48 protein-coding genes and 5 pseudogenes (2 of these 53 only partly in view) are annotated in these 57,479 nt (G+C 66.3%); 41 read left to right on the forward strand and 12 right to left on the reverse strand.

The features are described from left to right. The 6 genes in view from DM992_RS36675 to scpA are tightly spaced (at most 56 nt apart) and all read left to right on the forward strand, a layout consistent with a single transcriptional unit that may run on beyond the window. Positions 1-457, forward strand: partial view of a sll0787 family AIR synthase-like protein gene (locus tag DM992_RS36675; RefSeq protein WP_111021063.1) — the 3' portion only. The gene continues 530 nt to the left of window position 1, outside the view; 457 of the gene's 987 nt are visible here — the last part of the coding sequence; its start codon lies beyond the left edge, outside the window; it ends in the stop codon at positions 455-457. Further along, positions 454-1,638 carry an MSMEG_0565 family glycosyltransferase gene (locus DM992_RS36680; protein ID WP_111021064.1) on the forward strand — a complete coding sequence of 395 codons (1,185 nt, stop codon included), beginning with the start codon at positions 454-456 and terminating at the stop codon, positions 1,636-1,638. The genes DM992_RS36675 and DM992_RS36680 overlap by 4 nt, the downstream gene beginning before the upstream one ends. 9 nt (positions 1,639-1,647) lie before the next feature. After that, positions 1,648-1,932, forward strand: a complete 285-nt coding sequence (locus DM992_RS36685; RefSeq protein WP_111021065.1) for an MSMEG_0570 family nitrogen starvation response protein — start codon at positions 1,648-1,650, stop codon at positions 1,930-1,932. Between the two features lie 56 nt (positions 1,933-1,988). Then, positions 1,989-3,290, forward strand: a complete 1,302-nt coding sequence (locus tag DM992_RS36690) for an MSMEG_0569 family flavin-dependent oxidoreductase (protein ID WP_239511476.1) — start codon at positions 1,989-1,991, stop codon at positions 3,288-3,290. A gap of 4 nt (positions 3,291-3,294) precedes the next feature. Continuing rightward, entirely contained in the window at positions 3,295-4,128 is an 834-nt protein-coding gene (locus tag DM992_RS36695; RefSeq protein WP_111021066.1) for a Pnap_2097 family protein, read from the forward strand. Beyond that, positions 4,125-6,365 carry a methylmalonyl-CoA mutase gene (gene scpA / locus DM992_RS36700; protein ID WP_239511477.1) on the forward strand — a complete coding sequence of 747 codons (2,241 nt, stop codon included), beginning with the start codon at positions 4,125-4,127 and terminating at the stop codon, positions 6,363-6,365. The genes DM992_RS36695 and scpA overlap by 4 nt, the downstream gene beginning before the upstream one ends. On the opposite strand, the pseudogene DM992_RS42495 reads toward scpA, so the two are convergent. The 3 genes and pseudogenes from DM992_RS42495 to DM992_RS36710 all read right to left on the reverse strand — a co-directional run. Then, positions 6,266-6,895 (reverse strand): annotated as a pseudogene (locus DM992_RS42495) (acetate--CoA ligase family protein); the annotation flags it as partial. The gene scpA and the pseudogene DM992_RS42495 sit on opposite strands and share 100 nt — an antisense overlap. A gap of 48 nt (positions 6,896-6,943) precedes the next feature. Beyond that, positions 6,944-7,183, reverse strand: a pseudogene (locus DM992_RS43455) (ABC transporter substrate-binding protein); the annotation flags it as partial. Positions 7,184-7,359: 176 nt separating this feature from the next. Beyond that, positions 7,360-9,828 carry an AsmA family protein gene (locus tag DM992_RS36710; protein WP_111021068.1) on the reverse strand — a complete coding sequence of 823 codons (2,469 nt, stop codon included), beginning with the start codon at positions 9,826-9,828 and terminating at the stop codon, positions 7,360-7,362. 408 nt (positions 9,829-10,236) lie between these two features. On the opposite strand from DM992_RS36710, the gene DM992_RS36720 reads away from it, so the two are divergent. From DM992_RS36720 to DM992_RS36765, 10 genes are all read left to right on the forward strand, one after another. Next, positions 10,237-10,797 (forward strand): hypothetical protein, encoded by a 561-nt coding sequence (locus DM992_RS36720; protein WP_111021070.1) that lies wholly within the window; start codon positions 10,237-10,239, stop codon positions 10,795-10,797. A 359-nt stretch (positions 10,798-11,156) separates the two neighbouring features. Next, positions 11,157-11,354 (forward strand): hypothetical protein, encoded by a 198-nt coding sequence (locus tag DM992_RS36725; protein WP_162631855.1) that lies wholly within the window; start codon positions 11,157-11,159, stop codon positions 11,352-11,354. Positions 11,355-11,390: 36 nt separating this feature from the next. Beyond that, positions 11,391-11,573 (forward strand): hypothetical protein, encoded by a 183-nt coding sequence (locus DM992_RS36730; protein ID WP_111021632.1) that lies wholly within the window; start codon positions 11,391-11,393, stop codon positions 11,571-11,573. A gap of 570 nt (positions 11,574-12,143) precedes the next feature. Beyond that, positions 12,144-13,043: a LysR substrate-binding domain-containing protein gene (locus DM992_RS36735; protein ID WP_111021072.1), complete on the forward strand. Its 900-nt coding sequence runs from the start codon at positions 12,144-12,146 to the stop codon at positions 13,041-13,043. A gap of 163 nt (positions 13,044-13,206) precedes the next feature. Continuing rightward, complete coding sequence (locus tag DM992_RS36740; protein WP_111021073.1) at positions 13,207-13,956, forward strand: SDR family NAD(P)-dependent oxidoreductase; 750 nt, start codon at positions 13,207-13,209, stop codon at positions 13,954-13,956. Positions 13,957-14,028: 72 nt separating this feature from the next. Next, complete coding sequence (locus tag DM992_RS36745) at positions 14,029-15,354, forward strand: MFS transporter (RefSeq protein WP_111021074.1); 1,326 nt, start codon at positions 14,029-14,031, stop codon at positions 15,352-15,354. 40 nt (positions 15,355-15,394) lie between these two features. Next, entirely contained in the window at positions 15,395-16,240 is an 846-nt protein-coding gene (locus DM992_RS36750) for a transketolase (RefSeq protein WP_111021075.1), read from the forward strand. Beyond that, positions 16,237-17,235 (forward strand): transketolase family protein, encoded by a 999-nt coding sequence (locus tag DM992_RS36755; RefSeq protein ID WP_111021076.1) that lies wholly within the window; start codon positions 16,237-16,239, stop codon positions 17,233-17,235. Before DM992_RS36750 ends, DM992_RS36755 begins: the two co-directional genes overlap by 4 nt. 629 nt (positions 17,236-17,864) lie before the next feature. Beyond that, on the forward strand, positions 17,865-18,584 hold the full coding sequence (locus DM992_RS36760; protein ID WP_111021077.1) for a response regulator transcription factor: 720 nt from the start codon (positions 17,865-17,867) through the stop codon (positions 18,582-18,584). Beyond that, positions 18,584-20,077 (forward strand): HAMP domain-containing sensor histidine kinase, encoded by a 1,494-nt coding sequence (locus tag DM992_RS36765; RefSeq protein WP_111021633.1) that lies wholly within the window; start codon positions 18,584-18,586, stop codon positions 20,075-20,077. The genes DM992_RS36760 and DM992_RS36765 overlap by 1 nt, the downstream gene beginning before the upstream one ends. A gap of 28 nt (positions 20,078-20,105) precedes the next feature. On the opposite strand, the gene DM992_RS36770 is transcribed toward DM992_RS36765, so the two are convergent. Further along, a complete protein-coding gene (locus DM992_RS36770; protein WP_111021078.1) occupies positions 20,106-21,206 on the reverse strand; it encodes an AraC family transcriptional regulator in 1,101 nt (366 codons plus the stop codon). 344 nt (positions 21,207-21,550) lie between these two features. On the opposite strand from DM992_RS36770, the gene DM992_RS36775 reads away from it, so the two are divergent. The 6 genes from DM992_RS36775 (at position 21,551) to DM992_RS36800 (ending at position 30,345) form a co-directional block, all read left to right on the forward strand. Then, positions 21,551-23,185, forward strand: a complete 1,635-nt coding sequence (locus DM992_RS36775; protein ID WP_111021079.1) for an AMP-binding protein — start codon at positions 21,551-21,553, stop codon at positions 23,183-23,185. Then, entirely contained in the window at positions 23,185-24,345 is a 1,161-nt protein-coding gene (locus DM992_RS36780) for an AraC family transcriptional regulator (RefSeq protein ID WP_111021080.1), read from the forward strand. Before DM992_RS36775 ends, DM992_RS36780 begins: the two co-directional genes overlap by 1 nt. 370 nt (positions 24,346-24,715) lie before the next feature. Further along, entirely contained in the window at positions 24,716-26,506 is a 1,791-nt protein-coding gene (locus DM992_RS36785; protein ID WP_111021082.1) for an acyl-CoA dehydrogenase, read from the forward strand. Positions 26,507-26,542: 36 nt separating this feature from the next. Next, positions 26,543-28,216, forward strand: a complete 1,674-nt coding sequence (locus DM992_RS36790) for an electron transfer flavoprotein-ubiquinone oxidoreductase (RefSeq protein ID WP_111021084.1) — start codon at positions 26,543-26,545, stop codon at positions 28,214-28,216. A 42-nt stretch (positions 28,217-28,258) separates the two neighbouring features. Continuing rightward, positions 28,259-29,452, forward strand: coding sequence for a beta-ketothiolase BktB (gene bktB / locus DM992_RS36795; RefSeq protein ID WP_111021086.1), 1,194 nt, complete (start codon positions 28,259-28,261; stop codon positions 29,450-29,452). A 38-nt stretch (positions 29,453-29,490) separates the two neighbouring features. Then, complete coding sequence (locus DM992_RS36800) at positions 29,491-30,345, forward strand: 3-hydroxybutyryl-CoA dehydrogenase (protein ID WP_111021088.1); 855 nt, start codon at positions 29,491-29,493, stop codon at positions 30,343-30,345. Between the two features lie 63 nt (positions 30,346-30,408). Here DM992_RS36800 and DM992_RS43605 read toward each other — a convergent pair. Next, positions 30,409-30,519, reverse strand: a pseudogene (locus DM992_RS43605) (TetR/AcrR family transcriptional regulator); the annotation flags it as partial. Between the two features lie 399 nt (positions 30,520-30,918). Between DM992_RS43605 and DM992_RS36810 the strand changes: the two are divergent. The 3 genes from DM992_RS36810 to DM992_RS36820 all read left to right on the forward strand — a co-directional run bounded on the left by DM992_RS36810 (position 30,919) and on the right by DM992_RS36820 (position 36,179). Beyond that, positions 30,919-34,374 (forward strand): adenylate/guanylate cyclase domain-containing protein, encoded by a 3,456-nt coding sequence (locus DM992_RS36810; RefSeq protein WP_111021090.1) that lies wholly within the window; start codon positions 30,919-30,921, stop codon positions 34,372-34,374. Between the two features lie 77 nt (positions 34,375-34,451). Next, the gene (locus DM992_RS36815) at positions 34,452-35,501 is read left to right on the forward strand and encodes a patatin-like phospholipase family protein (RefSeq protein WP_111021092.1); all 1,050 of its coding nucleotides are present in this window, start codon (positions 34,452-34,454) and stop codon (positions 35,499-35,501) included. Positions 35,502-35,564: 63 nt separating this feature from the next. Further along, positions 35,565-36,179, forward strand: coding sequence for a hypothetical protein (locus tag DM992_RS36820; protein WP_111021094.1), 615 nt, complete (start codon positions 35,565-35,567; stop codon positions 36,177-36,179). 57 nt (positions 36,180-36,236) lie between these two features. On the opposite strand, the pseudogene DM992_RS42505 reads toward DM992_RS36820, so the two are convergent. The 3 genes and pseudogenes from DM992_RS42505 to DM992_RS36835 all read right to left on the reverse strand — a co-directional run. After that, positions 36,237-36,329 (reverse strand): annotated as a pseudogene (locus tag DM992_RS42505) (IS5/IS1182 family transposase); the annotation flags it as partial. A gap of 66 nt (positions 36,330-36,395) precedes the next feature. Further along, positions 36,396-38,822 (reverse strand): hypothetical protein, encoded by a 2,427-nt coding sequence (locus DM992_RS36830; protein WP_111021096.1) that lies wholly within the window; start codon positions 38,820-38,822, stop codon positions 36,396-36,398. A gap of 37 nt (positions 38,823-38,859) precedes the next feature. Beyond that, positions 38,860-40,422, reverse strand: a complete 1,563-nt coding sequence (locus DM992_RS36835; protein ID WP_239511480.1) for a DASS family sodium-coupled anion symporter — start codon at positions 40,420-40,422, stop codon at positions 38,860-38,862. Positions 40,423-40,578: 156 nt separating this feature from the next. Between DM992_RS36835 and DM992_RS36840 the strand changes: the two genes are divergently transcribed. The 4 genes from DM992_RS36840 to DM992_RS36855 all read left to right on the forward strand — a co-directional run bounded on the left by DM992_RS36840 (position 40,579) and on the right by DM992_RS36855 (position 44,602). After that, entirely contained in the window at positions 40,579-41,319 is a 741-nt protein-coding gene (locus DM992_RS36840; protein ID WP_111021100.1) for a GntR family transcriptional regulator, read from the forward strand. Positions 41,320-41,494: 175 nt separating this feature from the next. Then, a complete protein-coding gene (pyk, locus tag DM992_RS36845; RefSeq protein ID WP_111021102.1) occupies positions 41,495-42,928 on the forward strand; it encodes a pyruvate kinase in 1,434 nt (477 codons plus the stop codon). Between the two features lies 1 nt (position 42,929). Further along, positions 42,930-43,670 (forward strand): TSUP family transporter, encoded by a 741-nt coding sequence (locus DM992_RS36850; RefSeq protein WP_111021104.1) that lies wholly within the window; start codon positions 42,930-42,932, stop codon positions 43,668-43,670. Between the two features lie 14 nt (positions 43,671-43,684). After that, entirely contained in the window at positions 43,685-44,602 is a 918-nt protein-coding gene (locus tag DM992_RS36855) for an AEC family transporter (RefSeq protein WP_111021106.1), read from the forward strand. Here DM992_RS36855 and DM992_RS36860 read toward each other — a convergent pair. Both DM992_RS36860 and DM992_RS36865 read right to left on the reverse strand, forming a co-directional pair. Beyond that, positions 44,565-44,897, reverse strand: coding sequence for a helix-turn-helix domain-containing protein (locus DM992_RS36860; protein ID WP_239511481.1), 333 nt, complete (start codon positions 44,895-44,897; stop codon positions 44,565-44,567). The genes DM992_RS36855 and DM992_RS36860 overlap by 38 nt on opposite strands. A gap of 160 nt (positions 44,898-45,057) precedes the next feature. Further along, a pseudogene (locus DM992_RS36865) lies at positions 45,058-45,495 on the reverse strand (LLM class flavin-dependent oxidoreductase); the annotation flags it as partial. Positions 45,496-45,538: 43 nt separating this feature from the next. Here DM992_RS36865 and DM992_RS36870 point away from each other — a divergent pair. From DM992_RS36870 to DM992_RS36925, 12 genes are all read left to right on the forward strand, one after another. Then, positions 45,539-46,261 (forward strand): LLM class flavin-dependent oxidoreductase, encoded by a 723-nt coding sequence (locus DM992_RS36870; RefSeq protein WP_239511537.1) that lies wholly within the window; start codon positions 45,539-45,541, stop codon positions 46,259-46,261. A gap of 202 nt (positions 46,262-46,463) precedes the next feature. Further along, positions 46,464-46,658: a type II toxin-antitoxin system VapB family antitoxin gene (locus tag DM992_RS36875; RefSeq protein ID WP_111021107.1), complete on the forward strand. Its 195-nt coding sequence runs from the start codon at positions 46,464-46,466 to the stop codon at positions 46,656-46,658. Further along, positions 46,655-47,059 (forward strand): PIN domain nuclease, encoded by a 405-nt coding sequence (locus tag DM992_RS36880; protein WP_111021108.1) that lies wholly within the window; start codon positions 46,655-46,657, stop codon positions 47,057-47,059. The genes DM992_RS36875 and DM992_RS36880 overlap by 4 nt, the downstream gene beginning before the upstream one ends. A 164-nt stretch (positions 47,060-47,223) precedes the next feature. Then, complete coding sequence (locus tag DM992_RS36890; protein WP_111021110.1) at positions 47,224-48,027, forward strand: transporter substrate-binding domain-containing protein; 804 nt, start codon at positions 47,224-47,226, stop codon at positions 48,025-48,027. A gap of 4 nt (positions 48,028-48,031) precedes the next feature. After that, complete coding sequence (locus DM992_RS36895; RefSeq protein WP_111021112.1) at positions 48,032-48,766, forward strand: ABC transporter permease subunit; 735 nt, start codon at positions 48,032-48,034, stop codon at positions 48,764-48,766. After that, positions 48,763-49,530 (forward strand): ABC transporter permease subunit, encoded by a 768-nt coding sequence (locus DM992_RS36900; protein ID WP_111021114.1) that lies wholly within the window; start codon positions 48,763-48,765, stop codon positions 49,528-49,530. Before DM992_RS36895 ends, DM992_RS36900 begins: the two co-directional genes overlap by 4 nt. Before the next feature lie 27 nt (positions 49,531-49,557). Continuing rightward, positions 49,558-50,940: an LLM class flavin-dependent oxidoreductase gene (locus DM992_RS36905; RefSeq protein ID WP_111021634.1), complete on the forward strand. Its 1,383-nt coding sequence runs from the start codon at positions 49,558-49,560 to the stop codon at positions 50,938-50,940. Between the two features lie 154 nt (positions 50,941-51,094). Then, on the forward strand, positions 51,095-51,295 hold the full coding sequence (locus tag DM992_RS42060) for a hypothetical protein (RefSeq protein ID WP_162631826.1): 201 nt from the start codon (positions 51,095-51,097) through the stop codon (positions 51,293-51,295). Next, positions 51,292-52,800 (forward strand): sugar ABC transporter ATP-binding protein, encoded by a 1,509-nt coding sequence (locus DM992_RS36910; RefSeq protein ID WP_111021635.1) that lies wholly within the window; start codon positions 51,292-51,294, stop codon positions 52,798-52,800. Before DM992_RS42060 ends, DM992_RS36910 begins: the two co-directional genes overlap by 4 nt. 15 nt (positions 52,801-52,815) lie before the next feature. After that, positions 52,816-53,874, forward strand: coding sequence for an ABC transporter permease (locus DM992_RS36915; protein WP_111021116.1), 1,059 nt, complete (start codon positions 52,816-52,818; stop codon positions 53,872-53,874). A 262-nt stretch (positions 53,875-54,136) separates the two neighbouring features. Further along, complete coding sequence (locus DM992_RS36920) at positions 54,137-55,213, forward strand: substrate-binding domain-containing protein (protein ID WP_111021118.1); 1,077 nt, start codon at positions 54,137-54,139, stop codon at positions 55,211-55,213. A gap of 72 nt (positions 55,214-55,285) precedes the next feature. Continuing rightward, positions 55,286-55,816, forward strand: a complete 531-nt coding sequence (locus DM992_RS36925; protein ID WP_111021120.1) for an OsmC family protein — start codon at positions 55,286-55,288, stop codon at positions 55,814-55,816. A gap of 49 nt (positions 55,817-55,865) precedes the next feature. Here DM992_RS36925 and DM992_RS36930 read toward each other — a convergent pair whose 3' ends face one another. Both DM992_RS36930 and DM992_RS36935 read right to left on the reverse strand, forming a co-directional pair. Further along, positions 55,866-56,702 (reverse strand): ABC transporter ATP-binding protein, encoded by an 837-nt coding sequence (locus tag DM992_RS36930; RefSeq protein WP_111021122.1) that lies wholly within the window; start codon positions 56,700-56,702, stop codon positions 55,866-55,868. Further along, on the reverse strand, positions 56,699-57,479 hold the 3' portion of the coding sequence (locus tag DM992_RS36935) for an ABC transporter permease (protein ID WP_111021124.1). It continues 83 nt past the right edge of the window; only the last 781 of its 864 coding nucleotides appear in the window; the start codon falls outside the window, past its right edge — the gene reads right to left on this strand; its stop codon occupies positions 56,699-56,701. Before DM992_RS36935 ends, DM992_RS36930 begins: the two co-directional genes overlap by 4 nt.

A 57,479-nucleotide genomic window follows, 5' to 3' on the forward strand; every position in this document is an offset into this window, starting at 1 on the left:
ATTCGAGGATCCGTATCCGTTCTGGAATGCGTCAGTCGGTGCGCCGCCGGCCCGACTGCGCGGCGATCTCGAGATTCTGCCGGCACTGTCTGAAGACGGGCTGTGCGATGCCGCGAAGGATATCTCGATGGCGGGCGTGCTCGGTACGGCGCTGATGCTCGCCGAATGCTCGCGCGTCGGTGCGCGAATCGAACTCGACGCGATCCCGCGTCCTCCAGGCGTCGACTTCGATCGCTGGTTGACGGCCTTTCCGAGCTACGGGTTCTTGATGGCGGCCCGGCCGACGCATGTCGACACGATCCTGGAGCGCTTCGCGGCGCGCGGGCTCGCGTGCGCCGTGATTGGCGATATCGACTCGACTCGCGAGGTTGTCGTCGAAGAGGCGGGCGAAACGGCGGTGCTGTGGGACTTCCGGATCGAATCATTCATTACCGGCGTCAGCGGAGGCGCCCGATGAGTCGCGACGCGTTGCGCATAGCGCTTCTTACCCATTCGGTCAATCCGCGTGGCGGTGTCGTGCACGCACTTGAACTGGCCAGTGCGCTGCACTTGGCGGGAAGCGACGTCACCGTATTTGCGCCGGCCGTGCCGGGCGAGGCGATGTTCCGCGATGTCCCGTGCCGCGTCGTGCTGGCACGCGTCAACGGCAATCCGCGCAGCGTCGCGGAAATGGTATCGGGCCGGATTGCTGCGGTCGCGAACACGTTGCTGCGGCACGACGTCGGCCGGTTCGACATCCTGCATGCACAGGACAGCATCACGGGAAACGCGCTGGCCGATCTGAAGCAGGCAGGTGCGATAGACGGATTCGTGCGAACCGTGCATCACCTCGACGTATTCGACGACCCGCAGCTCGAGTGCTGGCAGGAACGAGCGTGGCGACAGGCGGACCAGGTGCTGTGCGTGAGCGCTGCCTGGGTGGCCACGATGCGCGAGAAGTTCGGAGTCGACGCAGGCGTGGTGCCCAACGGCGTCGACGTCGCCTGGTTCGCTCGGGCGGACCGTGGGGACATGCAGGCGGTGCGGCAGCGGTTCGGCCTGGGCGGCGGGCCGGTTGTCCTGGCGGTCGGCGGGATCGAGGAGCGAAAAAACTCGATCGCGTTGCTCGAGGCGTTCGCACGGCTGCGCAGCACGATGCCCAATGCACGTCTCGCGATCGGGGGCGGTGCGAGCCTGCTGGACCACGACGCGTACGCGCGCCGCTTCGTCGCGCGCGCCGCCGCGCTCGGGCTGGGGATCGGCGTCGGCGAACCCGTCGTGACGACGGGGCCGCTCGACGACGCGACACTGGTCGCGCTGATGCACTGTGCCGATGTGGTGTCGATGGTGTCGATCCGCGAGGGATTCGGTCTGGTCGTGCTCGAGGGGCTAGCCTGCGGAAAGCCCGTCGTCGTGTCCGAAATCGAACCCTTTACCGAGTATCTGGACGAGCACGCGTGTGTCTGGGCCGATCCCGTCGACGTGGATTCGATCGCCGACGCGCTGCGCGATGCGCTCTCGGGACGGCGCTCTCCCGATTTCGCGCATGCCGTCCCCGCACTGCTGGGCCGCTTCACGTGGGAAGCGAGTGCGCGCAAGCATCTGGATATCTACCGGGACAGGCTAGTGCAGTGCGCGCAAGCAATGTCCATCGAATGAGGAGGAATCATGCCGGTCATGCATTTTCGGGTTCGTTGGCCCGACCAGTCGGAAACCAATTGCTATTCACCTTCGACCGTCGTGTCGGAATTCTTCGCGCCGGACACGCAATACGCGCTTGACGATTTCGTCGAGCGGGCCCGCCGCGCGCTGGGTATCGCGTCCGATCGCGTACGCGAAAAATTCGGGTTCGCTTGCTCGGCCGCGATGGACGAGCTGGCACGGATCGAAGCGCACGCGGAACGATTTGCGCAGCAGGCAGACGCGACCGTGACCGTCATCGAGCTCGTTTGAGGCGCACGATGCGCAGGATTCAACTGTCGTCTTTAACACACATTCAGGACTGCATCATGTCAAGCGAACCCATTGTTTCATCCAGAATTCCGGAGATCGGATCCCATCTCGGCGTAGCCGTCATCGGCGGCGGGCAGGCCGGATTGTCGATCAGCTACTACCTGAAGCAGGCAGGCATCGATCATCTCGTATTCGAAAAGGAGACCGTGACGCACACGTGGCGCAAGCAGCGCTGGGACGCGTTTTGTCTCGTGACACCGAACTGGCAGTGTGCGCTGCCGGGCTATCCGTATCGCGGTGCCGATCCGCACGGCTTCATGACGAAGGACGAGATCGTCGAATATCTGGACGGATTCATCAGGAGCGTCGATGCCCCGGTGGTCGAACATACCGGCGTCGAGCGCGTGACGCGTGACGCGGACGGACGCTATCGCATCGTGACGTCGCGTGGCTCGTACACGGCCGATCAGGTTGTCGTTGCGTCGGGTGGCTACCATCGGCCGATCGTGCCGCGGATGGCGGAGCGGATTCCGGCAACGCTGATGCAGATCCAGTCGTCGGAATACCGGAATCCGGCCGCATTGCCGGACGGGCCGGTGCTCGTGGTCGGATCGGGGCAGTCGGGTGCGCAGATTGCCGAAGATCTCCATCTGGCCGGGCGGAAGGTGTACCTGGCGGTTGGCGATGCACCTCGCTGTGCCCGTTTCTATCGCGGCAGGGACGTCGTCGACTGGCTCGCCGACATGCAGTATTACGACATGCCGGTCGATGCGCATCCGCTGCGCGAAGGCGTTCGCGACAATACCAACCACTACGTGACCGGCCGCGATGGCGGACGCGATATCGATCTGCGTCGCTTTGCCGCCGAAGGGATGGAGCTGTACGGCCGGCTGGAGGATTTTGCCGACGGGCAGTTGCGATTCTCCGCGGATCTGTCGGCGCGGCTCGACAGCGCCGACGATACGTACAACCGGATCAATGCCGGCATCGATGCCCATATCGAAAAGAACGGGATCACGGCGCCGCCTGCGACGCGCTATGAACCCGTATGGCGTCCGTCCGGCGAGCGTACGACGCTCGATCTTGCGGCCAGCGGCATCGCGTCGGTCATCTGGTGCATCGGCTTCACCCCCGATTTCGGCTGGCTCGACGCGCCGGTATTCAACGGCCGCGGCTATCCTGCGCACCAGCGTGGCGTGACGCCGGTTCCGGGGCTCTACTTCGTCGGGCTGCCCTGGCTATACACGTGGGGTTCGGGGCGATTTTCCGGGGTTGCGCGCGATGCTGCCCATATTGTCGACCAGATCGAGGCCGAGAGGACGGCCGCACGACGCTCGGCCGAATGCCTTGCTGCCTGACGCGATGCATAGCGCCATTCATCGCTATCGGGCCGGCATGCCGCAACTCGCGCACACGGGGATCGCGGAGAACTGGCTGCTCAAGGAGTGCGGGCAGCGTCACTGGGACGCGCTGGCCGCGCATAGCGGCCGCGACGTCCCCGAGTTCTTCGACGATGAGGGGCGGCGTGCCTATGCATCGTTCGTTGCGGTACGTGTCGACATGAACCGCCGTCACGGGATTCGCGAGAACGACACATTCACGCTTCATGTCGCGCTTCACAGGGTCGGCCCGATTCGCCATTTCAGCGAACAGCGGGTCCGGCGAGGCGACGACGAAGTCGGTATCGTGCGGATGATGTCGGCGTTCGTCACGCGCGAACACGCCGGCAGCAACCGCTCGGTGGCGAAGGCGCGAATGAGTGGCGTCGATGGTGGCACCGGTCCGGTGCCGGCCGATGCGCTGTCGATGGCGGAACACGCGAAGCGGTTACGGGTGCGGGATACATCGATCGTGCCGGCGCTTGCCGGCCTCGCGGAGAGTGGTGGTGCTAGCGTCTCGTTTCTGCCTTGCCCGAACATGGATTTCAACGGCGCAGACCTGCTTTACTTCGCCAGCTTTCAGGCGTTTGTCGACCGCGCGGAATGGCAGCATCACCGCTTCGAGAACGCGCCGGTGCTGGCGGCGCGTCAACTGTACTTTCACGGCAATCTCGACATCGGCGATTCGTTGACCGTGCGTTTTGCGCGCACACGGGCCGATGCCGGTGGGCTGCTGCACTGGAGCGAAATCGTGCGCGGCAGCGACGGGACCAAGATTGCCGATGTGATCACGCAAAAGCGCTGGAGACGGACATGAAAGAAGCTGCATTCATGGAGCCGCGCAACGACGTGGAGAGCGTCGCGCTGAACGGTCGAGGCGCGCGCACGGTGCCGCTCGGAAAACTCTACACGCAGAGCGATCTCGAAGGCATCGCCCATCTAGGCGGCATGCCCGGAGCGTGGCCCTATGTGCGCGGGCCGTACGCGTCGATGTATACCGATCGCCCATGGACGATCCGGCAATACACGGGGCACGCGGATGCAGCGGATTCCAATCTCGCGTTTCGCACGGCGCTCGAGCAGGGCGCGCAGGGGCTGTCGGTGGCATTCGACCTGGCGACGCAGCGAGGCTACGATTCGGATTGCGCCGATGCGCGGGCCGATGTCGGCCTTGCCGGCGTCGCGATCGATACGATCGAGGACATGGTGCGACTGTTCGATGGCATTTCGCTCGATCGTACGACCGTGTCGATGACGATGAATGGCGCGGTCTTGCCGATCATGGCGGCGTTCGTCGTGGCCGCCGAGGAGCAGGGCGTGCCGCCCGCCCGGATCGGCGGGACGATTCAGAACGACATCCTGAAGGAGTACATGGTTCGCAATACATGTATCTTCGGGCCGGAACCGTCGATGCGGATCGCCGCCGACGTCGCGTTGTGGCTGGCGCGGCATGCGCCTCGTTTCAATGTGCTGTCGGTATCGGGATATCACTTCCAGGAGGCAGGCGCCGACGCCGTGCTTGAACTCGCGTTGACGCTGTCGAACGCGCGCGCGTATATCGACATGCTGGTCTCACGGGGCATGCCTCCAGATGAAGCCTGCTCCCGTCTGAGCTTCTTCTTCGGCGTCGGCAGCGATTTCTATACGGAAATTGCCAAGTTGCGCGCGGCTCGTCTGCTGTGGGCGGAGATCGCGCACGCGTGCGGTGCGCGGTCGCCCCGGGCGTGTGCGCTCCGCATGCATTGCCAGACATCGGGCTGGTCGTTGACGGCACAGGAGCCGGAAAACAACATCGTTCGCGTGACGGCGCAGGCGATGGCCGCGGTGTTCGGCGGCACGCAATCGCTGCATACGAATGCGTATGACGAAGCGCTTGCGTTGCCTTCCGCGGCGGCGGCGCGCCTCGCACGCAACACGCAGCTGATTCTTCAGCATGAAACGGGACTGTGCGACACGGTCGATCCGTGGGCCGGTTCTTACATGATGGAGTCTTTGACGGACGGCATCGCGACACGCGTGCGCGCCGAACTGGCAGCCATCGATGCGCAGGGCGGAGTGATCGCAGCGATCGAGTCCGGCTGGGTAAAGCGGCGATTGCTGTGTACCGCGGCTGCGACGCAGGCGCAGGTCGATTCCGGGCGCCGGATCGTGGTCGGCGTGAACCGCTTCGTCGCGGACGAGTCGACGGGCGACTGCATGGTGCGCGAGATAGACGGCCGTCATGTTCGCGCCGTGCAGGCGCGGCGAATCGCAACCGTCAAGGCAGCGCGCGATCCGGCGCGGGTCGCGATGGCGTTGCAGCGGCTGGCCGACGCGGCGCGCGACGGTGACGGCAACCTGCTGGCACTGGCGATCGACTGCATGCGGGCACGTGCGACCGTCGGCGAATGTACCCGCGCGCTGGAATCGGTATGGCCGCGGCATGTCGCGGCGGTGGAAGCGGGCGGCGAGGGCTCCTACGGTGAACAGCGGCGAGGCGACGCTGCATGGCGGTCGGCGAAGGGCTGCGTCGACCGGCTGGCCGAACGCGTGGGACGCAGGCCGCGCATCGTGATCGCCAAGCTCGGCCAGGACGGACACGATCGCGGTGCGGTCGTCGTCGCAGCCGCGCTCGAGGACGCCGGATTCGACGTCGTCCGCCTGCCGCTTTTTCAGCAACCCGCATCGGTGGCGGCGGCCGTGCGGGCGCACGGTGCCGATGTCGTGGGGATTTCGTCGTTGTCGGGGGCTCACGTCGAACTCGTCGAGGGGCTGCTCGACGAACTGGCGTTACATGGTGCCGCGATTCCCGTGGTGTTGGGCGGAATCTTTCCCGCTGCGGACGCGCAACACCTGAAGACGAAGGGTGTCGCGGCGACTTTCGGGCCCGGCGTACCGGTCGACGCGATCGCCGAAGCGCTGTGCGCATGTATCGAGCGGGCTCGGTGTGCACTCGCGGCGGCTACCCCGCGGCAAGCAAGCACGGCGACGCCGTCGGCCGCACGTACACCCCGGCCGGAGTCGAGCACGAACAGCGGATTGATCTCGGCTTCGACGAGCCGCTCGCCGAGTTGAAGCACCATCCGCGAGAACGCCACGAGCGCGGCAGCGAGCGCGTCGACATCCGCTCTCGGACGGCCGCGATAGCCGTCGAGCAGCGGCCACGTGCGAAGCTCGCGAATCATCTCGCACGCGTCCCGATGCGACAACAGTGCGTCGGTCGGCAGCATGCGCAGCACCGTATCGTTCAGAATCTCCGCGGTCACGCCGCCCATGCCCGGCAGGATCGCCGTGCCGAGCTGGTCGCGATGCAGGCCGACGATCATCTCGACACCGCTCGAGACCATTTCCTGCACGAGGAATGTGTCAGGCGCGAAGCCGGTCGCGGCCTCGACGTCGCAGCGCATGCGCGTGAGCCGCGCGCCGATCTCGTCTGCCGCCAGGCCGACCGCCACGCCGCCGATATCGCTCTTGTGCGTGATGCGGTTCGACAGCAGTTTGAGCACGACGCGACTGTCTAGATCGCGCGCAGGCTGCTCGGCGTCGGCGGAAGTCCGGACGACGCGCTCGCGCGCGGGCGTGATGCCGAAGCGGTCGAACAGCGCCGTGAGGCCAGCCGGCGCCAGATACGGATCGCGGATGACCCACGCGCCGACTTTGCCGCCCACGAACGCTGCGCGTGCATCGGCCGGAGACACGAACGCGGGCTTGATGTCCGCATCGCTCAGCCCGACCTTGTCGAGCGCGGCGACGATCATGTAGTTCGAACTCGACCCGCGCGCGAATGCGACCGTGCGCCCTTTCAGGCCGGCGACCGTCTTTACCGGTAAGCCATCGAGCACGATGACCGCTTCGTTGTGCGCACCGGCTGGCTCAGCGGCGAGGTAGACGATCCGGCTGCCTGCCGCCTGCTAGAAGATCGTCTCCGCGAACTCCCGATTGCAACCGCAGGCAGGCACGCCGCTCGCGGATCGGTCGTGGTACGGCTCGACCGGGCCCTTACGCTCGCATGCCGGCATTGCTCGACGCAGCGGGCCGACGTCCCCGTCCGAACCCGAATACTGCGGCCTTACCGGCCAGGAGAGGCGGTTCGGCCCGCGCGCGTCGCTTGCTCGGGTTCGACAGCCGCCGGCGCGTGAGCCCGTGAAGCCGGCGGCGGCGCATTCATATACGCCGGTGCAGCCTTTTTCTCCTTTCGTACTCCCGGTGGCGGCGCGGTCGGGCGCTGCTCCATGTCGGCCAGCATCTGCTTGCACGGCAGCGGCTGATTGCGGCCCGGCTGGAGCAATGCGAGCAAACTCGCGAGCGGATTCAGCAGGCCAAGCGCCACCGCCGCCCCGCCGCGCGCGATGAGCGCCCCCGGCTTCACGCCCACGTGAGGCTGCTTGAAGGTGCCGGTGACGTACAGCGGCGAGCGCAGCGATACCACCCGGAACCCCTTGGTATGCGGATGGATCGTCAGGTTCATGGTCTCATCCCGCAGGTTCACGTTACCGTTCATGCCGATCACCGCATCTTCGGTGTCGAGCGCGAATACGCGCGAGTCGAGCACGCCATTGGTGACCACGAAATCGGCCGCCGCGCAGTTGATCTTCACGTCGCGATCGCCGAACAGTTTTTCATACACCACGTTCGCGACGTTCAACCCGGCCGCTTCCATCAGCACCAGGCTCACGGTGCCGTCCGTGACCAGCGTCTTCACTTCTCCGTTGGAGGTTGCGGCGAGCGCCGCCGGCGAGTTGCCGGTGGCCGACAGCGCGGCATCGCCGTTCACTTCGCCGAGCGCCGTCTGCATGACCGTGAACGTCGGGAATAGCCGCTTCAGCTTCAGGTGCCGCGCCTGCAGCGTGAACCGCCCCTTGAGCGGCGTGCCACTGCCGTCCAGGTGGATGTTCGACGCCAGCGTGCCGCCCGCGACGCCGAAGTTCAGCGGGTTGAGCGTCAGCACGCCGTCCTGCATGACGACGTGGGTCTTCAGATCGGTGATCGGCAAGCTCGGGGACTTGATGATGCGCTGCCCGGTGAACCGGACGTCGGCGTCGATCTTCTTCCAGCGCTCCGTGCGGAACGCCTCGACCGGCAGTGCCTTGTTCGCGGGCTGCGCGACCGCCGCGCCGCGGCGCGCCTTGCTGGCATTCGTGTCGGCGCCGATGAGCGGCGCAAGGTCGGCGAACCGCAGCACCTTCGACACCAGCGTGCCCGACAGGAGCGGCCTCGGTTCGCGCGAAACGTACACCAGCGTGCCGGTGAGATCGCTGCCGCCGACACGCCCCGTGAAGTCCTCGTACTTGAAGACATTGCCGGACGCGCGGAATTGCCCGATCAGCCGTCCGTCGGTCGCATAGGGCGGGGTCTCGGGCAGCGTGATGCCGGTGACGTCGTACAGGTGCGCCATGCTGGTGCCCGCGAGCCACAGTCGCAGGTCGACCGCCGCCAGGTGTGCCGGATCGGTCAGCGTGCCGACGAGCGCCAGCTTCGTATCGCCGAAACGCAAACTGGCCTGGACCGGAAACGGGCGCTGAACGCCTTGCAGCCCCAGCACGTTTCCGATCTTGCCGTTGCCGGTGACGTGCCCTTTCTTGTAGGTTCCGTCGACGGTCCATCCGATCGTGTAATCGCCCGCGCTTACGGACACCGCGGGCGCGGCGCCTGCCGACGCGCCGGACGCCGCCGGGGCCGTCGCGTGCGAAGCTGCTGTCGCAGACGCACTCGACGCAGCCGATGCTGCCGGAGCGATCGCGGTAGTGGATATCGCGGCCGACGCTTGCGACGCCGCGGCGACCGCTTGCGACGCCGCTGCCGATGCGCGGGATGCCGCTTCGATACCCGACACGGGCGCCGGGGATCGTGCCGCACCTTGGTGTACCTGTGCCGCGAGTTTCTTTTGGCCCTCCGGGCCGACGGCCTGCGCCGATTCGCTGCGCGCCAGCGCCGCCTGCTGCCTCAACGCGTCGCCGAACGCAATCGGCTTGCCGAGCGTGTCGATCACACCGCTCAGGTCGAACTGTTTCTGTTGGTCGTAGTAGCGGAGCTTGCCGGTGGCGAACGCGATGTCGTGCAGGTCGAGCGTCCACTTGCCCGGATGATCGGCATTCTTGAGCTGGAACGTCCAGTTGACGCGCCCGTCCGCGAGGCGTTCGAGGTCGACGGACGGATTGACGAGGTCGATGGCCGGAATCACGATGCGGTGCGCGAGCAGCGGCAGCGCCTCGACTTCGAAGCTGATCGCGTCGAGCGTGGCGAAGTGCTTCGCGCGCGCCCAGTCCGGGTTGGCGATCGTGACATCGCGGGCGCTGAATCGCGGCCACGGCACCCAGGCGCGCCAGCCATGCTCGCTCTCGGGCCGGTGCCATCCGACACGCAGGTCGCCGTTGATGGCGAACTGCCGGCCGATCGCGTCCGATACCTTGTCGTCGACCCAAGGGCGCGCGCGGTTCCAGTCGAACGTCGCGATGAAGACGAACAGCGCGGCAATCGTCAGGGCAACGACAATGGCGAGCCACGCGGCCACCTTGCCGACGGTATGGCCGTTGCGCATCTTTCACCCCCGGGGTTGGGCTTCACCGAAACGATGGCGCAATTCGTGTTCCCGAATGCGCTTCGACCCGCCAGCCGATCTGTTTCAGCGTTGCAACCGGGCAGGCGAATCGGAAAATGGGCGAGCCCAATGGGATCGGGAAGGTGGACCGCCTGTGTCGACCCGGATGTTTCAGACAAGGGCGAGCGACGTGCTCAGGCGCTTGAGCCGTGCGAAACGTATCAACGCTGAAACATTTTCATCCGCTCACGACGACTTTCCGTGTATTCCGGCGGTTCGTATCGCCATGCGAATCGAATGCATCGCGATGGCATATCGCTTGCTACTGAGATTGCGCCCGCCGACGAGTGAGCCGGGAAGTAGCGTCCCGCTGCCGATCGTCTTCATGAGGATCAAGAGGAAATCGTAATGAGCATACTCGCGACTTACACGTTCGCATTGCAGCACGGCAGCCATGTAACGTTCGTCATTCCTCAGAACGGCTGCCCCTCCGGCGCGGCCCAGTTTTTCCTTGCAGCGCATCTGTCCGATGGTGCCGGGTCGCTCGCCGACAGATTCCATCGAGCGAACAGGGCTGCCGAGCTGACTTCACCCGACGCGCATGAGAATTTGTCCTATCGCTACCTGGTCGATCTAGGCGGGCATGTCCTCGCGTTTCGGCGCGACTCGGAGGGGAACGAGTGGGAGCGGTTTTTCTCCGGACACTACGCGGAATTCATCAATGGGCACGCGCCGCTGAAGGCGCTCGGCGACGGCGTGTTGAAGCACATCAAGTCCTGCACCGGCGGAAATGACGAATGGGTGACGCGCGGGCAGCTTGTCAGGCGTCATGCCGCAGCCGTGGAGACATTATCGTTGCAACGCGAACGATTTCCGGAGCGGGCGGATGTCATTTCAAGCTATCAAGGCGATGTCGATGCGCTGGCCGTTTCTCTCCGGAGATACAGCGAATGTGAGGATTTTGAATGAATTAGGAAGAATGTTTCTAGAAAAACAGCGACCTGCATTATTTGACAGCTTCAAAAAATGACCGATTGGATTGATTATATGAAATATGGGTGGATTTATATATTCACACCATTTGTCATGCTTGCTTGATTTATATCAACGATAACGTTTCCGAATCAGGGCATCCCCCTACGAGGCGGACGACCGGAAATGGATGCGAGCGCGTTAGAATGTGCGCACTAAATCTCGCATTGAATCGTCGCAGGAAATGGTGGGGCCGTTACCAACTCTCGAGCACCTCGTTGCGTTGAAAGCGGGAGGCATGCGTTCGCGCATGTATACACAATCCAATTGTCCGATACGAACATTCCATGCAGGCCATGCTAAGTCCGCACGAAATTACTACTTTAATGATCGTTTGGGATGCGCCAGATCAGATCGAACTGGATCGCGACGAACTCGTCACGCTCATCGCGCATCGCCTGATCGCCCTTGAGCAGCCGGCATCGGGTTGTCGGCGTGTCCAGGTTACCGCAGAGGGCCGCGCTGTCCTGAAAGCGGTCTCGCGAATTCGTTGAGTGATCCGGAGTGGGCCGAAAATGACGGAGGCTGCTATGAGCGGAGCATGGGTCGGGTTCATGGTCGGTGCGTTGGTGCTGGCGTTTGCGGCAATTGCCGCAATGAACCGCTATCGCCGCGAGCACCGTCGCGCGGAATTGCTTAGAAATCTGGACCACCATGAATGGTGGCACTGGATTCATACCTCCACTGCGGGTTCGCGAACCGCGAAAAGATGAACCACGCACATCGCAGGCCAGGCATCCGGCAGCAGGTCGCGCGCGACACGTTGCAATAACGCGTCGCGCGTGGCCGTCTCAACCAGGTACTTCTCCGCTCACCATAACTGTCTCTACGGGGTGCGAGCGGGCGGGCGCGGCTTGCTGGTCTCCATCGTGATGTTCGATACTTCGGAGAGGGCGAAGGTATATCGCTATGGTATGTAGCAGGGGGGCCCTTTGATACCTGCGCAATTTCCCGGTTAGATCTACCCCAGCTCGGCGGTGCCCCAGGTTTCCCCGAGATTCCCTTCCGAAAGCGACGTTCCACCAGACGGTCGGCCTCTTCGCGGCCACCACGTCAGGGCATGCGAGTCCACCGTGCTCCATATTTGCGTGAGCGTTTTGATCTCGTCATGCGAAGCGGCGTGGAAGCGCGTTTCGTCGGCAAGGAGGGGGCGGCAGGAGCCCGGATTGACCGGCGCTCTAGAATTGATGCCTGTGCTGAATCGCCTTTGCTCGGACAAACCGTTCGACGTTCATGTCGACGCCGGCCAGTCGGGCGAGTAGACCTCCTCAACGGATTCCAACATGCGCATCCCACCACTAAAGGCAATCATCGCGTTCGAAAGCGTGGCCCGGACCAAGAGCGTGAATCGCGCAGCGGACGAGCTCGGCCTGACCGCGTCCGCCGTGAGCCACCAGCTCAGCAACCTCGAATCGCTGATCGGTCAGCCGTTGTTCCAGCGATCGGGGCGTGGACTCGTCCTCACGCCGACCGGCGAGCGCTACCTGGCGGACGTCACCGGCTCGCTGGCCGACCTGAGCCGCGCAACCGAGCGCGCGTCGAGCCGCACCGAAGTCGATATCCTGCGCGTGCATTCGAGCCCGAGCTTCGGGTTGATGTGGCTGCTGCCACGGCTGTCGTCGTTTCAGGAGGCGAACGGCGATATCCAGCTGAACCTCGCGTGTTCTTACGAAAACGTGTCGTTCTCGAACGGCTTCTACGATATCGATGTCCGGCACGGCTACGGCAACTGGGACAACCTCGAGGTCAGGACGGTGCGCGGCGAGTTCATTGCACCGCTCGCTTCGCCGCAATATCTAGAACGGCATCCGGTGAAGGCGCCGGAAGAACTGCTCGCGCATCGGCTGATCTATTCCGAAACGCCGTTGGTCCAGTGGAAGCAGTGGTTCGGTCGAGCCGGCGTATCGCTCGCGGCTCAGAAGACCTTCGATTTTTCATTCGACCGGTCATACATGTCGCTCGAAACCGCCGCGCTGGGCCTGGGCATCGCGCTCGAAAGCCTGATGCTCGCGTCGGTGAAGATCCGCGAAGGGCTGCTGGTTCCGGTGTTCGACGACACTCATGCGGTCGAAGTCGGCGCGCATCACCTCGTTTACCCGCGGCAGAACGCGGAACTGCCTCGCGTGAAGCGCTTCCTTGCGTGGATCGAGCGGGAGGTCGCGGCTTACGGGCGGCCCGGCTGAGCGCCACGCCCTCCGGTCCGCACGCGATATTGCGTTGCAGCACCCGCGGCGCGCCGTGCGGCGTCATCTGAAATTTTCTCAACTATGGCTGAGCGTTTCCGCGTTGATGCGGGTGTCCGGTGAGCCGACACTCTGGACACACATCAACAACTGGAGACGACCGATGTTGCTCGACAACAAGACCATCATCGTGACAGGTGCCGCATCGCCGCGCGGTATCGGCAAGGCCACGGCCCGCACGCTGGCTGCACACGGCGCACGGGTTGTGATTCTCGACCTTCGCCGCGAAGACGCCGAGGCGGCCGCCGCCGAACTCGGGACGGACCACCTCGGCCTGGCATGCGACGTGACCGACCGCGACGCGTGCGTGGCCGCGGCCCGCGCGACGCTGGAGCGTTATGGTCGCATCGACGGCCTCGTGAACAACGCCGGCGTCACGCAGCCCGTGCGCACGATGGACATTTCCGGGCGCGACTTCGACACGATCGTCGACGTGAACCTGCGCGGCACGCTGTACATGTCGCAAGCGGTGCTGCCGGCGATGAAGGAGCAGCGCGGCGGCAGCATCGTGTGCATGTCGTCGGTGTCCGCGCAACGCGGCGGCGGCATCTTCGGCGGCCCGCACTACAGCGCCGCGAAGGCCGGCGTGCTCGGCCTCGCGAAGGCGATGGCGCGCGAATTCGGCGCCGACCATATCCGCATCAATTCGATCACGCCGGGCCTGATCCAGACCGACATCACCGGCGACAAGCTGACGCCCGACATGCGCGAGGAGATCATCAAGGGCATTCCGCTCGGCCGCCTCGGCGATGCCGCCGATGTTGCCAACGCATGCCTGTTCCTGCTGAGCGACCTGTCGAGCTACCTGACGGGCATCACGCTCGACGTCAATGGCGGGATGCTGATCCACTGAAACGGTGCCGCGAACGCGCGGCGCCGCCCATCATGCACCCGGGACAACCCGGGGCCATGGCAGGAGACAAAGATGAGAGCAAAGTACCCCGCACCGCCGGTTCCGGGCGAGATGCTGCAACGGGACGATGCGCAGACGTTTGAAGCGGCCACCTACGCGAAGGTGGCGCGACGGCTGATCCCGTTCCTGATGTTGTGCTACCTGGGCGCCTATCTCGACCGCGTCAACGTCGGATTCGCGAAACTGCAGATGCTCAACGACCTGCGTTTCAGCGAGACGGTGTATGGCATGGGTGCAGGGATTTTCTTTCTCGGCTACTTTCTGTTCGAAGTGCCGAGCAACCTGATCCTGCATCGCGTCGGCGCGCGCCGCTGGCTCGCCCGCATCATGCTGACGTGGGCAGTCATTTCGGCGAGCTTCGTGTTCGTCAAGTCACCCGTCGCGTTCTATGTGCTGCGGTTTCTGCTCGGCGTCGCCGAAGCGGGCTTTGCACCGGGCGTGATCCTGTACCTCACGTACTGGTTCCCGTCGGCGCGCCGCGCGAAGGCGCTGTCGCTGTTCTTCATGGCGATTCCGCTGGCCGGGATCATCGGCGGGCCGCTGTCGGGCGCGATCATGCATTCGCTGCACGGCGCGATGTCGATGGCGGGCTGGAAGTGGTTGTTCCTGCTCGAGGCGCTGCCTTCGTTCGTGCTGGGCTTTGCGATCCTGATGTATCTCGACGACGGCATTGCCGGCGCGAAATGGCTGACCGATGCCGAAAAAGCCTTGCTGGCGCGCAACGTATCGGCCGACGCCGAGCACACGACTTCCCACCTTTCGATTCGCACGTTCGTCGCCGACCGCCGCCTGTGGCTGATGGCCGCGATCTACTTCTGCGTCGTGCTCGGTCAGTACGGCCTCACGTTCTGGCTGCCCACGATCATTCGCAAGGCCGGAGTCGCCGATCCGCTGTGGGTGGGCCTGTTCACCGCGATCCCGTATGCGTGCGCCATCATCGCGCTGCCGCTGATCGGCATGAGCGCGGATCGCCGCCGCGAGCGCCGCTTCCATCTCGCGGTGCCGATGCTGATCGCGGCGGCGGGCTTCGCGACTTTGCCGACGCTCGGCAGCGTCAGCGCGTCGATCGTGTGCCTGAGCATTGCGTCCGCCGGCATTCTCGCGTCGTCGTCGCAGTTCTGGTCGCTGCCCACGGCCCTGCTGGGCGGAATGTCGGCGGCGGCGGGCATCGCCGCGGTCAACTGCTTTGCCAATCTCGCGGGCTTCTTCTCGCCGGCGATCGTCGGCTGGCTGAACGACCTGACCGGCAAGTCCACTGCGGGACTGCTCTTCATCTCCGTCGCGATCACGATCGGCGCTCTGCTGGTGTTCCTGGTGCCCCGATCCGTCAACCGCTGATTCGATTTGCATTCCTTCCGACTCAATACTGGAGCTATCGATGGATACCGAAACCATCCATGAAGCGGTCACGCTCGCCGAGCGCGCGTACCGCATCCGAAGAAACGCCGTGCTGATGGGCGAAGTCCAGGGGCAGGGCTATGTCGGCCAGGCGCTCGACATTGCCGACGTGCTGGCCGTCGCGTATTTCGGCGCGATGCGCTATCGCCCCGACGATCCCGAGTGGGAAGGGCGCGACCGCTTCCTGCTGTCGAACGGCCACTACGCGATCGCGCTGTACGCGGCGCTGTTCGAAGCCGGCATCCTGCCGGCCGAGGAACTCGAAACCTACGGCAGCGACGACAGTCGTCTGCCGATGTCGGGGATGGCGAGCTACACGCCGGGCATGGAGATGTCCGGCGGTTCGCTCGGGCAGGGCCTGACGATCGCGGTCGGCCGTTGTCTCGGCCTCAAGCGCAAGGGTTCGGATGCCTTCGTCTATACGCTTTTCTCGGACGGCGAGCTCGACGAAGGCGCGATCTGGGAAGGGCTCATGTCGGCCGCGCACTGGAAGCTCGACAACCTGATCGCGATCGTCGACGTGAACAACCAGCAGGCCGATGGCCCGTCGACGCAAGTCATGGCGTTCGAGCCGCTGGTCGACAAGCTCGAAGCGTTCGGCTGGTATACGCAGCGTGTCGACGGCAACGATATCGACGCGGTAAAGCGCGCGTTCGACAACGCGCGCCGACATGACAAGCCGCAGCCGCGGATCATCGTCTGCGACACGAAGATGGGGCGCGGCGTGCCGTTCCTCGAAGCACGCGAGAAGAGCCATTTCATCCGCGTCGATGCGCACGAGTGGAAACTCGCGCTCGACGCACTCGAAGCAGGGAGACACGCATGAGCACCGCCGACAACAAGCCGCGCCTGAAGACTTCCGCGATGATCGCGTCCATCGCGGCAGAAGGGCAGACTACGCGTCCCGCGCCGTTCGGCCATGCGCTCGCGAAGCTCGCGCGGACGAGCAGCAATGTGATCGGAATGACCGCCGATCTCGGAAAGTACACCGACCTGCACATCTTCGCGAAGGAATTCCCGGAGCGTTACTACCAGATGGGCATGGCCGAGCAGTTGCTGATGGGCGCGGCCGCCGGGTTCGCGCACGAAGGTGCGCAACCGTTCGTCACGACCTATGCGGTATTCGCCACACGCCGTGCATACGACTTCATTCATCAGGCGATTGCCGAGGACAATCTCGATGTGAAGCTGGTGTGCGCGTTGCCGGGACTGACGACCGGCTACGGGCCGAGCCACCAGGCCGCCGAAGATCTGGCGCTGATGCGTGCGATGCCGAACATGACGGTGATCGACCCGTGCGACGCGCTGGATATCGAGCAGATGGTGCCGGCCATTGCTGCGCACAAGGGGCCGGTATACGCACGCCTGCTGCGTGGAAACGTGCCGGCCGTGCTCGATGAATACGATTACCGTTTCGAACTCGGCAAGGCCAAGCTGCTGCGCGACGGCAACGACGTGCTGCTGATCTCGTCCGGGATCATGACGATGCGCGCGCTCGAGGTTGCGAAGGCGCTTGAAGCGGACCGCGTCGATGTGGCCGTGCTGCACGTGCCGACGATCAAGCCGCTCGATACGGCGACCATCGTTCGAGAGGCGGCGCGCAAGGGACGCATGGTGATCGTCGCCGAGAACCATACGGTGATCGGCGGGCTCGGCGAAGCGGTGGCGACTGCGTTGATCGGGGCCGGCGTTGCCGTCCCGTTCCGCCAGATCGCGCTGCCGGATGCGTACCTCGCCGCGGGCGCGTTGCCGACGCTGCACGAGCGCTACGGGATCTCGACCGGCGCGATGCAAGCGAACATCAAGTCGTGGCTCGCGTAGCAGCCTGAAATTCGACTTGTTGAATGACCTTGGCAAACGCCGGGCGACATTTTCGTTTGCCGACCGGAGCCGGGCGATTGCGTCAGGAGGGCTACGACCGCTATCGGAATGCTGTGGCCAAGCACGTCAACGGCGTACTCGAGGGTGACCCCGTTACGTGCATCTCCATTACGCCATCGATTCGGTAGCCGAATCGCCCGCGGTCTTTTCAACGGATGACGCCGCCGGCCATTTCATCTCGGTGTTGTCCTTGAATGTCTCCGGAGTCAGCCGTCGACGGTGCCAGGCAGCGTTGAAACGGCGGGCAGCACGGATTCTGCTCGGAGATCCGCAGACTTCCGCCACCGCTCGCCATGTGCCGCGTCCGCTTTTTTGGTGACTATTTAAGTGTTCGGGCAAGTTGACGCGAATTTCGCTTTAGGGGGCCGGACCGGAAGGCCTTGTGGGTATTGGCTCACAGCACCGGCGCGATTCAAAGTTAAATGAAATGTGAACACTCGCTGCCGCAAAATTTTGCACAATGGCGGCAGCGCGGCCTTGCGCCGCGATTCCCCCGGCAACCGACCATCCCGACAACCGTTGTCGCAACCGTTACCGAACCCGAGCCCGACGTGCCGCCGCCCACCGCCATGGACCATCCGAAACGCATCCTGATCGTCGAGGACGACGCCGACATCGCCGACGTGCTGAGCCTGCACCTGCGCGACGAGCGCTACGAAGTCGTGCACAGCGCGGACGGCGCCGAAGGGCTGCGCCTGCTCGAACAGGGCAACTGGGACGCGTTGATCCTCGACCTGATGCTGCCGGGCGTCGATGGCCTCGAAATCTGCCGGCGCGCGCGCGCGATGACGCGCTATACGCCGATCATCATCACGAGCGCGCGCTCGAGCGAAGTGCACCGGATCCTCGGCCTCGAACTCGGCGCCGACGATTATCTGGCGAAGCCGTTCTCGGTGCTCGAGCTCGTCGCGCGCGTGAAGGCGCTGCTGCGGCGCGTCGATGCGCTCGCGCGCGATTCGCGGATCGACGCGGGCACGCTCGACATCGCCGGGCTGTCGATCGACCCGATCGCGCGCGAGGCGAGCGTCGACGGCGCGCGCATCGACCTCACGCCGCGCGAATTCGACCTGCTGTATTTCTTCGCGCGGCACCCGGGCAAGGTGTTCTCGCGGATGGACCTGCTCAATGCCGTGTGGGGCTATCAGCACGAAGGCTACGAACACACGGTCAACACCCATATCAACCGGCTGCGCGCGAAGATCGAGGCCGATCCGGCCGAGCCCGTGCGGATCCTCACCGTGTGGGGACGCGGCTACAAGCTCGCCGCGCCGGGCCAGCGGGACGCATGATGAAACTCACGCTCACCCAGCGGCTGTCGCTCGTGTTCTCGATCCTGCTGCTCGCGTGTTCCGGCGCGTCGGCGTGGCTGCAGATCCGCGCGAACGACATGCGCGAGAAGGAAGTCGTGCAGGGGCTGTCGCGCGACCTGGCCGCCAACATCGCCAACAGCGCGCCGCTGATGGACGCGAACGGGCTGCGCCCCGACGCCGTGCGCACGCTGTTCGGCCAGCTGATGGGCGTGAACCCGAGCGTCGAGGTGTACCTGCTCGACAACGCGGGGCGGATCAAGGGCGACGATGCGCCGCCCGGCCATGTGAAGCGCGACCGCGTCGACCTTGCTCCCGTGCAGCGCTTCATCGCGGGCCAGCCGCTGCCGATCCTCGGCGACGATCCGCGCAGCCCCGACGCGCGCAAGGTGTTCAGCGCCGCGCCGCTGCAGCGCGCCGGGCAGCCGCCGTCGGGCTATATCTACGTGGTGCTGCTCGGCGAGGCGCACGACCGGCTGGCTGCGCGCGTCGACGCCGGCAACGTGCTGCGCACGACGCTGTGGTCGATGGCGGTCGTCGCGCTGCTCGGCCTGCTCGCGGGCCTCACCGCGTTCAGCTTCATCACGCGGCCGCTGCGCCGGCTGACGGACGCGATGCGCCGTTTTGACGCGCATGGCGTGCCCGACACGCAGCCGCCGGTGCCGCGCTCGCCGCCGGGCCGGCGCGGCGACGAAATCGCGGTGCTCGAATCCGCGTTCGCGCAGATGGCCGACCGGATCGGAGACCAGTGGCGCGCGCTGACGCACCAGGACCAGCAGCGGCGCGAACTGATCACGAACATCTCGCACGACCTGCGCACGCCGCTTACGTCGCTGCACGGCTATCTGGAGACGCTGTCGCTGAAGTCCGACGCGCTTGCCGAACCCGAACGGCGGCGCTACCTGTCGATCGCGCTCGCGCAGAGCGCGAAGGTCGGCCGGCTCGCGCAGGCGCTGTTCGAGCTCGCGCGGCTCGAATCGGGCGGCGTGCAGGCCGAGCGCGAGCCGTTCTCGCTGGTCGATCTCGTGCAGGACGTGTTCCAGAAATTCGAGCTGGCCGCGCAGGCGCGCGGCATCGTGCTGCATGCGCGGATCCCGCCGCGCGTGCCGGTCGTGTCGGCCGATCTCGGGATGATCGAGCGCGTGCTGACCAACCTGCTCGACAACGCGCTGCGACACACGCCCTCGCACGGCGAGGTCGAGGTCGCGCTGGAGCCGCGGGGCGACCGCGTGGTCGTGACCGTGTCGGATACCGGCGAAGGGATTCCGGCGGCGCGCCGCGAAGGTCTGTTCCAGCGGCCGCAGCGGCCGATGAGCGGCGGCACGGTGACGAGCGGCGGGCTCGGCCTGCTGATCGTGCACCGGATGCTGGCGCTCAACGGCAGCAGCATCCGGCTCGTCGATCGGGGCGGGCGCGGCGCGGTATTCGAATTTGCGCTGGCGGTCGCGGCGCCGGCGGCCGGCGACGCACGCTGAAATTCGTCGGCGGCGCCGTCGCCTGCGTTCAGCCGCCGCGCTTGCGCCGCACGTCGCTCGGCGTGGTGCCGGTCCAGCGCTTGAATGCGTGGCGGAATCCGACCGCATCGCTGAAACCGAGCGTCAGCGCGATGTCCTCGATGCTGAGCGTGGTGGTGCCGAGATAGTCGATCGCGAGCGCCTTGCGCACGCTCGTCAGCAGTTCGCTGTACGACGTGCCTTCGGCTTCGAGCTTGCGGCGCAGTGTGCGTGACGTGATGCAGAGGAGGTCCGCGATCGCGTCGATGTCCGGGAAGTGTCCCGGCGTGCGGGTGAGCTCCTGGTAGACGCGTCGCGTGATGCCCGACTGGCTGCGCAATTCGTCGAGCAACTGCGCGCAGTGCGACGATACCTGCGCGGCCGCGATCGGATTCGCGAGCTGCGGCGCGCGTGTCAGCCACGCGGCCGGATAACTGAGCGTGTGGCGCGGCTGGTCGAAGGCGAGCGGGCATTCGAGCGCGTCGGCCAGCAGCGCCGCGTGCGGCGGCTGCGGCTGCGCGAACTGCGCGCGCGCCGGCACGCACCACGCGCCCATCACGTCCTTGATGATCGTCACGTGCAGCGCGAACTGCATGTCGATCAGGAAGCGGTACAGCGCTTCGTCGAGATCGGGCAGCGCGACTTCGTGCCGGTCGGGAAACAGCCACGACGCGGTGTCGCCCTGTTCGACCCAGCGGATCGCGAGCATGCCGTTCGCGAGCCGGTGATACTTGACCGCCGAGTCGAACGCGTGCGCGAGCGATTCCGAACACAGCATCGCGTAGCCGTACATCCCGTAGCTCGACACGTGCAGCAGGCGGCCGACGCGCACGCCGAGATCCGTGCCGTCGTAACGGCCGATCGCGTTGCGCGCGGCGCGCAGGAACTGCTCGGGCGACGTGAGCGTGAACGGATCGGCGACGGCGGCCGGATCGAGGCCCGTGCCGTCGAGCACCGTGGCCGGGTCGAGGCCGGCTTGTGCCGCGACCGCGACGAGCACGGCGAGCTTGGCCGGCGAGAAGCGCTTCTCGCGCAGCGCGTGGGCGGGCGGGGCGTCCGGCAGGCGGTCGGCGCGGGCGGCCGCCGGGTTCAAGAGCGCACTGTGCGGCATGGCGGGTCCTGCGTCCGAATCGATATCGTTGACGGAAAGCAATTCTGAGCGGGAACGGTTCCGGGCGCCACAGGGTTCACCCTGATGCCGGCTGGCGCACGTGGCCTGCTTGCAGGTGCGCGGCCTGACGGATGGGCCTGGCGACCGGCAGGCCACCGGTGTCGTGTCCGTTTCGATCATCTTTTCGGCCGGCCGAATCATTTTCAAAGCGCGCCGCGCGGGCGATAGTCGCCGGTCAGGCGACGGCCCGCGCCACCGAGGCGTGCAGGCCGCCGTGCGAACGGCGCGAGGCCGGCCCGGGGCAGTTCCCGGCCGGGATGTGCGCCGTCCCCCAGGAGCGAGACATGACGAACAGACACTGGACCGGGTCGTACGGCTCGATCCCCGCCGAGATCGACGCCGATCGCCATCCTTCCGTCAGCGCGCTGCTGGACGACGCGATGCGCCGCTTCGCCGATCGTCCGGCATTCCATGCGTTCGGCCGCACGCTGACCTATGCCGACGTCGACCGCCTGTCGAGCGCGCTGGCCGCGTATCTGCAGCAGGTCGCCGGCGTCCGCAAGGGCGACCGCGTGGCCGTGATGCTGCCCAACGTGCTCGCGTTTCCGGTCGTGTTCGTCGCCGTCGCGAAGATCGGCGCGATCCAGGTCAACGTAAACCCGCACTACACCGCGCGCGAGCTCGAGCATCAGCTCAACGACGCGGGTGTCGAGGTCGCCGTGGTGTGCGGCGGGTCGATGGGCACGTTCGCCGACGTGGTCGGCGGCACGCGCGTGCGCACCGTGCTGAGCGTCGGGCGCGGCGATCTCGGTGTGGTCGACGCGCCGGCCGGTGCGTGCGACGCGCTGCCGCCCGGTTCGATCGCGCTCGCGGACGCGATCGCCGCGGGCGAATCGCTCGCATGCGAGCCGGTCGCGCTGGGCGGCGCGGACCTGCTGCTGCTCCAATACACGGGCGGCACGACCGGATTGTCGAAGGGCGCCGCGCTGTCGCACCGCAACCTCGTCGCGAACATCGAACAGTTCGCGGCGATCGTGGCGGACGCGCGGGCGCCGGGCGAGGAAGTCGTCGTCACCGCGATCCCGCTGTACCACATCTTCGCGCTGACGGTGAACTTCCTGTCCTACTTCGCGATCGGCGCGCAGAACTGGCTCGTCGCGAACCCGCGCGACATGGACGCGTTCATCGACGTGCTGAAGGCCGCGCGGCCGACCGTGTTCGTCGGCGTGAACACGCTGTACGCGGGGCTCGCCGGCCATCCGCGCCTGAACGAAGTCGACTGGTCGCGGCTGAAGCTGTCGGCCGGCGGCGGCGCGGCGGTGATCGACGTGATCTCGTCGCGCTGGAAGGCGGTGACGGGCAACTTCATCCGCGAGGGCTACGGGCTGTCGGAAACGTCACCGGTCGTATCGTTCAACCCGCAGTCGATCGACGCGTTCACGGGCACCACCGGCCTGCCGCTGCCGTCGACCGACGTGAAGCTGCTCGACGACCAGGATCGCGAGGTCGCGATCGGCGAAGCGGGCGAGATCTGCGTGAAGGGGCCGCAGGTGATGACCGGCTACTGGCAGAAGCCGGAAGCGAATACGGCCGCGTTCACGGCGGACGGCTATTTCCGCACCGGCGACGTCGGCGTGTTCGACGCAGCCGGCTTCCTGCGGATCGTCGACCGCAAGAAGGACATGATCATCGTGTCGGGCTTCAACGTGTACCCGAACGAGGTGGAAGCCGTCGCGACCGCGCTGCCGGGCGTTGCCGAATGCGCATGCATCGGCGTGCCGGACGCGCGCACGGGCGAGGCAGTCAAGCTGTTCGTGGTGCTGGCGCCCGATGCCGACGTGACGGAGGCGCAACTCGTCGCGCATTGCCGCGCGAGCCTCGCGGCCTACAAGGTGCCGAAACTCGTCCGCTTCGTCGACCGGCTGCCGAAGTCGACGGTCGGCAAGATCCTGCGCCGGGAACTCAGCCGCACCGAATGATGGCGCCGAAGCGCCGCGCGGCCGGGGCTGCGCGGCCCGGCGCGGCGAAGGCCCCGAAGCCGACGCGCGGGCCGCTCAAGTACAATGCGAGCGGTTCGATCGACGGGGACGCGATGACCGGCTCAGATTCACTTTCCGACCAGCCCGGGCGTGCGCTGCCGTCGCCGAGCGCGACGGTGCCGATTTCGCTCGTCAACGGTTTCCTCGCGAGCGCGGGTGCCCAGCGCGACGTGGTCGAACGCTATCTGCGCGGGGCCGGCATTCCGATCGAGCTGCTCGGCGAGCCGCATGCGCGCGTGACGGAGGAGCAGTTCTCGACGCTGTACCGCACGCTCGCGATCGACCTCGACGACGAGATGCCCGGCATCTTCTCGCGCCCGCTGCGCGGCGGCACGCTCAAGTATCTGTGCCTGAGCCTGCTCGATGCGCGCAACCTCGAAACGGCGCTGCATCGCTTCGGCCAGTTCTTCCATATCCTGCTCGACGACTTCTTCGTCGAATCGAAGCGCGACGGTCTCGTCGCACAGGTGCTGCTGCGCCCGAACGAGGCCATCGGCCCGATCGGCGCGCTCGGCCAGGAGCTGATGCTCAAGCTCGTGCACGGCGTGTGTTCCTGGCTGATCGGGCAGAAGATCCCGCTGCTGCAGATCGAGTTCGCGTGCCCGCGGCCGCGCCATGCGGTCGAGCACCTGTACTTCTTCACCGGCTCCGTGCAGTTCGACTGCGAGCGCACGCTGATGCGCTTCAGCGCGGACTACCTCGACGCACCGATCCGGCAGAGCAAGCGCAACCTGCGCAAGTTTCTCTCGCGCGCGCCCGGCGACTGGATCTTCGAATCGTTCAGCGAACAGCTCGTGTGCCATCGCGTGCGGCAATACCTGTCTGCGGCGCTGCCCGACCTGCCCGTGATCGACCAGGCGGCCGAGCATCTTCATTGCTCGGTGCGCACGCTGAGCCGCCACCTTGCCGCCGAAGGCACGACGTTCCAGGTGCTCAAGGACGAACTGCGGCGCGACATCGCGATCCAGCGGCTGATCGGCACGCCCGACACGATCGCGGCGATCGGCGCCGATATCGGCTTCGACGATCCGAGCGCGTTTCATCGCGCGTTCCGGCACTGGACGGGGAGTACGCCGGGGACGTATCGGCGGCGCGCGTAGCGCGTTCTTTCAAGGCGGCTCCCATAACCGGCTTCCTTCGTTCGCTCCCATGGCCGGCTCCCATAGGCGATTCCCATAACCGGCTCCCGTTGCCGCCGGCATGCCGCGCCGCTTCGGCCCCACCGGCCGGCACATCGATTGCTCACCGTTTTCATCGAAACCGGCTCCGGCCAAACCCTTATCCAGCTGGCCGTTTCCGGCCGCGCCCATGCATCCCGTGGCCGATTTTGTCACCATGTGGGCCGGATATGACAACGGCAATCGGCCATCGCGGCATTACGATGGGTCACGTCGTCGCCCGGGGCCGGCCGGTCTTGCCGTACCGGCCCGGTAGCGCGCCTCATTCACCGCCTGATTTGGAACATCGACCATGAGCTATAACGCCCCCGTCAAGGACATGCTGTTCGTGCTGAAGGAACTCGCGGGTATCGACGCCGTCGCGCAGTTGCCGGGCTTCGAGGATGCCGGTTACGACACGGCGCAGGCCGTGCTCGACGAGTCCGCGAAATTCTGCGGCGAGGTGCTGGCGCCGCTGAACGTCGAAGGCGACCGCAACCCGAGCAGCTGGAAGGACGGCGTCGTGACCGCGACGCCGGGCTTCGCGCAAGCGTTCCGCCAGTTCGTCGAAGGCGGCTGGCAGGGGCTGCAGCATCCGGCCGAGTACGACGGCCAGGGGCTGCCGAAGCTGATCGCGACGCCGTGCATCGAGATGCTGAACGCGTCGAACCTGTCGTTCGCGCTGTGCCCGCTGCTGACCGACGGCGCGATCGAGGCGCTGCTGACAGCCGGCACCGACGAGCAGAAGCAGCGCTACGTGCCGAAGCTGATCTCCGGCGAATGGACCGGCACGATGAACCTGACCGAGCCGCAGGCGGGCTCCGATCTGGCGCTGGTGCGCTCGCGCGCGGAGCCGCAGGGCGACGGCACGTACAAGGTGTTCGGCACGAAGATTTTCATCACGTGGGGCGAGCACGACATGGCGGACAACATCGTCCACCTGGTGCTGGCGCGCACGCCGAACGCGCCGGAAGGCGTGAAGGGCATCTCGCTGTTCATCGTGCCGAAGTTCATGGTCAACGAGGACGGCTCGCTGGGCGCGCGCAACGACGTGCACTGCGTGTCGATCGAGCACAAGCTCGGGATCAAGGCGAGCCCGACCGCGGTGCTGCAATACGGCGACCATGGCGGCGCGATCGGCTATCTGGTCGGCGAGGAGAACCGTGGCCTCGAATACATGTTCATCATGATGAACGCGGCGCGCTTCGGGGTCGGCATGCAGGGGATCGGCGTGGCCGACCGTGCGTACCAGAAGGCGGCGGCGTTCGCGAAGGAACGCGTGCAGAGCCGCCCGGTCGATGGTTCGGCGAAGCAGTCGGTGACGATCGTCCATCACCCGGACGTGCGCCGGATGCTCGGCACGATGCGTGCGCTGACCGAAGGCGCACGGGCGCTGGCGTATGTGGCAGCCGCGCACAGCGACATTGCCCACCGCCATTCGGACGAGGCGACGCGCGGCCGTCATCAGGCAATCTACGAGTATCTGGTGCCGGTCGTGAAGGGCTGGAGCACGGAGATGGTGAACGACGTGGCGAGCCTGGGCGTGCAGGTGCACGGCGGGATGGGCTTCATCGAGGAGACGGGCGCGGCGCAGTACTACCGCGATGCGCGGATCCTGGCGATCTACGAAGGGACGACGGCGATCCAGGCGAACGACCTGGTGGGCCGCAAGACGATGCGCGACGGCGGCGCGGTGGCGAAGGCGCTGATCGCGGAGATCGGCGACACGGTGGCGGCGCTGGGCAAGCTGGACGGCGCGGCGGCCGCGTCGATGAAGGTGCAGCTGGAAAAGGGCGCGCGCGCGCTGTCGTCGGTGGTGGACTACGTGGTGGCGAACGTGAAGCAGGATCCGAACGCGGTGTTCGCGGGCAGCGTGCCGTATCTGAAGCTGGCGGGCGTGGTGCTGTGCGGGTGGCAGATGGCGCGCGCTCTGGTGGCGGCGCAGGCGAACCGCGCGAGCGACCCGGCGTTCTTCGACGCGAAGATCGCGATCGCGCAATGCTATGCGGAGCACATTCTCGTGCAGGCCGGCGCGCTCGAAGCGTCGATCGTCGGCGCGAAGGGCAACGAGAGCGTGCTCGCGTTGACGGAAGACCAGTTCTGACCGGCTGACGGTCGGGACGCAGGAGGAGACAGGATTTTGACCACACAGGACTTGCTCGCGCAATACGGCCCGCGCGAATCGATGGAATACGACGTCGTGATCGTCGGCGGCGGCCCCGCCGGGCTGTCGGCGGCGATCCGGCTCAAGCAGCTGGCCGCCGAGAAAGGCACCGAGATCGGCGTGTGCGTGCTCGAGAAGGGTTCCGAGATCGGCGCGCACATCCTGTCGGGCGCGGTGATGGACCCGCGCGCGATCACCGAACTGTTTCCCGACTGGAAGGAACGGGGCGCGCCGCTCACCGTCGAGGTGACGGAAGACCGCTTCCTGTTCCTGTCCGAGAAGAGCGCGGTGACGACGCCGAACTGGGCGCTGCCCGAGAACTTCAAGAACCACGGCAACTACGTGATCTCGCTGGGCAACGTCACGCGCTGGCTGGGCCAGCAGGCCGAAGCACTCGGTGTCGAGATCTTCCCGGGCTTCCCGGCGGCCGAGATTCTCTATAACGACGACGGTTCCGTGAAGGGCGTCGCCACCGGCAACATGGGTGTGGGCAAGGACGGCGAGCCGACCGAGAACTTCCAGCTCGGCATGGAGCTGCACGCGAAGTACACGTTGTTCGCCGAAGGCTGCCGCGGCCATCTGGGGCGCCAGCTGATCTCGAAGTTCAAGCTCGATGCGAACGCCGATCCGCAGGCGTACGGGATCGGCATCAAGGAGCTGTGGGAAATCGATCCCGCGAAGCACAAGCCGGGCCTCGTGATCCACACGGCCGGCTGGCCGCTGAAGTCCGATACCTACGGCGGCTCGTTCCTGTATCACATGGACAACAACCAGGTCGTGGTCGGCTTCGTGGTGGGCCTCGGCTACACGAACCCGTACCTGTCGCCGTTCGAGGAATTCCAGCGCTACAAGACGCACCCGTCGATCCGCGCGTTCCTGGAAGGCGGCAAGCGCGTGTCGTACGGTGCGCGCGCGATCACCGCGGGCGGGCTGCTGTCGCTGCCGAAGACGGTGTTCCCGGGCGGCGCGCTGATCGGCGACGACGCGGGTTTCCTGAACGCATCGCGGATCAAGGGCAGCCACGCGGCGATCAAGACCGGCATGCTGGCGGCCGACGCCGCGTTCGACGCGGTGCAGGCCGGCCGCCAGAGCGACGAGCTCAACGCATACCCGGACGCGTTCAAGCAGTCGTGGCTGTACACGGAGCTGTACCGCGCGCGCAACTTCAAGCAGTGGATGGCCAAGGGGCTGTACCTGGGCACGCTGATGGTCGGGCTCGAGCAGAAGCTGATGGGCGGCAACGTGCCGTGGACGCTGCATCACCAGCACGCGGACCACGAGATGCTGAAGCCGGCGTCGCAGTGCGAGCCGATCGAGTATCCGAAGCCGGACGGCAAGCTGACGTTCGACCGGCTGTCGTCGGTGTTCATCTCGAACACGAATCACGAGGAGAACCAGCCGGCGCACCTGACGCTGAAGGATGCGAGCGTGCCGGTGAACGTGAACCTGCGCACGTACGCGGGGCCGGAGGGGCGCTTCTGCCCGGCGGCGGTGTACGAGTTCGTGAAGAACGACGACGGCAGCGATCGGCTGGTGATCAACGCGCAGAACTGCGTGCACTGCAAGACCTGCGACATCAAGGACCCGACGCAGAACATCGTGTGGGTCACGCCCGAAGGCGGCGGCGGGCCGAATTATCCGAACATGTAATGCATCAGCGCGCATGCGCGCGCGAACGAACCGGAGCAGACGATGAGCAATGCAGCGAAAGAAGTCGTGGTGGTGAGCGGTGTCCGTACCGCGATCGGTGATTTCGGCGGCAGCCTGAAGGATTTCTCGCCGACCGACCTCGGTGCGAAGGTCGTGCGCGAAGTGCTGTCGCGCGCGAACGTGCCGGGCGATGCGGTCGGGCATGTCGTGTTCGGCCACGTCGTGAACACGGAGCCGAAGGACATGTATCTGTCGCGCGTCGCGGCGATCGACGGCGGCGTCGCACGGCACACGCCCGCGATGAACGTGAACCGGCTGTGTGGTTCGGGCCTGCAGGCGATCGTGTCGGCCGCGCAGACCATCATGCTCGGCGATGCCGACGTCGCGATCGGCGGCGGGGCGGAGAGCATGAGCCGCGCGCCGTACACCGTGCCGGCCGCGCGCTTCGGCCAGCGCATGGGCGACGGCAAGCTCGTCGACATGATGCTCGGCGCGCTGCACGACCCGTTCCAGACGATCCACATGGGCGTGACGGCCGAGAACGTCGCGCGCAAGTACGACATCTCGCGCGACGCTCAGGATGCGCTCGCGCTCGAATCGCATCGTCGCGCGGCGCGTGCGATCGCGGAAGGGCGCTTCAAGGATCAGATCCTGCCGATCTCGATCCGCACGAAGAAGGGCGAGGTCGCGTTCGACACCGACGAGCACGTGCGTCACGACGCGAGCGCAGACGATTTCACGAAGCTGCGCCCGGTGTTCGCGAAGGAGAACGGCACCGTGACGGCCGGCAACGCATCGGGCATCAACGATGCGGCTGCGGCCGTGCTGATGATGAGCGCGGACGCCGCGCGCGCGCAGGGCGTGAAGCCGCTCGCACGCCTCGTCGCGTATGCGCACGCGGGCGTCGATCCGGCCTATATGGGCATCGGTCCCGTGCCGGCCACGCAGAAGGCGCTCGAACGCGCAGGCCTGAAGATCGCCGACCTCGACGTGATCGAGGCGAACGAGGCGTTCGCTGCACAGGCCTGCGCGGTCACGCAGGAGCTCGGCCTCGATCCCGCGAAGGTCAACCCGAACGGGTCGGGCATCTCGCTCGGCCACCCGATCGGCGCGACCGGTGCGTTGATCACGGTCAAGGCGCTGTACGAGCTGAAGCGCATCGGCGGGCGTTACGCGCTCGTGACGATGTGTATCGGCGGCGGCCAGGGGATTGCTGCGATCTTCGAGAACATCTGATAATCGGACACTCAGCACCCGAACACACAGGAAATTTCATGGCCATCGAAATCGTCGGCGTCGTGGGCGCCGGAACCATGGGCAACGGCATTGCGCAGACCGCCGCCGTTGCGGGACTCAACGTCGTGATGATCGACGTCAGCGATGCCGCGCTCGACAAGGGCATCGCGACGCTGAAGGGCAGCCTCGAGCGGCTCGTGTCGAAGGACAAGCTCGACGCGGCCGCACGCGACGCGGCGCTGGCGCGCATCACGACATCGACCGACTACGCGAAGCTCGCGTCGGCCGACATCGTGATCGAAGCCGCGACCGAGAACGTCGAGCTGAAGGGCCGCATCCTGAAGCAGATCGAGGCCGTCGCGCGGCCCGACGCGATCATCGCGACCAACACGTCGTCGATCTCGATCACCGCGCTCGCGGCGCCGCTCGCCGATCCGGCACGCTTCGTCGGCATGCACTTCTTCAACCCGGTGCCGCTGATGCCGCTCGTCGAGATCATCCGCGGGCTGCAGACGAGCGACGCGACCGCGTCGGCCGTGCGCGAGCTGACCGAGCGTTTCGACAAGTCGCCGATCGGCGTGCGCAATTCGCCGGGCTTCGTCGTGAACCGGATCCTCGTGCCGATGATCAACGAGGCGTTCTTCGTGCTGGCCGAAGGCATCGCATCGGCCGAGGAGATCGACGCGGGGATGAAGCTCGGCGCGAACCACCCGATCGGGCCGCTCGCGCTGGCCGACCTCGTCGGCCTCGACGTGTGCCTCGCGGTGATGGACGTGTTCGTGAAGGACTTCGGCGATCCCAAGTATCGTGCGTGCCCGCTGCTGCGCGAGATGGTGTCGGCAGGGCGGCTCGGGCGGAAGACGGGGCGCGGGGTGTACGACTACAGCAAGTAAGCGGCAAACCATGCCACTTCGTCGCGGCCGCCTCAGGGCGGCCGCGCGCATTGAGCGGTGCGATTACGCGTCCGGCACCGCCAGATCCCGCGGCAGCATCGGCTTGAACATCGTGAGGATCTGCCGCGCCGTCTTCGGCGGCGGCGTGATCGCGTGGCGCACGGCCGCCGCGCGCGTGTTTTTCACCGCGGGGATTGCGGCGCGGTAGTGTCGCGCCGGACACGCGCTACGCATGAAACGCCGACTGGTGTGAGACAGGCAGTTGAGCGGGCGGGGACGATGACGTTCCGATTCGTGCCACGGTTCGAACGGCCGCTCCCTGATGTCGTGCAAGCCGTGCCCAATTGATCGACAGCGGCGCCGAATGCGGGCGCTCGGCCATGCTCCGATCGTCGAGCGTCGCACGCCGCGCCTTTCGAACTGGCGCTGATGTTTCTCGACCACTGCATCTACTATCGTCGAGCCATTGGTTTCTTCGCTTGCCGGCATGCATGATCACGCTCGCCGGCCTGAATACCCGCAGATAGTGGCGCATAATGTTTCGATGTCGACCCTTGGCAGGAAGAGGGTTTTATGCGCTGCACAATATGCGGGTCCGAGAATCCTCCGGGTGCGAGGGTCTGCCTGGAGTGTCAGGCCGTGCTGTCCCACCCTTGTCCGCAATGCGGACATGAGGCCGAGCCGGCAGCCCGCTTCTGCAGCAATTGCGGGACGTCGCTGGCTACACCCGCCGCTGCGCCGTCATTTTCTCGACCATCGGGTCGAGAGCCGCCGCCAACCCCCATTCATTACACGCCCGATCATCTTGCCGAGCGGATTCGTGCCGAACACGCGGCCATGGAAGCGCGCGGCGAGCCTGCTGGCGAGCGCAAGACCGTTACTGCGCTGTTTGCCGACATGGCCGGGTCGACCGCGTTGATCCACGATCTCGATCCCGAAGTGGCGCATCGCTTGATCGTGCCCGTGGTCGAGCTGATGATGGAAGCCGTCCATTACTACGAAGGGTACGTAGCGAAATCGCTCGGCGATGGCATTCTCGCGCTGTTCGGCGCACCGATCGCCCACGAAGACCATGCGCAGCGAGCGCTTTTCGCTGCATTGCGCATGCAGCAGGCGATGCGGCAGCATGGCGACCGCATTCGTCTGCAGGAAGGCATTCCTCTGCAAATTCGCGTCGGCGTTCATACGGGCGAGGTCGTCGTCCGTGCCATCCGCACCGACGACTTGCACACCGAATACGATCCGCTCGGACATACGATCCACATCGCGTCGAGGATCGAGGGAATTGCCGCGCCCACGTCAATTCTCGTCAGCGAGTCCACCCATAAACTGGCCGAAGGCTATTTCGAGTTCAACGCGCTGGGGGCAACGCAACTCAAGGGAATTCCTGCGCCACTGTGCGTATACGAAGTGCTGGGCCTGGGGGCGTTGCGCACGCGCCTGCAACTGGCGGCGCATCGCGGTCTCGCGCGGTTCGTCGGCCGAGAAGCGGAAATGGAACACCTGAACCGGGCGCTGGAGGAAATGAGGGGCGGGCACGGGCGCGTGGTTGGCGTGGTGGGGGAAGCGGGGGTCGGAAAGTCTCGCCTTTTTCACGAGTTCAAGGAGCGTTCACGGCGTGGCGCGCTGGTGCTGGAGACGTTTTCGGTCTCGCACGGCAAGGCGTTTCCCAATTTGCCGCTCATCGAACTCCTGAAGAACTATTTCCAGATCACGACGCAGGACGACGAGCGGCGCTGCCGGGAAAAGGTCATCGGCAAGGCGCTCGCGCTCGAGCGCGGCTTCGAGGACCTCGTGCCATACGTCCTCTATCTGCTTGGAATCGGCGAGGGCGGGGCGATACTGGTCGAGATGGATCCGCAGATCCGGCGCGATCGTACCTTCGACGCGATCAGGAAGCTTCTCGCGCGAGAGAGCCGGAATCAGCCGGTTCATTTGCTGTTCGAGGATCTGCAATGGCTGGACCGTGAGACGGAAGCCTTCCTCACATACCTGGTCGACCATGTGCCGGACGAGCGAATCCTCCTTTTGGTGAACTACAGGCCCGAGTATCAGCCCGCGTGGGACGGCGCGGTTCATTGCAGCAAAATCCGTCTCGAACCGCTTGGTCCATCCGATGCTCAAGGACTGCTTACGGCGCTGCTCGGTGAAGATCGCACACTCGTGCCTCTAAGGCAGCTCATTCTGGAGAAGACGGAAGGCAACCCGTTTTTCATGGAGGAAGTGGTCCAGACGCTTGTCGAAGAGAAATCGCTGCTCGGCGATGCCGGGCATTACCGCATCGTGGAGACCCCGGCGACACTGCACATTCCCACCACCGTGCAGGGCGTGCTGGCTGCCCGGATCGATCGGCTTCCCATCGAGGAAAAGGAACTGCTACAGGCGCTCGCAGTGATAGGCCACGAGTTTCCGTTCAGCCTGATCCGGCGAATCTGCAGCGAAGCACCGACGCGGGACGACGAACTGCGTCGTCTGCTCGCACATCTGGAAGCCGCGGAGTTCATCTACGAGCGACCCGCCTTTCCCGAGGTCAATTATTCATTCAAGCACGCGCTGACTCAGGAAGTGGCCGGGCGCTCGTTGCTCACGGAGCGGCGTACCACACTGCACGAGCGCACTGCGCAGGCGATCGAGGTGCTGTTCCCGACGCGCATCGCCGATTACTGCAGCGAACTTGCGCACCACTACAGTCAGAGCGGAAATATTCCCAAGGCTGTCGAATATCTGCATCGCGCGGCGCAGCAGGCGCTACGTCATGCTGCCCACCCCGATGCAATGAATCACCTCGGCGCGGCGCTTGCGCTGCTCAAGCGTTTGCCGGATACACCCATGCATGCGCATTGGGAACTGACGCTGCTGCTTTCCCTTGGGCCGGTCTTGATGGATGTCCGTGGGTATGGCGCGACAGAGGTGGGCGTGACATACAGGCGTGCGCTCGAGTTATGCGAGCGGACCGGCGACGCGTCGCAACGCTTTGCGACGCAGTTGGGCTTGCGGATACACCATGTGGTGCGCGGCGAGTATGCAATCGCGACCGATCTGAGCAACCGGATGCTCGGTACTGCCCGGGATGCGAACGATCCAGGCATGCTCGTGGAGGCACATGGTGCGCTGGGTGTGTGTTTTTTTCTGCAGGGCGATTTCGGTGCTGCTCGCGCAAACCTGGAACAGGCCTGTGCGATCTACGATCCGAAGCAGCATCAGGCACACGTCTTCGCACACGGGGTGGATCCCGGTATTCGGGCGCTCAATTACCTCGTATTGACTTTGTGGTTTCAGGGATATCCGGAACAAGCGCTCAAACGCAGCACTGAAGCACTCACGCTCGCGCAGGGCCTTTCTTACGGGCCATCTCTGGCGTTCAGTCTTACCTACGCAGCCCACTTGCATCAACTGCGGAGGGAGCCGGTGCTTGCCGGCGAGCGTGCAGATGCGGTCATTGCCGTATCGACCGAGCACGGATTGCCTTACTGGCTCGCGTGGGGGACGCTTCTGCGAGGCTGGGTGACGAGCGAGCAAGGAAACATCCGGGACGGAATCGCGCAGATGCGGCTGGGCCTCGATGCGCAGCGGGCAGCTGGCGGCGAAGACCTGCGGCCATATTCTCTCGCGTTGCTCGCCGACAGTTACTGGCGTGCGGGTGACAAGAAGGCAGCACGAGACACGCTGGAAGAGGCGGTGGCGATCGTCGAGAAATCCGGTGAGCATTGCTACGAAGCCGAGCTCTGCCGGCTCACGGGAGTCTATCTGGCCGGAGAGGCGATCAAGGACGGCACCGCACCTGCACGCGATAACGAAGCCCTGGACTGTTTTCACCGAGCGATCGCGCGCGCGCGCCGGCAGGGTGCCAGAGCGCTGGAATTGCGAGCAGCGTCGGACCTTGCGAGGCTGTTGCAATGGCAGGGGCAGACGGTGGAGGCAAAGCGGGCGCTGTCCGAGGTGTACGGCTGCTTCACGGAAGGATTCGACACGAGCGACCTGCGAGAGGCGAAGGCGCTGCTGGATGCTTTGGACGCGCGCGCGGGATGAATGGACCTGCGGTGCACGACGACGTATCGTCCATTACCTGCCGCTGCTCCGCATGACGGAGAGCTGGGGAGACGGGCATGACAATCACGCACACGAGACGCCGCAATGATGGACCGCGCAAACAGATCGCGCTGGCTCTGCAGGGGGGCGGGATGCACGGTGCCTTTACCTGGGGTGTGCTTGACAGTCTGCTCGAAGACAGCAGGCTCGAAATAGAGGGTGTCAGTGCAACCAGCGCAGGCGCGATGAACGCCGCTGTACTCGCATACGGGCTTCAAAAAGGCGGCGAAGACGGTGCGCGCCAGGCACTGCACGACTTCTGGCAGGCAGTCGCGCAATCGGCGGAGCGCTACAACCCGCTGCGTTGGGTGCCCTGGCTGAAGGGCACGCACAGCTTCGGGCTCGATCATTCGCCGCTTTATGCATTCGCCGACATGATGCTGCGTGTTTTCTCGCCCTATCAGTTCAATCCGAACAACCTGAACCCGCTTCGCGAAGTGCTCGAAAGCCAGGTCGATTTCGACGCGCTGCGCAAGCACTGTCCGATCCGGTTATACCTGTGCGCAACCAATGTCGAAACGGGGAAAATACGCATCTTCACGGGAGAGGATGTCAGTGCAGACGCGGTACTTGCGTCGGCATGCGTGCCGACACTGTTCCAGGCAGTCACGATCGATGGTGAGTACTACTGGGATGGCGGTTACATGGGTAATCCGGCCATCTATCCTCTCATCTACAATTGCGCGACGCGCGACGTCGTGATCGTGCACATCAATCCGCTCGTGCGCCGCGGTGTGCCGATCACGGCTGCGGAGATTCTCAACCGTATCAGCGAGATCAGTTTCAATTCGTCGCTGATGCGCGAGATGCGGGCGATCTCGTTTGTCACCGACCTGATCCGGCAAGGCACGATAAAGCCTGGCGAGATGAAGGAAATGCTGATCCATTCCATTCGCGCCGACGACGCTCTGTGTGCGTTGAGCGTATCGAGCAAGTACAACGCGGATTGGGGTTTTCTCAGCGAACTGCATGACTACGGGCGACGCGAAGCGGATACGTGGCTCGCGCATCACTATGGAAACATCGGACAGCGGTCGAGTATCGACATCCGCAGTGAATTTCTCTGAGCGCATCGCGGTAATGTCGGCATCGGGCGATCACGCGCAGCCGTCCCGGGCCAGGGAGCGAACGTGAACCGGACGCGGGCGCGGTTCGTCGCATTGTGGTCGCGCAGCGGCGGGACACATGCCGAGGATGTCTATCGCATGCTGGCGCGATGCTATATGGAGCCGGCGCGCCATTACCATACGCTCACGCATGTACGGCGATGTTTGCGTCATCTCGATCTTGCGCGCGACTCGATTCCCGAACCGGACGCCGTCGAGCTCGCGCTCTGGTTCCATGACGTGATTTTCGTTCCGGGCGCGCAAGATAACGAGCAGCGTAGCGCGGACTGGTTCAGACGCCAGGCAGGGGAGCGAATCCGCGCGTGCGACCGTATCTGCGCGATGATTCTCGCGACGACCCACTTGGGCATTGCCGCAGAACTGGATACCCGTTTCGTATGCGACATCGACCTGGCGGTGCTTGGCGCTTCTCGCAGCCGCTTTCGCGAAGACGGCCGGCACCTCCGGGCGGAGCGCCCCGATCTTGACGACCGGGCTTACGACCTTCATGAACGGACGATTCTTCGCGGGCTACTCGCACGCCCGCGCATCTATCTGACGGATTTCTTCTACACGTGCTGCGAGACGCGAGCGCGCAGAAATTTGAGCTGGCGGCTGGGCTTCCCGAGTCCGGAATAGCCGCGACAGGCTGCTGTCGGCGTTCGCAATCGGCGCTGGCGGTGCGATCGTCGAGCTGCGTCCGCGGCATCGCGTCCGGCGTGGCTTCGGTGATGGCAGCCGCGGTTGGATCAGTGACCACGATTCGTCATCGAGTATCGGTTTTGCGATGGCCGCCTCGTCGGCGAAACAACGAAGAGGTTGACCGAGCATGCCGCGGGTGAACAGCCACTCAGGTCATTTTGTTGGAGCTTCTTGGTCGAACGTGATGAACTGCGCCGACGACCACACCTTGCTGTCGTTGCGCTGCCGTCCGAAGAAATACACGGGACGGCATCCGAACGGCGCATTGCCGGGCGCCACGTCGATGCTGCCTGCGAGATCGACGGGCAGCGGCTGGTCGGTCAGCCGCTCGACCGCGACGAACAGCTCGGTGCCGCCGAGCGCATGCGCTGCCGCGCCGCGCGCGAGCAGTTCCGCGCCGCTGATTTCGAAGCGGAACGCGGGCGCATGCACGAACGGATTGCGCTGCAGCGGATCGCCGACCTTGGCGAAGCCGTCGATCGTGCCTTCGACCATGATCGTCGCGGCGGCGAGATTGCCGACGTCGAGTTCGATACTGTCGGCATCGCCGTAGGTGTCGCTGCGGAACTCTACGTCGGTCGCGCCGGTGCGCCATGCCGACTCCTCGACGTGCTCGAACCCGCTCGATCCGAATCGATGGATCGTGCCGTTGACGATGCGGATCCGGCCGCGCCATGCGGCCCAGCGGTAGCGATCGCGAATGCGCGCGCCGCCCCAGCGGACACGAATCAGGCGCTCGGCGTAGCCGAGTTCGGCATGCAGGTCGCGCTCCCACAGCAGGCCGTCGTGATCGTATGCGGCCACGTATTCCCAGCCCGACTGGCCGAGCAGCCGGTAGTCGAGCCGCGCGGGCCCGCGGTGTGTAAACGCGTCGCCTTGCCAGTGATCGCCGCAGCGCACGAGCAGCGCGCTGTGCTCGCCGGTGGTCGCCCACGTGCGGCGCGCGCGCAGCGCTTCGCCGACGCGCTTCCGGTCGAGCGCGGGCGCGAGCACGCCGGTCAACCCGCCGTGCACGCCGAACACCTGCACGCCGGGCGCGCCGCCGCCCGGCCGGCCGCGATGCTCGTCGCCGCTGGCCGCTACGCCAAGTCGGTAGCCGCGCGCGATCACGTCCTGGTACAGCCAGCCGAAATGCCCCCATGACGACGCGATCTCGACGAGCCGCTCGAGCTCAGGATGGTGCCAGTCGGGGATGTAGCGGCGGCCGCCGACATGCGGCATCACCAGATGCTGCGCGGCATCGTCCGCATAAGCGTCCCACAGTTCCTCGACGGGCCAGCGGCCGAGTTCGACCGCATGGCCCTTCATGTCCTCGTTCCAGACCAGCGTGCGGTTGTGTTCGCCGCGCGCGTTGTACGGAAAATCCGGCCGCGCGTCGCCGAGAAACACGACGTTGTGGTCGCCGCCCGCGGTCGAGCTGCCGCACCATTCCTGCACCGGATAGACGACGAAGCGGCCGGGCTCGTTGAAGCGCTCGACCGCATCGACGCCGAGCTGCCAGTTCTCGTCGGTGATCTGGAAATCGTTCGCCGTATAGCCGAGCACGTCGATGCCGCCGATGTCGCGCGCATAGCGCGCATTGTATTCGGGGCTGTTGGTGCCGACCGTGTCGTGCGCATGGACGTGCAGGTCCGCATACAGCGCGCGCGGCGCGGGCAGCGACGCGTCGACCGTGAGCCACGCTTCGGCCGCGCGCACGTCCGGCCGCGCGGGCACGGCGGCCACGATGCGCAGCGTGCCCGCATCGGTCGGCAGGTCGTCGAGCGCGGCGCTCGCGAACCCCGCGTCGGGCAGCGCGTGCTCGCGCCGGTAGACGGCTTCGCCGCGTGCGTCGTATGCGGTCACGCGTACCGCGCCGCCGACGTCGCGGCACGCATTGCCCCAGCGGTCCTGCAGAGACAGCCGGAACGGCGCGCGCGTGCCCGGCTGCACGAAGCGCGGGCCGTTCAGCAGCACGTCGGACGGCGCGCCGGCGCGGATGTCGATCGATACGTCGCCGGGCACCGCGACGAAGCGCGACGTGCCAAGCGGATCGACGTAGAGCCGGAAGCGGAAGTTGTCCTCGGCGAAGGTCTGCACGCGCGTGCCGGGGCCGCGGCGGCGGTCGCCGAGGCGGATCACGATCCGGTCGCCCGCATTGACGTAACCGTCGACGACATCGACGATCACGGCTTTCTGGAACGGCCGCTCGTGCCCCTTCTGGTCGAAGCGCACGTTCAGCGCCTGCACCGTGGCCGGGCTCTGGCCTGGCACGAGCGGCGCGGCGTGGTATTCGGCGCTGATGTAGTTGGCCGCGCTCGGGTCGCTCGTCTGGAACAGCGCCCAATCCGAATAGAACTTGAAGGTGGCTTTCAGCCAGCCGCCGTCGGCGATGCCGGACGAGCCGACTTCGTAATCGAGCACGATCTCGCTCCATTCGCCGGCTTCGACGCGCGCGACATTGCATTGCACGCGCCCGGCGAACGGCAGGCGCTTGTGGCGTTCGTACAGGCCTGCGGGCGCTACGTGCGGGCCGAGGCGGTCGCGCAGCGCGGTGGCGCGCGCATCAACGGTATCGAGAGCTTCGTTGGCTTTGTTCATCGGGAATTTGAAAGATGTCGACAGAAAGTGGCGCGCTTCAATGCGCGAACGGCCAGGGCGCGCTCGCGTCCCAGACCGGGACACCCATGTACGCGTACCACGGCGCGATCACGCAGAGGCCATAGACGATCGCGATCAGCACCGACACCGCGCCGACCTTCGCGTAGTCGGCCGTCGAGAATGCGCCGCTGCTGTATGCGATGACGCCGGCGGTGATCTGCGTCGGCAGCAGGTACGCGAAGCTGTCGGTGTCGCTGACGAGCATCGTGAACGCAACCGGATGCAGCCCGAGGCGCGGTGCCAGCGCGAGTGCTATCGGCGCGATCATCGTGACGGCCGCGACGTTGGACAACATGCCGATGCGGATCACGTGCGTGCCGAGCATCACGATCGCGATCGTGAGCCACCAGCCGTGCCCGCGCGCGGCGACATAGATATGATCGGCGGCCCAGCTTGCGAGGCCCGAGGCGCTGATCGCCGCCGACATCGACAGCGCACCGGCCAGCAGGAACAGCGTGCCCCAGATCGTCCGCTGTTCGACCTCGGCCCAGCCGAAGCGCAGCACGCCGGGTGCGAACAGCAGCGCGAGCGCGATCAGCGCGACGATCTCGGAGGGCAGGTGATGGACAGGTTCGGTCGCCCACAATACGGCGACGGCCGAAAACAATGCGAGCACGGTCCAGTCGTTGCGTGTCGCAGGCGCCTGTGCGCGGCGCATCGCCGCGATCGCGCCGCGGCCACCGGGAATCGCGACGGCGCGCGAACGGAAATAGAACTGCACCCAGCCCTGCGTGATCGCGAACATCCCGAGGTACGGCCACTGCAGCTTCAGCCACGTGAGATACGAGATCCGGATGCCGAGCTGTTTCTCGAGTAGCCCGGACACGACCATGTTCGGCAGGTGAGCCGTCAGGATGCACATGCCGCTGATCATCGCGCCGTACACGAGCGTCTGGATCACGATCGCCTTTCTGGCGGCGCGCTCGCGCGGCGATTCGCCGAACAGCCGGACGATGCCGTTCGTGACGGGCAGCAGCGTGGCCGCGCGCGCGTTCGCGGCGGGCACGACGAGCGCCATCACGCAGTTCACCGCGAACATTGCCCAGATCACGCCGTTGGCGGTGCGCACCTTCAGGCGGTCGAGCAGCAGCAGCGCGATGCGCCGGTCGAGCCCGCACGCCTGCATGATCGCGGAGAACAGGAACGCAGCGAGGCACAGGAACACGACGGGCGCGGCGAAGCCGCTGGCCGCCTTCGGAAACGACGGGCTCGCATGCGACAGCACGAGCAGCATCGGCAGCAGGATGCCGCTCACGCCGACCGGGATCGCATCGGTAATCCACACGATCGCGACCCACGCGACGACGGCGAGCGTCGCGGTGCCTTCCGCGGACAGATGCGCGGGCGCGGGCAGCCACCACGCGATCGCGAAGAATGCCAGCCACGCGGCGGCGAAGCCGATCCGTGCCCGCCGTTGCGTAGCGCGTCCGTGCGCGGTCGCGTGCGGATCGGTCGGCGCTTGTGCCGCTGGTTCGGCCGGTGGCGGCCAGCCTGCACGCGTGCCTTCGAGCGGCGTCGTGCCGATTGCGTTGTCGGTCACTGGTATGCTCCCCGTGCGTCAGGCCCTGCAGTGGCGGACCGGATGTCTGTGTAGATGTCATAATACGTATTAATACAAGTTGGGTGATCCAATTGCTTTTCATATCGATATCGGGAATCGCGCATAGCGCGGGCCGGGCACGGAAGGGAAAAACCGATGACGTTGGTACGTGACGATGCGACGTCGCTCTACGAGCAGATCGCGGCGACGCTGCGCGATGAGATCGAGCAGGGCATCTACGAGCCGACCGGCAAACTGCCGTCCGAGGCGCAACTGAGCGAGCGCTTCTCGGTGAGCCGCGTGACCGTCAGGCTCGCGCTCGATCGCCTGACCGAAGCTCGCATCGTCGAACGCAAGCAGGGCAAAGGGACCTTCACCGCGAAGCAGCGGCTGCGGCATCGGCTCGACGTGCTGCGGGGTTTCCACGACTCGATCGCTGGGCAGGGCGCGCAGGCGCGGATGGAATTACTGCGCATGGAAGCGTGCGACGTACCGCCGGGCTTGCGGCAGGCGTTCGCCGCCGACGTCACGCGCTGTATCTATCTCGAACGCCGGCACTGGGTCGACGACGAACCTGTCGCGCTCGCGCAGACCTGCCTGCTGCCCGATGCACGTACCTTCACCTTCGAGCAGGCCGAGAGCATGTCGACCTACGAGGTGCTGGAGAGCTTGCTCGGCTGGCGCATCGCGGATGCCGATATGTCGGTGACGGCCGTGGCCGCGCCGGACGATATCGCCGCCCGCCTAAAGACCGGAAAACAAGCGCCGCTGCTCGTATTGCGGCGGACGTCGCGTCTGGCCGACGGCCGTACGTGTGAATCCACGGTGTTTCATATTCGGCCCGAGCGCTTTGATCTGGTGGTCCGAAGCGGTGTCGAAGCACGGTTTGTAGGTTGAAGCGCGCTTTAAGTCACGGATTGCGGCGATGGCCTTGCGCGCAGTCAGTCGATCGGACAACGCGCCCGCGCATTTTCTAAATCACCTTCCGATCTAGGTTTCCAATTTTTTATTCTTTCTCGTAATTTCATGGCCCTGTCATATTTCTGTGCACCGAATTCATCGGACCAGAAAAATGTCAAAGACCACCATCATCGCGACGATCGGGCCGGCGTCGAATACCGCTGAAACGCTTCTTGCGTTGTACCGTTCGGGCATGACCGTCGCGCGCCTCAACGGCTCGCACGGTTCGCTCGACTGGCATCGGACCACCATCGATCTGATCCGGCGGACCTTGCCCGATCTCCCGATCCTGCTGGATATTCCCGGGCGAAAGATCCGCACCGTGCAACTGCGCACGGAGCCGTCGTTCCTGACCGGCGGCCGGCTCGTGCTGACCACTGATCTGTCGCACGACGGCAGCAGCAAGGTGCCGGTCAACTACGACCGGTTTCATCTGCAATTGCGCGCCGGGGTGCGCATCTATGCGGACGACGGCACGCTGTCGTTCGTGGTCGAGGCGGTGCGCGGGCAGGACGTCCACGTCGTCGCGGAGACAACTGGCACGTTGAAGAGCCGCAAGGGCATCAACGTGCCCGAGGTCGATCTCGGGCAGGAACTCGTCACGTCCCGCGATCGGGAAATGGTCGCGTTCGCGAAGCACGCGGGCGTCGACTTCGTCGGGATCAGCTTCGTCGAATCGGCGGCACACGTGGCGGCGATTCGGGAATTGATCGATGCGCCGTCGCCACGCATCGTCGCGAAGGTCGAGAATCAGGGCGGTCTGGATCATCTCGACGAAATCGCCGGGGCGACGGACGTCATCATGATCGATCGCGGCGATCTGTCGGTGGAGACCAGCATCGATCATGTATCGCTGTACCAGAAGCGGATCATCGCGGCCGCGCGGCAGCGGGGCAGGCCGGTCATCGTTGCGACCGAGCTGCTGCACAGCATGATCGAGAGCCCGTTGCCGACCAAGGCCGAGATCGGCGACGTCACGAATGCGGTGATCGACGGCGCATCGGCCGTCATGCTGTCCGGCGAGACCGCCGTCGGCAAGTTTCCGGTGGAAGCGGTGGCTCGGCTGCGCAGCATCGTCACGCTCGCCGAAGCCCATCGGCATGCGACGCTGCCGGCGGCAGGCGGGTTTGCCGAAGCGCCGAACGACCTGCGCGCCGCGACGCTCGCGCTGACGCGCACGCTGCCGATTTCGAAGGTCGTCGTGTTGTCGCGCACCGGCTACGCGGCTCGGCTCGTGTCGATGGCCCAGGTGCGGCAGCCTGTCATCGCGGTCGGCAGGGATGCGGCGCTCGCGCGCAGCTGGAACCTGCTGCCGGGCACTACGGCGGTGTTCCTGCCGGATCTCGATCTGGATGCGGAAGGCGCCGGCACCGCCGCGCTGAAGGCACTGTGGGAGGGCGGCCGGCTTCAGGCCGACGACGTGGTGCTCGTGGTGCTGGCCGCCAGCGACGACGCACAAGCGTCGTTGAGTTCGCTGCAAACCGTCCGGGTCGGCCAGCTTGCCGCGCAACTCGCATGGTCCGTAGAAAGCGGCGTGGAGGCCTGACATGCACGATCCGCATCTGTTGGCCGGCATCGTCGCGCTGCTTGCGATCGTGCAGTCCGTATTCGGCATGGGCATCCTCGTGTTCGGCACGCCGACGCTGCTGCTGATGGGATACGACTTCACGTCGGTGCTCGGCCTGCTGCTGCCCGCTTCCGTATCGATCTCGGCGGTTCAGGCGTGGTCCGCGCGACAGCGTCCGGTGCCGGCTTCCGAACGGCTCACGATGGCAATCTGCGCGATCGCGGTGCTCGTATCGCTGGCCGTGCTGGTGCGGTTGAATCTGAAGGCCCGGGCCGACTTGCTGATCGGAGTCGCGATGCTGAGCGCTGCCGCGGTACGGTATTCGTCGCGGCTGCAGGCCGGGCTGCGCAAATTCGTTCACGCGCGCAGCCGGCTGTATGCCGGTTCGATGGGCATCGTGCACGGGCTCACCAACATGGGTGGCGCGTTGCTCGCCGTCTACGCGGCCAGCCGATACGACGACAAGCATGCGATGCGCGCCGCGATCTCGCGCTACTACCTGCTGTTCGGTGCGATCCAGCTCGGGACGCTGGCGCTGCTGCGTCCGGGGGCGCTCGGCGTCCGGGGCGCCGTGATGGCACCGGTCGCGGTCGCGATCTACTTCGCGGTCGGCAACGTGCTGTTCGCGCGAGCCCGTGCGCCGCTGTACGAACGCGCAATGACCGCATTCATCGGCGTCTATGGCGCGGTCGTGCTCGCGAAGACGCTGGTCTTCGCGTGACGGGAGCGCAATCGATGCAGAATGTCCTGACCGCGCTGGTTCCGATCTTCGTGCTGATCCTGGCGGGATTCGTGCTGCGGCAGCGCCGCCTGCTGCCGGACGAATTCTGGCTGCCATGCGAAACGCTGAACTACTACTACATGTTTCCCGCGCTGATGTTCAGCCAGGTCGCGAAAGCCAATCTGACGCAGTTTCCGGTGCGGCCGATCGCGGTCGCGATCCTCGGCGCGGTGGCCGCGAGCGCGGCGCTGCTGTATGCGTGGCGCGCGTGGAGCCGGCAGCCGGGGGCGGTGTTTTCGTCCGTGATTCAGGGCGCGTTGCGGCCCAATACGTATGTGGGCGTCGCCGCGGCCGCGGCGTTGTACGGCAGCGTCGGTCTCACGCTCACGTCGATCAGCATCGCGGTCGCGATTCCGCTGCTGAACGTCGCGTCGATCATTATCCTGATGCAGCACGGCCGTGGCGGCGCGCCGTCGGCGCGGCAGATCGGCGGCGCGCTGCTGAGGAACCCGGTCATCATGTCGGTCGTGCTCGGCGCCGCGTTCAACCTCGGCGGGCTGGGTTTGCCGGGCGTGGTGGCGAGCGTGCTGTCGATTCTCGGCGCCGCGTCGCTCCCGCTCGGACTGCTCGCGGTGGGAGCGGGCCTCGACGTGAAGGCCGCGAAGGCGGCGCGCGGCCCCGTGTTCCAGTCGTCGGTGATCAAGTTGCTGCTCGTGCCGCTGCTGACCTTCTGGATCGGTTTCAGCCTCGGCATCCGGGGCCCGGCACTGACGACGATCGTGCTGTTCAATTCACTGCCGTGCACACCGTCCGCGTACATCATGGCGAAGCTGCTCGGCGGCGATCATCGCCTGTCCGCAGGCATCATTACGGTGCAGACGGCGCTTGCGGCCGTCACGATGCCGCTGGTGCTGCTCGTGTTCCACGGTTGAACCGGTTCGCGCACGCGTCGACGTGGCGAAATGCAAAAGGCCGGCCAGGTTGCACTGACCGGTCTTTTGCATTTCCGGCGGGCGCATCGACGGCGAATGGCGAACCGCCGATCTGAATTGATGCGGGCCACGGGAAGCCGTGTGACGTTGCGGCATATCCGACGCGGGGCGGCACGGTCGCATACGCGGTGCGCGAAACCAGGCAGTCCCGCTCGAGCCGGCGCAGCGCTTGCGACAGCACGCGCTGCGAAATATCACCGATCTCGCGCTTCAGCTTCAGGGTAGAGAAGCGCAACTTGCCCGGTCTCCGAGCGTGAACGGTACCAGCATGCTCCAGCGATCACCGATGTGTTCGAATACCTCCCGGATCGGGCAGCACTCGGCCCGGTCGACTGTCGATTTCTGCATGCTCATGATTCGGTTGCCTGCGTGATGCCGACCGGACCGTCCGTCGCTCACGCCGCGCGCGCGTGCCGGTTCGGCGGATACGGCAGCCCGAGATGCTCGCGCAGCGTCGCGCCTTCGTAGTCGCGCCGGTACACGCCGCGCTCCTGGAGGATCGGCACGACCTTCGCCGCGAACTCGGCGAACGCGGCGGGCGTGCCGCCGCGTACGATGAAGCCGTCGGTCGCGCGTGCGTCGACCCACGCCTGCAACCCGTCGGCGACCTGCTCGGCCGTACCGGCGAACGCGGGGCGCGGCGTGGCTGCTTCGAGTGCGACCTCGCGCAGCGTGAGGCCGCGTTCGGCCGCGTCGCGCTTGATCGTGTCGGTGGTGCTGCGGAACTGGTTGCCGCCGAGATCGCCGAGGTCCGGGAACGGCGCGTCGAGCGCGTATTGCGAAAAGTCGTGGTGATCGAAGTAGCGGCCGAGATAGTCGAGCGCATTGTCGATCAATTATCGCGGCGCGCACTTTCAGGTGCAGGGGCCGTTGAACGTGCCGCCGTCGCCGCAACGGCGCCCCGTGCAGTTTCAGGCGGGGCAGTCGGCGAGCGGCGTGACGCTCGGGGCGCGGTACGCGGAAGTCGTCTATACGTCGCAGCCGACGCTCGACGACGCGCGCGCGTTCGTCGCCGAACTGCGCCGGCAGGCTGCCGCGTTCGGCCGGGCAGACCGGCTGCCGTTGGTGATGAACTCGTTTCACTCGGTGATCGGGGAATCCGACGCCGACGTCGCGCGGCGGCTGCGCGACAAGCACGAACGCATCGATTACGAGCAGGGCCGGCTGAAACTTGCCGACATGCTCGGCGGCAACGTCGACCTGCGCGACTTGCCGCTCGACCAGCCGCTGCCGGGATCGCTGCTGCCGGCGATCGACAGCGTGCACCGCCGGCGTGGCCGCGTCGCGATCTTCGTCGGCTACGCGCGGCAACGCCTGACCTTGCGCGAACTGATCATCCGCGCGCAGGAGACCGGCCACTGGTTCGCCGCCGGCACGCCCGAGCAACTCACCGATGCGATCGAGGCGCGCTATCGGGCGGGGCTCGTCGACGTGCTGTCGCTGCACGGGCTCGGCCAGCCGGACCAGGAGGATCTGCTGCTGAACGGCTTGCTGCCCGAGTTGCGCCGGCGCGATCTGCTCGATACCGATTATGTCGGCGAGGATTTTCGCGCGAACCTGGAGCTGCCGATGGCGCGGCGCGAGAGTGCGGCGGCGTGAGCCGGTGACGGGCGGACGGCAGCCGCTCTCCAGGCTGCGCCGAAGGAAGAGGCCCGACGAGGAAAGCGCGAAACGCGAACGGCTCGTGGCTGATCCGCCGACGGAATGCGGGATCGGAAACGAACCGGAGACCGAATTCCGAATACGTGGGATCCTGTGATGTGTGCAATATCGTCAATCTATACGCATTGCGAGATATGCCATGCGTACCAACATTGAAATCGACGACAACTTGATGGCCGATGCACTCGCCGCGATCGGCGTCAAAACCAAGCGGGAAGCCGTCGAGCTTGGTCTGAAGACGATCATCAGGCTCAAACAGCAAGAGCAGATTCGCCAGTTTCGCGGAAAACTCCACTGGGAAGGTGATCTCGACGCGATGAGGACTGGTCGATGACGCTCGTGGATTCGAGCGTCTGGATTGACTATTTTCGTGGCAAGGTTTCGCCGGAAACCGACAAGCTTGACGCTTTGCTGGGCAATGAGGCCCTATTGTCTGGCGACCTGATCGTGGCAGAAGTGTTGCAAGGTTTCTCGGCTGAATCCGAATTCAATCTGGCGCGCCAACTGCTGACGACGCGCTTGAATGTCGTGTCGTTGGTCGGCACCGACAACGCCGTTCAGGCCGCACGAAATTACCGTGACTTGAGAGCGCGAGACGTGACGATCCGCAAGACCGTCGACACGCTGATCGCGACTTACGGTATCGAGAACGGCGTTTCGCTGCTGTACAGCGATCGAGACTTTGATCCGTTCGTCCAATATCTGGGTCTTCGATCGACCCTTCCGGGCGACTGATCGACGCACCGCGCGGCTGTTCTCGTCACCCCGATTCGCATATCGCCCGATCAGATATCCATCGCAAAAATAACCATTTGGTACACGCTTCGGCAGGCATTACAGTCATGCCTCCTGCCGGTTGCGACGCCGGTGATTCCGACGTTATTTCAGAAGTCAGCCAAATGAATCGTTTGATGCGTTCCAGGGTCCGCGGCGCTGCCGTCGCGCTGTTCGTGCTCGGCGCGGCGTGCGCCGCCCACGCGGCGCAACCGACGCTGCGCGTCGGCATCGACGCCGAGTCGTATCCGCCGTTCTTCTCGAAGGACGCGACCGGCAAATGGAAAGGCTGGGAAATCGATCTGCTCGAGGCCGCGTGCGGCAAGCTGAACGTGCGCTGCGAACTCGCCGACATTGCGTGGGACGGCCTGATTCCGGCGCTGCAGAATCGCAGGATCGACGTGATCTGGTCGTCGATGACGATTACCGGCGAACGGCAGAAGGCCGTCGACTTCAGTCGTGCCTACTACGAATCGCCGACGGTATTCGTCGGCGCAAAAAGCGATCGGCGCCGCGTCGATTGCGCGGTGCCCGCGAGCTTCAAGGGGCGCGTGATCGGCGTCGAGGCGGGCACCAACTTCTCGGCCTTCCTCGATGCGCGCTTCAAGCAGGACGCGCAGATCAAGGCCTTCGACAAGTTCGACAACGCGCTCGCCGATCTGGTCTCCGGCCGGGTCGATTACGTGCAGGAAGCGAAGGGCCTGTTCACGGCGTTCCTGTCATCTCGCGACGGCAAGGATTTCGAGGTCAAGGCCACCTGCGCGGACAACCCGGTGCTGGGTCTCGGCATCGGCGCGGGCGTGCGGCGCGGCGATGCGCTGCGCGACCGGCTGTCGGGCGCGATCGCGCAACTGCAGCAGGACGGCACGTGGGATGCGATTACCGCGCGCTATCCGAACCTGAAAGGCACGATCGAGAAGGGCCGTTGAACCGATGGCCGCAGACGATTCGCTGCTGGCGCTGCTCGCATTCGGCGACGGCGGTTACGGCCGCATCTTCGCGAGCGCGTTCGCGCTGACGCTTGGCGTCGCGGCCGCGTCGTTCGGCGCCGGCACGCTGCTCGGCATCGCTGGCGCGCTCGGCAAGCTGTCGCGGCACGCGCCGCTCGCATGGCTCATCCGGCTCTACACGACGCTGGTGCGCGCGCTGCCCGAGCTGTTGTGCCTGCTGCTCGCGTTCTATGCGCTCGCGCCCGCCGTCGAGGCCGCGCTGCGCCGCGGCGGCCTGGCGCCTGACGGCTTCGCGTTCCCGCCGTTCCTCGTCGCCGCACTGTCGCTCGGCTTCATCCAGGGCGCCTATCTCACCGACATCTTCCGCGCGGCGCTCGTCAACGTGCCGGTCGGCCAGATCGAAGCCGCGCACGCGTACGGGATGACGCCGTGGCAGACGTTGCTGCGCATCCGGCTGCCGGCCGCGGCGCGGCTTGCGCTGCCCGGCGTCGGCAACGTATGGCTGAACGCGACCAAGGATGCGTCGTTCATCAGCGTGCTCGGATCGTTTACGGATCTGCTGAAGGCGAGCCAGCTCGCCGCCGGCGCGACCCGGCACTACGTGTTCTTCTATCTGGTCACGGCGGCGCTGTTCCTGCTGCTGAGCATCACGTCGACGGGGCTCTTCGTCGCGCTCGAGCGGTACGCGGGCCGTGGCATGCCGAGCGCGAGCACATGATCTTCTCGATGCCGTTCCTGCTCGATACGGTGATGCCGAAGCTGCTCGCCGCGGTGCCGACGACGCTCGCGCTGATGCTGTTGTCCGGCATCGCCAGCGTGCTGCTCGGCATGCCGCTTGCGCTGGCCGCCGGCGCACGCCGGGCGCCGCTTCGCTGGTCCGCGCGCGGCTGGATCATGCTGATTCGCGGCACACCGCTGCTGGTGCAGCTTTATCTGCTGTACTACGGATTCGGCCAGATCGTGCCGCGCGAATGGATGCGCGACAGCTGGGCGTCGCCTCTGTTGCGCGACGCGTTCTGGTATGCCGTCGTTGCGTTGAGCGTGAACGAGGGCGCGTATGTCGCGACGATCCTGCGCGGCGCGATCGCCGGCGTGCCGGCCGGCGAGATCGAGGCCGGCTATGCGTACGGAATGACGCGCGCCGGTGTGCTGCGCCGCATCGTCGGTCCGCGCGCATGGCGGCTCGCGCTGCCTGCTCTCACCGGCGAAGCGATCCTGCTGCTGAAATCGACCGTCCTCGCGTCGACCATCACCGTGTTCGACGTGATGGGCACGGCCAACACGCTGCGCTTCGAGACGTTGCGCGTATACGAACCGCTGGCCGGCGCTGCGCTCGTCTATGTCGTGCTGGTCGCACTGCTGACGATTCCTGCCGCCCGTCTCGAAAGACGCCTCAACCGCTACCTGACGCGCGAGCCCGACGATCGCGCACCCGCGCACGCAAGTAACGCGTCGTCGGGCGTGTGGGCGGCACCCAACTGATTCCCCTGTTCCGCATTGAGCATGACGATGTCCGATCCTCGCCCCCTGCTGTTTTCCCTCTATGAACAAGCCAGCGTCGGCTGCGGCGGCGCGCCGAGCCTCTGGACCCATCCCGCCGACGAACGGCTGCGCGCCAATACGCTCGCGTACTGGTCGGACCTCGCGCGCAAGGCCGAGCAGGCCGATCTCGACATGCTGTTCTTCGCGGACGTGCTCGGCCTGTACGACGTGTACGGCGGGTCGGCCGACGCCGCACTGCAGTGGGCGGTGGAGTCGCCGGCCAACGATCCGATGATGCTGATCCCGGCGCTCGTCGCGCAGACCGAGCGGCTGGCGTTCGGCGTGACCGCGAGCACGACCTACGAGCATCCGTTCGCGCTCGCGCGCCGCTTCAGCACGCTCGATCACCTGAGCAACGGCCGGATCGGCTGGAACATCGTGACGTCCTACCTGACGAGCGCGGCGCGCAATTTCGGGCTAGACCGGATGATCGGCCACGACGAACGCTACGCGCGCGCGGAGGAGTTTCTCGACGTCGTGTACAAGCTGTGGGAAGGCAGCTGGGCGGACGACGCGGTCGTTGCCGACAAGCACGCGCTGCGCTATGCGCGTGGCGACCGCGTGCGGCCGATCGCACACGAAGGCGCGCACTATCGCGTGCATGGCCCGCACGTGTGCGCGCCGTCGCCGCAGCGCTCGCCCGTGCTGATTCAGGCGGGCTGGTCCGGGCGCGGACGGGAATTCGCGGCGAAGCACGCCGAGGTGGTGTTCGTCGCGAAGTCGAATCCGCACGAGATCCGCGCAGGTCTCGACGAAATTCGCCGGCTTGCAGTCGAAAATGGCCGTGCGGCGGACGACGTGAAGGCGCTCACCGTGCTGCGGATCGTGACGGCGCGCTCGTCGAGCGACGCGAAGGAGAAATACCATGCGCTGCAGCAGCACTATCACCTGCAGGCACAGCTCGTCAGCTACGCGGGCGACACCGGCATCGACATCGATCGTTATGCGGACGACGAGCCGCTGACGACGCAGACGGAAGGGCTGACGTCCTACGTGGTGCGACCGGACGGCAGCGGCAAGCCGCTGACGGCCGGCGACGTGCGGCGCAAGTTCGCGAACGTCACGCGCGGCACCGACCTGATCCTCGTCGGTTCGCCGGACGAAGTCGCGGACCGGCTTGCCGAGCATGCGCAGCAGTCGACGACGAGCGGCTACATGCTCAATCCGCTGATCAGCCCCGGCACGCTCGACGATTTCGCCGAACTGATCGTGCCGGAATTGAAGAAGCGCGGCCTGTACCGGATGCAGCCGCCGAGCGGGACGTTCCGCTCGCGCCTGGGCGGCGGCGATCGCCTGCCGGACAGTGCGTATGGTGCGTCGTTCCGGCAGTCCGCAGCGGCTGGGCGCTGACGGTCGGACGGATATCGATTCCCCAAAACATTGGTAGGGCCGCGCGATGCCGGGCGGTAGAGTCGACTATTCGGTCGCGGACCGGCCGCATCGGGAGCAACGGGCGCAGCATGCGGCCGTCCCGGCGGAACGACGAACCTGGGAGTTGCCTGACATGAGCCGCGACGTGCTGTTTTCGACGGAAGCAGGTTGTGCCCGCTCGAAGCATGCCGGTGAACATTTCGTATCCGCCTGCGGGAGGGCGATCGAAGCGCCGTTCGCGAGCGATGCCGAACGCGGTTTCGAATGCGAACGGCCGGCCGGACGGCGGCGCGGCTTTCCGAAGTGGCACGGGCGCCGGCGGGCACGACCATGAGCGCAGGCTCCGCAAATCGACCGCGCCGCTCGCTGGCGCCGCCCGTCCTGAGCGCCGCCGGCATCGCGAAACGATTCGACGCGACCGTCGCGCTGGCGGCGCTCGACCTGTCGATCGGAGCCGGTGAAGTCGTCGCGCTGATGGGCGCGAACGGCGCCGGCAAATCGACTTTCGTGAAGATTCTGAGCGGTGTGATCCGGCCCGACGGCGGCACGTTGACGCTGCACGGCGCACCCTATTGGCCGGCTTCGCCGCACGCGGCGAAGCGGCTCGGGGTCGCCACCGTGCACCAGTCGGTCGCCGACGCCGTCGTGCCGACGCTGTCGATCGCCGACAACCTGTTGCTCGACCGGCTGTGCGATCCGGCCTCGCCGTGGCGAGCGCCGCCGGCCGCGCGGCGCGCCGCGGCGCGGCCGCTCGCCGCGCGCGTCGGGCTCGACGCCGATCTGTCGGCGCCGCTCGCGTCGCTGTCGCTGGCCGATCAGCAGCGCGTAACGCTGGCGCGCGCGCTCGCCGGGCAGCCCGGCCTGCTGATCCTCGACGAGCCTACCGCGAGCCTGTCCGCGACGGAAGCGGAGCGGCTCTTCGGGCTGCTGGACGCGTTGCGCGACGACGGCGTCGCGATCCTGCTGGTATCGCACCGGCTCGGCGACTTGCGCCGCATCGCCGATCGCGTGGCGATCGTCCGCGACGGCCGGATCGTCGCCGATCTGGCCGCGCCGGTCGACTTCGATGCCGCGGTGGAAACGATGATCGGACGGCCGTTGCCGAATGCGCGCGCGGCGGACGCGGGCCGCGCCGCGTCGTCGCCCGAAGCGGGCCTCAGCCTGCGGAACCTGCGGCTGTCGCCGGCCAGCGTGCCGTTCGATCTCGACGTCCGGCGCGGCGAGATCGTCGCGATCGCGGGCCCGGTCGGCGGCGGCAAGTCGCGCCTTGCCAATGCGATCTTCGGCGCCGTGCGCGCGGCCGCCGGCGAGATGACGCTCGACGGCCGGCCGTGGCGGCCGCGCTCGCCGGCCGATGCCATTCGCGCCGGCGTGTTCCTGGCCGGCGAGGACCGCTGGCGCACGTCGCTGTTTCCCGACAGCGTGCCGTTCGCGTCGATCGCCGGCACGATCAGCTTTCCGTTCCTGTCGCGCTGGTTTGCGGGCGGCGCGCTGCGGCCGGCCCGCGAACGCGCTGCCGCCGCGGCCGCGATCGCCGCGTTCGGGATTCGCTGCACGGGCCCGGACGACCGGCTAGTGCGCCTGTCCGGCGGCAACCAGCAGAAAGTCGTGCTCGCGCGCTGGCACGCGGAACGCGCGCGGCTGTTGCTGCTCGACGAACCGTTCCAGGGCATCGATGCCGGCGCGCGCGCCGATATCGTCGATACGCTGCGGCGCCACGCGCACGAGCGCGCGACGCTCGTGTTCGTCAGCGATCTCGAAGAAGCGGCCGAAATCGCCGATCGCATCGTGCGGTTCGATCGCGCCACGCTCGACTATCCGCTTCCGTCTTCCTCCTGAATGACTGCGCCTCCGATGAAACCCGTTTCCACTTCCGTCGTGCCCGATGCATTGCCTGGCGAACGGGCTGGCCGTCCCGCGCCGGCCCGCATTCGCGCTGCGCTCGAACGCACGGGCATCCTGCTCGTGCTGGCTGTTCTCGTCGTCGTGTTCGCGTTCCGGGAGCCCGCGTTCCTGAACCTCGACAACCTGTTCAGCATCCTTCAGGCGGTGTCGATCGTTGCGCTGCTCGGCATCGGCGTGACGATCACGCTCGCGGCCGGCGGCTTCGACCTGTCGGTGGGCAGCGTGGCCGCGTCTGCGCAAATGGCCGCCAGCTACGTGCTGGTCGTCTGGCACGGCGGCACGCTCGCGGCGGTGGCCGCCTGCGTCGTGCTCGGCGTGGCCGCCGGATTGTTCAACGGCCTGCTGATTACGCGGCTGCGCGTGCCCGACCAGCTCGCGACGCTCGGCACGCTGTTCCTGCTGGCGGGCCTGCAGCTGATCCCGACCGGCGGCCGGTCGCTCGCGACCGGTTCGGTGCTGCCCGACGGCACCGACGCGACGGGCGTGTTCCCCGCCGCGTTTCTCGCGCTCGGGCGCCTGCGCCTGTTCGACGTCGTGCCGTTGCCGGTGCTGCTGCTCGCGGCGGTGACGGTGCTGGCCTGCGTCGCGATGGAGGCGACGCGCTGGGGCCGCGTGATTTACGCGATCGGCGGCAACGAAACGGCCGCGCGGCTCGCCGGCGCGCCGGCCGCGCGCTATCGGGTCGCCGCGTATGTCGTGTCGGGCGCGATCGCGTCGCTGGGCGGCGTGCTGATCGCCGCACGGGTCGGACGCGGCGACGCGAGCGCCGGGCACTCGCTGCTGCTCGACGCGGTGGCCGCCGCGCTGGTGGGCTACGCCGTGTGGGGGGCCAAGCGGCCGAACGTGTTCGGCACGGTCGTGGGCGCGGTGTTCGTCGGCGTGCTGCTCAACGGGCTGACGATGCTGAACGCGCCGTACTACATGCAGGATTTCATCAAGGGCGTGTTGCTGGTGCTTGCGCTGGCGTTCACGTTCGGCATCGGCCGCCGTGCGGACGCGCGTGCGTGACGGGGTGGGGCGCGCGGCGCCGCGTCAAGCGGCGCCGCGCGCCGTGTCGCGGCGTCTGCAGTCAACCCGGGGGCGCTGCCCAACCGTCGATTCCTGCGACGGTTATCACGCGCGCGCTCGATTGCTTATTCCCGGATCGAAGCACTGCCGCCGCAACCGATTTGACTTCCGAAGGAATATCCATTGCCGAATCGCTCGGTTTGAGCGCGCGTGTCGCGCTGATAGATTGTGCGGATATCGTTCCCACGGAGACAGGCAGACCATGCGATCGTCGCTTCGCCGCAAGCCGCGCATCGACCGGAAGGTCGGCGCGCTCGCGCTGTTTTTCGCAGCTGCATTGGCCGCGCTCGCACCCGCGGCGCACGCCGGCCCGCTCAAGGGCGCGCCCGCGCCGTTCGACAAGGGCGGCGTGAAGATCGCGCTCGTCAACTATCTGTCGACCGGCGACTTCTTCCAGGCCTACGAGGCCGGCGCGCAGAAGCAGGCGAAGGCGCTCGGCGTCGATTTGCGCATTTATGAGGGCCGGCAGGACGCGGCCGAACAGCGCGAGCAGATCCAGCAGGCGATCGGCATCGGCGTGTCTGCGATCATCGTCAACCACGGGTTGCCCGAATCGTTGAAGGACGTCGTCCAGCGCGCGCTGGACAAGGGGATCAAGGTCGTCGCGTTCGACGTCGATCTCGGCAATCCGAAGGTGCCGCAAATCGAGCAGAGCGATCGCGACCTGGCCAACCTGCTGCTCGGGCAGGCGGTGAAAGACAACGGCGACGCATTCGCGGCCGGTTATGTGTATGTCGCCGGCTTTGCGCCGCTCGACCGGCGCGATGCCGCATGGCGCGACTTCAAGCGGGCGCACCCGAAGGTGCAGGAAAAGGCGCGCTGGGGCACCGTCGACAATCCGATCGCGCAATCGGTCGCGAATCAGGCGGCAGCGGCCTATCGCGCCAATCCCGACATCCGCGTCGTGTTCGCGCCTTACGACGAGTTCGCGCGCGGCGCGAAGCTGGCCGCAGACGAAGCGAAGCTGTCGTCGAAGATCCGCATCTACAGCGCGGATATCTCGACCGCCGACATCGAGGCCATCCGCGCGCCGAACAGCGCGTGGGTCGCGACGGCCGCGACCAATCCGGCGATCGTCGGCGCCGTGTCGGTGCGGGCCGCCGCGCTGCTCGTCGCCGGCCAGGACCCGGGAGCGCGCATCGTCGTCAAGCCGACGCTGATCACGCGCGACGATCTCGTGAAAAACGACATCCGGACCGTGGCCGAACTCGGCGCGAAATTCCCCGCGTTCCGCGCGAGCGACGCGGCGACCGCCGCATGGATTCCGAAGGCGGACTGACCGCCGCCGACAACGGGCGGCGGACGCCGCCCTGCGCGAGGAACAACCGACTGACGCACCGACGACCCGGCCATGACGACCCTGAACGACTATCTCGCCCAAAAACGCGACGCCTGGCGTGCGAAGCAGGAAGCGGCACGCAACGATCCCGCTTTCAAGGCGACGCCGCTGAAGGCGACCGTGCGCGCGCTCGGCCGCAGCGGCGTGCGCGAGATCCGCATTCGCGACTTCCAGGTGATCAGCGACAGTCCGCCCGACTTCGCCGGCTACAACCTCGGGCCCGCGTCGCCGGAACTGCAGCTCGGCGTACTGGGTAGCTGCCTTACGCACATCACGCTGATCCAGGCCGCCGAGCGCGGCCTGAAGATCGATGCGATCGAGGTGGAGGTGACCGGCGACCAGCATCCGCTCGCGCAGCAACCGGGCTTCGAGCATGTGCCCGTGTTCCCGCACAACCTCCGCTATACGCTCGATATCGTGTCGCCCGAGCCGCCCGACGCGATTCGCGCGCTGCACCAGGCGGTCGAAGCGGTCTGCCCGATCTTCAACCTGCTGAGGCTGCCGCAGACCATCGACGGTGAACTGCGGCACACCCGTGCATGACGCGCCGGGGCGCATGCTCGCAGGACTTGCCGGCTCATGGCGGGGAATTTCAAGCCCCACGGATTCCGCATTCGGATGCCTGATGGCCGTGCGGCTGGCGTCTCGTGCCGTCCGCACGATCGTGAAAGCGCTGGAACGCGTCCAGCAATCGCGCGCGCTGCGCGGCCAGTGACGGGTTGCGCCGATCGCGCGGCCGCGCGACGGCGACGTGGATCTCGTCGTCGACGCGGCCCGGGTTCGGCGCGAGCATCAGCACGCGATCGCCGAGATACAGTGCCTCGTCGAGATCGTGCGTAACGACGATCGCTGACATCCGGTGGCGGTGAACCACATCGAGCAGCAGCGTCTGCAACCGCATCCGGGTGATCGCGTCGACCGCGCTGAACGGTTCGTCGAGCAGCAGCAGGTCCGGTTCGCCGAACAGCCCGCGCGCGATCGCCGCGCGCTGGGCCATCCCGCCCGACAACGTGGCCGGCAGTTGCCGCGCGACGCCGGCAAGGCCGACTTCGTCGAGCAGCCGTGCGACGGTCGGCTCGCGGCCGCCTCGCGGGCCGGACGCGAAGCCGACGTTGTCCGCGATCGATAGCCACGGCAGCAGTCGCGGTTCCTGAAAGATGACGCCGATGCGCGGGGATGGCCCGTCGAGCGCGATTCCGTCGAGCTTCACGCTGCCGCGGAAGTCCGTGTCGAGACCGGCGACGATCCGCAGCAGCGTGCTTTTCCCGCACCCGCTCGGGCCGACTATGCAGACGATCTCGCCGCGAGCGACCCGCAGCGGGATGTCGGCGAGGATCGTCCGATCTCCGTAAAGCTTGCGGGCGATCCGCAGGTCGAGCAGCGGCGTATCGGTGCCCGCTGTCGTGTGCGCAGAAGGCAGCGTCCTCATTTCGATGCCTCGTGCAGCGTGTTGTCGAATGCGTCGCGCCAGCCGAGCCAGTGCGATTCGATGCGCCGCATCGCACCGTCGGTCAGCTTGCCGAGCAATGCGAGCAGCAGGATCGCGCCGAACACGAGATCGGGGCGCCCGGTTTCCCGGCCGTCGCTCAACAGGAAGCCGAGGCCGCGCGTTGCCGCGATCAGTTCCGCGGCGACCATGAACATCCACGCAAGGCTGAGGCCGGTACGCAGGCCGGTAACGATTTGCGGCAACGCGGCCGGCAGCAGGATTCGACGGAACAGCGCGACCGGGCCAAGCCGGTATACCGCGCCGAGCTCGACGAGCTTGCGGTCGACGTCGCGAATCCCGGCGACCACCGCCAGATGAACCGGAAAGAACGCGCCGATCGCGATCAGCGTGATCTTCGGCGCCTCATCGATGCCGAGCCACAGCAGCAGCACGGGCACCCACGCGAGCGACGGGATCGCACGCAGCGCCTGGAACGTCGGCTCCAGCAGCGCGTCGATCCGGCGGCTCAGGCCCATCGCCGCGCCGACGACGAGCGCGAGCCCGGCACCGGCCGCGAAACCCGACGCGACCCGAAGCGTGCTCGTGCCGATATGGCGTGCGATGCGCGTGATGCCCATCCGGGCGAGCGTATCGAGAATCTCGCTCGGCGCCGGGACGAGGTGGTCCGGCAGCCAGCCGTGCCGCACGCCGTATTCCAGCAGCGCGAGCGCGGCGAACGGCAATGCGAGGCCCGCGATGCGCCACGCGCGAAGCGGG

Origin of the sequence: Burkholderia sp. JP2-270, from assembly GCF_003233675.1 — a bacterium.
GTDB lineage: Bacteria > Pseudomonadota > Gammaproteobacteria > Burkholderiales > Burkholderiaceae > Burkholderia > Burkholderia pyrrocinia_C.

Coding starts and splice junctions, on each gene's coding strand:
- DM992_RS36735 (WP_111021072.1), top strand. CDS start 12,144: ATGCGCATCCCACCACTAAAGGCAATCATCGCGTTCGAAAGCGTGGCC.
- DM992_RS36875 (WP_111021107.1), top strand. CDS start 46,464: ATGCGTACCAACATTGAAATCGACGACAACTTGATGGCCGATGCACTC.
- DM992_RS36780 (WP_111021080.1), top strand. CDS start 23,185: ATGGCGCCGAAGCGCCGCGCGGCCGGGGCTGCGCGGCCCGGCGCGGCG.
- DM992_RS36895 (WP_111021112.1), top strand. CDS start 48,032: ATGGCCGCAGACGATTCGCTGCTGGCGCTGCTCGCATTCGGCGACGGC.
- DM992_RS42060 (WP_162631826.1), top strand. CDS start 51,095: ATGAGCCGCGACGTGCTGTTTTCGACGGAAGCAGGTTGTGCCCGCTCG.
- DM992_RS36690 (WP_239511476.1), top strand. CDS start 1,989: ATGTCAAGCGAACCCATTGTTTCATCCAGAATTCCGGAGATCGGATCC.
- DM992_RS36850 (WP_111021104.1), top strand. CDS start 42,930: ATGCACGATCCGCATCTGTTGGCCGGCATCGTCGCGCTGCTTGCGATC.
- DM992_RS36910 (WP_111021635.1), top strand. CDS start 51,292: ATGAGCGCAGGCTCCGCAAATCGACCGCGCCGCTCGCTGGCGCCGCCC.
- DM992_RS36765 (WP_111021633.1), top strand. CDS start 18,584: ATGAAACTCACGCTCACCCAGCGGCTGTCGCTCGTGTTCTCGATCCTG.
- DM992_RS36810 (WP_111021090.1), top strand. CDS start 30,919: ATGCGCTGCACAATATGCGGGTCCGAGAATCCTCCGGGTGCGAGGGTC.
- DM992_RS36680 (WP_111021064.1), top strand. CDS start 454: ATGAGTCGCGACGCGTTGCGCATAGCGCTTCTTACCCATTCGGTCAAT.
- DM992_RS36830 (WP_111021096.1), bottom strand. CDS start 38,822: ATGAACAAAGCCAACGAAGCTCTCGATACCGTTGATGCGCGCGCCACC.
- bktB (WP_111021086.1), top strand. CDS start 28,259: ATGAGCAATGCAGCGAAAGAAGTCGTGGTGGTGAGCGGTGTCCGTACC.
- DM992_RS36840 (WP_111021100.1), top strand. CDS start 40,579: ATGACGTTGGTACGTGACGATGCGACGTCGCTCTACGAGCAGATCGCG.
- DM992_RS36785 (WP_111021082.1), top strand. CDS start 24,716: ATGAGCTATAACGCCCCCGTCAAGGACATGCTGTTCGTGCTGAAGGAA.
- DM992_RS36930 (WP_111021122.1), bottom strand. CDS start 56,702: ATGAGGACGCTGCCTTCTGCGCACACGACAGCGGGCACCGATACGCCG.
- DM992_RS36815 (WP_111021092.1), top strand. CDS start 34,452: ATGACAATCACGCACACGAGACGCCGCAATGATGGACCGCGCAAACAG.
- DM992_RS36745 (WP_111021074.1), top strand. CDS start 14,029: ATGAGAGCAAAGTACCCCGCACCGCCGGTTCCGGGCGAGATGCTGCAA.
- DM992_RS36725 (WP_162631855.1), top strand. CDS start 11,157: ATGCTAAGTCCGCACGAAATTACTACTTTAATGATCGTTTGGGATGCG.
- DM992_RS36695 (WP_111021066.1), top strand. CDS start 3,295: ATGCATAGCGCCATTCATCGCTATCGGGCCGGCATGCCGCAACTCGCG.
- DM992_RS36740 (WP_111021073.1), top strand. CDS start 13,207: ATGTTGCTCGACAACAAGACCATCATCGTGACAGGTGCCGCATCGCCG.
- DM992_RS36880 (WP_111021108.1), top strand. CDS start 46,655: ATGACGCTCGTGGATTCGAGCGTCTGGATTGACTATTTTCGTGGCAAG.
- DM992_RS36905 (WP_111021634.1), top strand. CDS start 49,558: ATGTCCGATCCTCGCCCCCTGCTGTTTTCCCTCTATGAACAAGCCAGC.
- DM992_RS36755 (WP_111021076.1), top strand. CDS start 16,237: ATGAGCACCGCCGACAACAAGCCGCGCCTGAAGACTTCCGCGATGATC.
- DM992_RS36855 (WP_111021106.1), top strand. CDS start 43,685: ATGCAGAATGTCCTGACCGCGCTGGTTCCGATCTTCGTGCTGATCCTG.
- DM992_RS36710 (WP_111021068.1), bottom strand. CDS start 9,828: ATGCGCAACGGCCATACCGTCGGCAAGGTGGCCGCGTGGCTCGCCATT.
- DM992_RS36750 (WP_111021075.1), top strand. CDS start 15,395: ATGGATACCGAAACCATCCATGAAGCGGTCACGCTCGCCGAGCGCGCG.
- DM992_RS36920 (WP_111021118.1), top strand. CDS start 54,137: ATGCGATCGTCGCTTCGCCGCAAGCCGCGCATCGACCGGAAGGTCGGC.
- DM992_RS36900 (WP_111021114.1), top strand. CDS start 48,763: ATGATCTTCTCGATGCCGTTCCTGCTCGATACGGTGATGCCGAAGCTG.
- DM992_RS36770 (WP_111021078.1), bottom strand. CDS start 21,206: ATGCCGCACAGTGCGCTCTTGAACCCGGCGGCCGCCCGCGCCGACCGC.
- DM992_RS36890 (WP_111021110.1), top strand. CDS start 47,224: ATGAATCGTTTGATGCGTTCCAGGGTCCGCGGCGCTGCCGTCGCGCTG.
- DM992_RS36915 (WP_111021116.1), top strand. CDS start 52,816: ATGAAACCCGTTTCCACTTCCGTCGTGCCCGATGCATTGCCTGGCGAA.
- DM992_RS36925 (WP_111021120.1), top strand. CDS start 55,286: ATGACGACCCTGAACGACTATCTCGCCCAAAAACGCGACGCCTGGCGT.
- DM992_RS36720 (WP_111021070.1), top strand. CDS start 10,237: ATGAGCATACTCGCGACTTACACGTTCGCATTGCAGCACGGCAGCCAT.
- DM992_RS36685 (WP_111021065.1), top strand. CDS start 1,648: ATGCCGGTCATGCATTTTCGGGTTCGTTGGCCCGACCAGTCGGAAACC.
- DM992_RS36800 (WP_111021088.1), top strand. CDS start 29,491: ATGGCCATCGAAATCGTCGGCGTCGTGGGCGCCGGAACCATGGGCAAC.
- DM992_RS36730 (WP_111021632.1), top strand. CDS start 11,391: ATGAGCGGAGCATGGGTCGGGTTCATGGTCGGTGCGTTGGTGCTGGCG.
- pyk (WP_111021102.1), top strand. CDS start 41,495: ATGTCAAAGACCACCATCATCGCGACGATCGGGCCGGCGTCGAATACC.
- scpA (WP_239511477.1), top strand. CDS start 4,125: ATGAAAGAAGCTGCATTCATGGAGCCGCGCAACGACGTGGAGAGCGTC.
- DM992_RS36775 (WP_111021079.1), top strand. CDS start 21,551: ATGACGAACAGACACTGGACCGGGTCGTACGGCTCGATCCCCGCCGAG.
- DM992_RS36760 (WP_111021077.1), top strand. CDS start 17,865: ATGGACCATCCGAAACGCATCCTGATCGTCGAGGACGACGCCGACATC.